The sequence below is a fragment of the Shinella sp. GW821-FHT10F02 genome (genome assembly GCF_058809275.1).
This window is the reverse complement of sequence record NZ_JBXASL010000003.1, coordinates 222860-279654: the sequence shown is the minus strand read 5'-3', so window position 1 is coordinate 279654 and position 56795 is coordinate 222860. Positions and strand designations below refer to the sequence as shown.

The 56795-nt window shown below is 64.8% G+C and carries 49 protein-coding genes (2 of these 49 running past the window's edge); 23 read left to right on the top strand and 26 right to left on the bottom strand.

The window, feature by feature from the left end:
* The 4 genes from AC1RWL_RS11095 to AC1RWL_RS11080 form a co-directional block, all read right to left on the bottom strand.
* Positions 1-1569, bottom strand: the 5' end (the start) of a protein-coding gene (locus AC1RWL_RS11095) for an AsmA family protein (RefSeq protein ID WP_493158346.1). 2232 nt of this gene lie to the left of the window's left edge; only the first 1569 of its 3801 coding nucleotides appear in the window; the start codon lies at positions 1567-1569; its stop codon lies off the left edge, out of view.
* A 50-nt stretch (positions 1570-1619) separates the two neighbouring features.
* Positions 1620-3032, bottom strand: a complete 1413-nt coding sequence (locus tag AC1RWL_RS11090; protein ID WP_493094747.1) for an FAD-binding oxidoreductase — start codon at positions 3030-3032, stop codon at positions 1620-1622.
* Positions 3033-3119: 87 nt separating this feature from the next.
* A complete protein-coding gene (locus tag AC1RWL_RS11085) occupies positions 3120-6275 on the bottom strand; it encodes an efflux RND transporter permease subunit (protein ID WP_439627759.1) in 3156 nt (1051 codons plus the stop codon).
* Entirely contained in the window at positions 6275-7444 is a 1170-nt protein-coding gene (locus tag AC1RWL_RS11080; RefSeq protein WP_493094748.1) for an efflux RND transporter periplasmic adaptor subunit, read from the bottom strand. The genes AC1RWL_RS11085 and AC1RWL_RS11080 overlap by 1 nt, the downstream gene beginning before the upstream one ends.
* Positions 7445-7743: 299 nt before the next feature.
* On the opposite strand from AC1RWL_RS11080, the gene AC1RWL_RS11075 reads away from it, so the two are divergent.
* The 3 genes from AC1RWL_RS11075 to AC1RWL_RS11065 all read left to right on the top strand — a co-directional run bounded on the left by AC1RWL_RS11075 (position 7744) and on the right by AC1RWL_RS11065 (position 11589).
* Complete coding sequence (locus AC1RWL_RS11075) at positions 7744-8565, top strand: cyclase family protein (RefSeq protein WP_439627763.1); 822 nt, start codon at positions 7744-7746, stop codon at positions 8563-8565.
* Between the two features lie 48 nt (positions 8566-8613).
* Positions 8614-9027 (top strand): carboxymuconolactone decarboxylase family protein, encoded by a 414-nt coding sequence (locus AC1RWL_RS11070; protein ID WP_493094749.1) that lies wholly within the window; start codon positions 8614-8616, stop codon positions 9025-9027.
* Positions 9028-9129: 102 nt separating this feature from the next.
* A complete protein-coding gene (locus AC1RWL_RS11065) occupies positions 9130-11589 on the top strand; it encodes an ATP-dependent helicase (RefSeq protein ID WP_493094750.1) in 2460 nt (819 codons plus the stop codon).
* Between the two features lie 33 nt (positions 11590-11622).
* Here the strand turns inward: AC1RWL_RS11065 and AC1RWL_RS11060 are convergent, their stop codons facing one another.
* The 5 genes from AC1RWL_RS11060 to AC1RWL_RS11040 all read right to left on the bottom strand — a co-directional run bounded on the left by AC1RWL_RS11060 (position 11623) and on the right by AC1RWL_RS11040 (position 17808).
* Entirely contained in the window at positions 11623-13299 is a 1677-nt protein-coding gene (locus tag AC1RWL_RS11060; RefSeq protein WP_493094956.1) for a methyl-accepting chemotaxis protein, read from the bottom strand.
* A gap of 245 nt (positions 13300-13544) precedes the next feature.
* A complete protein-coding gene (locus AC1RWL_RS11055) occupies positions 13545-14753 on the bottom strand; it encodes a DUF2778 domain-containing protein (protein ID WP_493094751.1) in 1209 nt (402 codons plus the stop codon).
* 253 nt (positions 14754-15006) lie between these two features.
* Complete coding sequence (locus AC1RWL_RS11050) at positions 15007-16425, bottom strand: amidase (RefSeq protein ID WP_493094752.1); 1419 nt, start codon at positions 16423-16425, stop codon at positions 15007-15009.
* 64 nt (positions 16426-16489) lie between these two features.
* Positions 16490-16981, bottom strand: coding sequence for an anthrone oxygenase family protein (locus AC1RWL_RS11045; RefSeq protein WP_256117069.1), 492 nt, complete (start codon positions 16979-16981; stop codon positions 16490-16492).
* Positions 16982-16983: 2 nt separating this feature from the next.
* The gene (locus AC1RWL_RS11040; RefSeq protein ID WP_493094753.1) at positions 16984-17808 is read right to left on the bottom strand and encodes an NmrA family NAD(P)-binding protein; all 825 of its coding nucleotides are present in this window, start codon (positions 17806-17808) and stop codon (positions 16984-16986) included.
* 94 nt (positions 17809-17902) lie between these two features.
* Between AC1RWL_RS11040 and AC1RWL_RS11035 the strand changes: the two genes are divergently transcribed.
* Complete coding sequence (locus AC1RWL_RS11035) at positions 17903-18526, top strand: TetR/AcrR family transcriptional regulator (RefSeq protein WP_493094754.1); 624 nt, start codon at positions 17903-17905, stop codon at positions 18524-18526.
* 4 nt (positions 18527-18530) lie between these two features.
* On the opposite strand, the gene AC1RWL_RS11030 is transcribed toward AC1RWL_RS11035, so the two are convergent.
* Entirely contained in the window at positions 18531-19628 is a 1098-nt protein-coding gene (locus tag AC1RWL_RS11030) for a hypothetical protein (RefSeq protein ID WP_493094755.1), read from the bottom strand.
* A gap of 187 nt (positions 19629-19815) precedes the next feature.
* On the opposite strand from AC1RWL_RS11030, the gene AC1RWL_RS11025 reads away from it, so the two are divergent.
* Both AC1RWL_RS11025 and AC1RWL_RS11020 read left to right on the top strand, forming a co-directional pair.
* Positions 19816-20607, top strand: coding sequence for a DUF1194 domain-containing protein (locus tag AC1RWL_RS11025; protein ID WP_493094756.1), 792 nt, complete (start codon positions 19816-19818; stop codon positions 20605-20607).
* A gap of 185 nt (positions 20608-20792) precedes the next feature.
* Complete coding sequence (locus AC1RWL_RS11020; protein ID WP_493094757.1) at positions 20793-21992, top strand: aromatic ring-hydroxylating oxygenase subunit alpha; 1200 nt, start codon at positions 20793-20795, stop codon at positions 21990-21992.
* Positions 21993-22083: 91 nt separating this feature from the next.
* Here the strand turns inward: AC1RWL_RS11020 and AC1RWL_RS11015 are convergent, their stop codons facing one another.
* Positions 22084-23508, bottom strand: a complete 1425-nt coding sequence (locus AC1RWL_RS11015; RefSeq protein ID WP_493094758.1) for an aminotransferase — start codon at positions 23506-23508, stop codon at positions 22084-22086.
* A 236-nt stretch (positions 23509-23744) separates the two neighbouring features.
* Here AC1RWL_RS11015 and AC1RWL_RS11010 point away from each other — a divergent pair, with 236 nt between their 5' ends.
* Genes AC1RWL_RS11010 through AC1RWL_RS11000 form a run of 3 tightly spaced genes read left to right on the top strand, consistent with a single transcriptional unit; the run spans position 23745 to position 26603 of the window.
* The gene (locus AC1RWL_RS11010; protein WP_439616299.1) at positions 23745-24662 is read left to right on the top strand and encodes an ABC transporter permease; all 918 of its coding nucleotides are present in this window, start codon (positions 23745-23747) and stop codon (positions 24660-24662) included.
* Positions 24659-25483, top strand: coding sequence for an ABC transporter permease (locus tag AC1RWL_RS11005; RefSeq protein ID WP_493094759.1), 825 nt, complete (start codon positions 24659-24661; stop codon positions 25481-25483). The genes AC1RWL_RS11010 and AC1RWL_RS11005 overlap by 4 nt, the downstream gene beginning before the upstream one ends.
* 25 nt (positions 25484-25508) lie before the next feature.
* The gene (locus AC1RWL_RS11000; RefSeq protein WP_493094957.1) at positions 25509-26603 is read left to right on the top strand and encodes an ABC transporter ATP-binding protein; all 1095 of its coding nucleotides are present in this window, start codon (positions 25509-25511) and stop codon (positions 26601-26603) included.
* A 163-nt stretch (positions 26604-26766) separates the two neighbouring features.
* Here the strand turns inward: AC1RWL_RS11000 and AC1RWL_RS10995 are convergent, their stop codons facing one another.
* The 3 genes from AC1RWL_RS10995 to AC1RWL_RS10985 are packed head-to-tail and all read right to left on the bottom strand — an operon-like array spanning position 26767 to position 29404.
* Positions 26767-27849, bottom strand: coding sequence for an extracellular solute-binding protein (locus AC1RWL_RS10995; protein WP_493094760.1), 1083 nt, complete (start codon positions 27847-27849; stop codon positions 26767-26769).
* Positions 27850-27878: 29 nt separating this feature from the next.
* On the bottom strand, positions 27879-28544 hold the full coding sequence (locus AC1RWL_RS10990; protein WP_256117772.1) for a TetR family transcriptional regulator C-terminal domain-containing protein: 666 nt from the start codon (positions 28542-28544) through the stop codon (positions 27879-27881).
* Positions 28545-28585: 41 nt separating this feature from the next.
* Positions 28586-29404, bottom strand: a complete 819-nt coding sequence (locus AC1RWL_RS10985; RefSeq protein ID WP_493094761.1) for a methyltransferase domain-containing protein — start codon at positions 29402-29404, stop codon at positions 28586-28588.
* A 163-nt stretch (positions 29405-29567) separates the two neighbouring features.
* Between AC1RWL_RS10985 and AC1RWL_RS10980 the strand changes: the two genes are divergently transcribed.
* From AC1RWL_RS10980 to AC1RWL_RS10965, 4 genes are read left to right on the top strand one after another with little or no spacing between them, the layout of a single operon-like run.
* Complete coding sequence (locus AC1RWL_RS10980; protein WP_493094762.1) at positions 29568-31187, top strand: phytoene desaturase family protein; 1620 nt, start codon at positions 29568-29570, stop codon at positions 31185-31187.
* On the top strand, positions 31174-32730 hold the full coding sequence (locus AC1RWL_RS10975) for a phytoene desaturase family protein (RefSeq protein ID WP_493094763.1): 1557 nt from the start codon (positions 31174-31176) through the stop codon (positions 32728-32730). The genes AC1RWL_RS10980 and AC1RWL_RS10975 overlap by 14 nt, the downstream gene beginning before the upstream one ends.
* A 5-nt stretch (positions 32731-32735) precedes the next feature.
* Positions 32736-33959, top strand: a complete 1224-nt coding sequence (locus tag AC1RWL_RS10970) for an aminomethyl transferase family protein (RefSeq protein ID WP_493094958.1) — start codon at positions 32736-32738, stop codon at positions 33957-33959.
* Position 33960: 1 nt separating this feature from the next.
* A complete protein-coding gene (locus AC1RWL_RS10965; protein WP_256117087.1) occupies positions 33961-34218 on the top strand; it encodes a hypothetical protein in 258 nt (85 codons plus the stop codon).
* Here the strand turns inward: AC1RWL_RS10965 and AC1RWL_RS10960 are convergent.
* From AC1RWL_RS10960 to AC1RWL_RS10920, 9 genes are all read right to left on the bottom strand, one after another.
* Positions 34188-34814, bottom strand: coding sequence for a TetR family transcriptional regulator (locus AC1RWL_RS10960; protein ID WP_435267993.1), 627 nt, complete (start codon positions 34812-34814; stop codon positions 34188-34190). The two genes, AC1RWL_RS10965 and AC1RWL_RS10960, sit on opposite strands and share 31 nt — an antisense overlap.
* 6 nt (positions 34815-34820) lie before the next feature.
* Positions 34821-37958, bottom strand: coding sequence for a multidrug efflux RND transporter permease subunit (locus AC1RWL_RS10955; RefSeq protein WP_493094764.1), 3138 nt, complete (start codon positions 37956-37958; stop codon positions 34821-34823).
* 11 nt (positions 37959-37969) lie between these two features.
* Complete coding sequence (locus AC1RWL_RS10950; RefSeq protein ID WP_493094765.1) at positions 37970-39256, bottom strand: efflux RND transporter periplasmic adaptor subunit; 1287 nt, start codon at positions 39254-39256, stop codon at positions 37970-37972.
* 190 nt (positions 39257-39446) lie between these two features.
* On the bottom strand, positions 39447-40448 hold the full coding sequence (locus AC1RWL_RS10945) for an ABC transporter ATP-binding protein (protein WP_256117091.1): 1002 nt from the start codon (positions 40446-40448) through the stop codon (positions 39447-39449).
* Between the two features lie 10 nt (positions 40449-40458).
* Entirely contained in the window at positions 40459-41514 is a 1056-nt protein-coding gene (locus AC1RWL_RS10940) for a Gfo/Idh/MocA family protein (protein ID WP_439616305.1), read from the bottom strand.
* Entirely contained in the window at positions 41511-42350 is an 840-nt protein-coding gene (locus AC1RWL_RS10935; RefSeq protein ID WP_256117094.1) for a carbohydrate ABC transporter permease, read from the bottom strand. Before AC1RWL_RS10935 ends, AC1RWL_RS10940 begins: the two co-directional genes overlap by 4 nt.
* A 15-nt stretch (positions 42351-42365) precedes the next feature.
* Positions 42366-43316 (bottom strand): carbohydrate ABC transporter permease, encoded by a 951-nt coding sequence (locus tag AC1RWL_RS10930; protein WP_493094766.1) that lies wholly within the window; start codon positions 43314-43316, stop codon positions 42366-42368.
* Between the two features lie 286 nt (positions 43317-43602).
* Complete coding sequence (locus AC1RWL_RS10925) at positions 43603-44862, bottom strand: ABC transporter substrate-binding protein (RefSeq protein ID WP_439616307.1); 1260 nt, start codon at positions 44860-44862, stop codon at positions 43603-43605.
* 44 nt (positions 44863-44906) lie between these two features.
* On the bottom strand, positions 44907-45800 hold the full coding sequence (locus AC1RWL_RS10920) for an N-acetylmuramic acid 6-phosphate etherase (protein WP_493094767.1): 894 nt from the start codon (positions 45798-45800) through the stop codon (positions 44907-44909).
* 197 nt (positions 45801-45997) lie between these two features.
* On the opposite strand from AC1RWL_RS10920, the gene AC1RWL_RS10915 reads away from it, so the two are divergent.
* The 7 genes from AC1RWL_RS10915 (at position 45998) to AC1RWL_RS10885 (ending at position 52326) form a co-directional block, all read left to right on the top strand.
* Positions 45998-46885: a glucosamine kinase nucleotide-binding domain-containing protein gene (locus tag AC1RWL_RS10915; protein ID WP_493094768.1), complete on the top strand. Its 888-nt coding sequence runs from the start codon at positions 45998-46000 to the stop codon at positions 46883-46885.
* A complete protein-coding gene (locus AC1RWL_RS10910; RefSeq protein ID WP_256117102.1) occupies positions 46882-47646 on the top strand; it encodes a GntR family transcriptional regulator in 765 nt (254 codons plus the stop codon). The genes AC1RWL_RS10915 and AC1RWL_RS10910 overlap by 4 nt, the downstream gene beginning before the upstream one ends.
* Before the next feature lie 26 nt (positions 47647-47672).
* Positions 47673-48695 carry an SIS domain-containing protein gene (locus tag AC1RWL_RS10905; RefSeq protein ID WP_493094769.1) on the top strand — a complete coding sequence of 341 codons (1023 nt, stop codon included), beginning with the start codon at positions 47673-47675 and terminating at the stop codon, positions 48693-48695.
* Entirely contained in the window at positions 48692-49852 is a 1161-nt protein-coding gene (nagA, locus tag AC1RWL_RS10900) for an N-acetylglucosamine-6-phosphate deacetylase (protein ID WP_493094770.1), read from the top strand. The genes AC1RWL_RS10905 and nagA overlap by 4 nt, the downstream gene beginning before the upstream one ends.
* A gap of 82 nt (positions 49853-49934) precedes the next feature.
* On the top strand, positions 49935-50990 hold the full coding sequence (locus AC1RWL_RS10895; RefSeq protein ID WP_493094771.1) for a dipeptidase: 1056 nt from the start codon (positions 49935-49937) through the stop codon (positions 50988-50990).
* 22 nt (positions 50991-51012) lie between these two features.
* The gene (locus AC1RWL_RS10890; RefSeq protein WP_493094772.1) at positions 51013-51759 is read left to right on the top strand and encodes a copper homeostasis protein CutC; all 747 of its coding nucleotides are present in this window, start codon (positions 51013-51015) and stop codon (positions 51757-51759) included.
* A 60-nt stretch (positions 51760-51819) separates the two neighbouring features.
* Positions 51820-52326, top strand: a complete 507-nt coding sequence (locus AC1RWL_RS10885; RefSeq protein WP_493094773.1) for a CreA family protein — start codon at positions 51820-51822, stop codon at positions 52324-52326.
* Positions 52327-52379: 53 nt separating this feature from the next.
* On the opposite strand, the gene AC1RWL_RS10880 is transcribed toward AC1RWL_RS10885, so the two are convergent.
* The 3 genes from AC1RWL_RS10880 to AC1RWL_RS10870 all read right to left on the bottom strand — a co-directional run bounded on the left by AC1RWL_RS10880 (position 52380) and on the right by AC1RWL_RS10870 (position 55383).
* Positions 52380-52742, bottom strand: coding sequence for a hypothetical protein (locus AC1RWL_RS10880; RefSeq protein ID WP_256117110.1), 363 nt, complete (start codon positions 52740-52742; stop codon positions 52380-52382).
* Between the two features lie 200 nt (positions 52743-52942).
* A complete protein-coding gene (locus AC1RWL_RS10875; protein ID WP_256117111.1) occupies positions 52943-53407 on the bottom strand; it encodes a chemotaxis protein CheW in 465 nt (154 codons plus the stop codon).
* A 2-nt stretch (positions 53408-53409) separates the two neighbouring features.
* The gene (locus AC1RWL_RS10870) at positions 53410-55383 is read right to left on the bottom strand and encodes a methyl-accepting chemotaxis protein (protein WP_493094774.1); all 1974 of its coding nucleotides are present in this window, start codon (positions 55381-55383) and stop codon (positions 53410-53412) included.
* A 291-nt stretch (positions 55384-55674) separates the two neighbouring features.
* Here AC1RWL_RS10870 and AC1RWL_RS10865 point away from each other — a divergent pair, with 291 nt between their 5' ends.
* From AC1RWL_RS10865 to AC1RWL_RS10855, 3 genes are all read left to right on the top strand, one after another.
* On the top strand, positions 55675-55833 hold the full coding sequence (locus tag AC1RWL_RS10865; protein WP_256117113.1) for a hypothetical protein: 159 nt from the start codon (positions 55675-55677) through the stop codon (positions 55831-55833).
* A 113-nt stretch (positions 55834-55946) separates the two neighbouring features.
* A complete protein-coding gene (locus tag AC1RWL_RS10860; protein ID WP_493094775.1) occupies positions 55947-56546 on the top strand; it encodes an SCO family protein in 600 nt (199 codons plus the stop codon).
* A gap of 78 nt (positions 56547-56624) precedes the next feature.
* A protein-coding gene (locus AC1RWL_RS10855) for a 50S ribosomal protein L11 methyltransferase (protein ID WP_493094776.1) crosses the window boundary here: on the top strand, positions 56625-56795 show its start. The gene runs 708 nt beyond the window's last position; 171 of the gene's 879 nt are visible here — the first part of the coding sequence; it begins with the start codon at positions 56625-56627; its stop codon lies off the right edge, out of view.

Sequence of the window (56795 nt, the reverse complement as noted above, 5' to 3'; positions counted from 1 at the left end):
GGCGATGGAATGGTCGAGAACGGTCGTCAGCGACGCATCGCCGGCGACGAGGCCGACAAGGGCGCGCAGCGAATCCAGCTGCACCTCGTTACCGCGCAGTTCCAGCGACAGCGCGGGCGTCGCATCCGACCGGGATTCCCGCTCCAACCGCCCGGTCAGCGAGGCGCCGCCCACAGCGATTTCGAGGTTTTCGAAGCGCTGCAACTCGTCCGTCAGGTTCACCTGCGCGGAAAAGCCGGCGGTCTTCAGCTTGCGGATTTCCGGGTCCACCGAGCCCGCGAGCCAGGTGGCAAGCCCCGAGGGCTGGTTGGAGGCGATCAGCAGGTCGCCGACGAAGCCGCGGTTTTCGCGCAGCATCAGCCGCCCCTTGGCCTCCAGCGCGGTGCGGCCGGGCAGGATCGCATCCGCCCTCTCGATCCGCCAGCCGTCGCCATCCGGCTTCACGTCGAGGCGGATTTCGCGCACCGTCGTATCGCCGACCACCACCGCCGGCAGGAACAGGCTGGCGCGGCCGGGCACCTGCGGGATAGGGATATCGGCAGCGATCGCCAGCAGCGCCTGAAGCCGCTGGCGGGCGGACATCTGCGGGTCGCGGCCGGTCTTGCCGGTCTCGCCGCTGTTGCCGATGCGGTTGACGTCGATCTGCTGGCCATCGGCGATCAGCAGGAATTCCGGCTTGCGGCCGGTGTCGAGCGTCGCCTCGCCGGTCACCACGTAGGGATCGGCGGCAGGCCCCGCCTCCAGGCGGTATTCGGGCACGCGGATGCGCTCGTTGGAAAGCTCGAACTTGCCCGTCACCCGGATCGGATCGGCCGGCCCCTCGCCCTTCGGGCGCGGTTTTTCCGAGACGGTGAAATTACCGTCATAGAGCGGGCGGAAATCGGCGACCTTGAGCGCACCTTCGAGATCGGCGGTGAAGGCGAGCCGGTCGGGCACGATGCGGGCGCGCAGCGACAGCGCGCCGTTCTCCACCTGCCCGCTCGACAGCTGGAACGCGCCGCTTTCGCCATCGAGCGCCCCGCGCCCGTCGATGCGCCAGGGCCCACCGAGCGATTTCGCCGAGACCTGCGCGTCGAGGCCGGTGACATGGCGCGTGCGGCCGGTCTGTTCGTCGACGAATTCGATCTCGCCGCCGGTAATCGCGACGTTTTCGAGAATGACCGTGCGGGCCGGGATGTCGGACTTGCGGCCGCGCGCCCAGTCCAGCGTGCCGTCCTGGTAGAGTTTGATGCGCGCCTTGGGTTCCTCAAGGCGCATGTCGAAGATCAGCGCTTCGCCGGACAGGAACGGCGCCAGTTCCGCATCCATGGAGAAACGCGCGACCTCGACCAGCGGCCTTCCATCCTCCGGCGAGCCGACGCGCACGTCGTTGAGCGTAACGGAGGGGAACGGGATCAGCCGCGCATCGACGCTGCCGTGCACGACGACCGTGCGGCCCATGATGCGGCTCGCCTCGCGCTCGAAATCCTGCCGAAAGCTCGTCCAGTCGACGAAGAGCGGCGCCAGCAGCGCTGCAAAGAGCGCCACGACCACCAGGCCGCCAACGAAGAGCATGATCCTAGAAAGCACGCCGCATGCCTCGAATTTCCTTCATTCGCACAGGATAACGCGAACTTCCGCTAGAGGGTCGAAAAAATCTTGCCAGGGTTCAGAATGTTGTCCGGATCGAGCGCACGCTTGATCTGCTGCATGACGAGAACCGACCCGCCGAGCTCCCCCGGCAGGAAAGCCTGCTTGCCCTGCCCGATCCCATGTTCGCCCGTGCAAGTGCCGTCCATGGCGAGCGCCCGCGCATTGAGCCGGCCGACGAAGGCCTCCACCTGCTCCACATGGGCCGGATCCTTGTCGTCGAAGACCAGGCTGACATGGAAATTGCCGTCACCCGCATGGCCGACGATCGGCGCAAGCAGGCCATGCTCCTCGATGTCGGCCTCGGTGTCGGCCACGCAATCGGCCAGCCGCGAGATCGGCACGCAGACATCCGTCGCGATGACCGCATAACCCGGCCGCAGCGCCTTCGCCGCCCAGTAGACATTGTGCCGCGCCTTCCACAATTTCGCGCGCTCCTCGGCATCCGCGGTCCACTGGAATTCACCGCCGCCAAAATCCGCCGCGATCGCGCCGAACTCCTCCGATTGCAGGCGCACGCTTTCCGCATTGCCATGGAACTCGACGAAGAGCGTCGGCTGCTCCGGCAGCGTCAGGCCCGAATAGGCGTTGCAGGCCTTGATCTGCAACGTGTTGACGAGCTCGATGCGGGCGACGGGGATGCCGAGCTGGATCGTCATGATCACGGCGTCGCAGGCATCCTTCAGCGTCGGGAAGCCGCAGATGCCGCCGGCAATGACCGCTGGAATGCCCTGGAGACGAAGCGTGATCGAGGTCAGGACGCCGAGCGTGCCCTCGGCGCCGACGAAGAGGCGCGTCAGGTCATAGCCGGCGGAGGATTTTCGCGCGCGCCGGGCGGTGCGGATTTCCTCGCCGGTCGCAGTGACGACGGTGACGGCCAGCACATTGTCCTTCATCGTGCCGTAGCGCACGGCGTTCGTGCCGGAGGCGCGCGTCGAGGCCATGCCGCCGATCGAGGCGTTGGCACCGGGATCGATCGGGAAGAACAGGCCGGTATCGCGCAGATAGGTGTTGAGTTCCTCGCGGGTGATGCCGGGCTCGACGGTGCAGTCGAAATCCTCGGCATTCACTTCGAGCACGCGCTTCATATTGTTGAAATCGATGGAAATGCCGCCGTTCGGCGCGTTGACCTGCCCTTCCAGCGAGGAGCCCGTGCCGAAGGGGATGACCGGCACCTTCAGCTCCGCGCAAAGTGCCACGACCGCCTTCACCTCTTCGGCAGTCTCGACGAAGACGACGCCGTCGGGAAGCTGGGCGGGGATATAGGTGGTGGTGTGCGCGTGCTGGGTCCGGATCGCCTCTCCGGTCTGGAAACGCGGGCCAAAACGCTCGGCAAGCCGTGCCAGCGCCTCGGCGATGCCCGCCTCGTTGCGCGCGCCGCTCCTAATATCCGTCAATGCCATCGTTTCCCCCTCACTGCCTGTGCGGGTTTACTCAGCAAATTGGCGCCCGGCTGTCCAGCCGCAATATCAGGTCATGGCCGCAGAGGCTCATTCCGCCGCCTGCGGCAGGGCGCCGTCGCCCGCCTTGGCGAGGGCGTCGGCATGCTGCAATTCGGCGGCAAGGCGTTTTTCTTCGTCCGCATGCGGGCTGGTATAGCGGGCGATCACCAGATAGGCGACGGGTGTCAGGTAGAGGGTGACGACCGTGGCAAGGCCGAGGCCGCCGACCAGCACCCAGCCGAGCGAGATGCGCGCTTCAGCACCCGCACCGCTTGCCAGCACCAGCGGCACTGCGCCGACAACGGTGGCGATCATCGTCATCAGCACCGGGCGCAGACGGATATTGGCGGCATCCTCGATGGCGCTGCGCACATCCTGGCCGCGGTCGCGCAACTGGTTGGCGAATTCGACGATCAGGATGCCGTTCTTGGCCATGATGCCCACGAGCAGCACGAGCCCGATCTGGCTGTAGATGTTGAGCGTCGTGCCCGTCAGGATCATCGCGAAGACGGCGCAGGCAAGGCCCAGCGGCACCGTCACCATGATGATTACGGCGCTGACGAAACTCTCGAACTGCGCGGCGAGCACCAGGAAGATGATGACGATGGCAAAGCCGAAGGTGACGAAGAGGCCGCCCGAATTTTCCTGAAGCGTGGCGGCTTCGGCCATCGGCATCAGGCGCGAGCCTTCCGGCAGCAGCGGTTCGGCCATGTCCTGCACCAGCGTCAACGCATCGCCAAGCGCCAGACCATCCTTCAGACCCGCCGAAAGCGAGACGGCGCGCAACTGCTGCTCGCGCGAAAGCTGGGGCGCGACGGCGCGCTCTTCCAGCGAGGCGATGGAGGACATCGGCACGATCTTGCCGTCGCCGGTCTTGAGGAAGATGTTTTCCAGATCCGTCGGGTCGTTGATCGGCTGCGTCGTCGAGGAGAGCTTTACGGGATAGGCCTGCCCCTCGACATAGATGTCGACGACGCTCGTGCCCTCCAGCATGGCCTGCAAGGCCGCCGAAAGACCGGTAATGTCGATACCGAGATCGGCGGCGCGTTCGCGGTCGACGGTCACCGAAAGCTGGGCCTGGTTGGCCTCGTAGTTCAGGCGCACGTTCTGGAAGCGGCCGCTATCCTCGATCTTGCGCACAAGCTCGGCGGCGGCATTGCCGAGCTTGGTATAGTCGTTGCCGACGAGCGCCACCTGCAGGCCGTTGCCGGCGCCGCGAATGCCAAGACTGTTCGGCTGCATGGCGAAGGCGCGCACCGAAGGCACGGAACCGACCGCCTGGTTGATGTCCTGTACGATCTGCTGCTGCGTGCGGTCGCGCTGGTCCCACTGGGCGAGTGTGAGCACCATGAAACCGCTGTTCGTGGAACCGCCCTGCCCCGATATGGAGAAGATGTTGACGATTTCCCCCTTGTCGTAGAGCGGGCGAAGCTTGTTTTCGATCAGCTTCATCTGCTCTTGCGCATATTCCAGCGACACGCCCTGCGGCGCGTTCACGCGCAGCATCACCATCGAGCGGTCTTCGCTTGGCGTCAGCTCCGATTTGATGGTGAAGAAGGAGGTCGCACCGGCGGCGGTGAAAAGCAGCGCAACGACGAAGACGATGAACGGCGCGCCGAGGCAGGCGTTGAGCGTCGATCGATAGAAGCGCGAGCAGGCGCCGCCTATGCGGGCAAGAAAGCCCGTATGTCCGTGCGACATATCCTTGGTCAGCATGCGTGAGGCAAGCATCGGGCACAGCGTCAGCGCCACGAAGGAGGAAAGCAGGATGGCAAAGGCGAGCACGAAGCCGAATTCGCGGAAGAGGCGCCCCGCCTGGCCCGGCAGGAAGGAGAGCGGTATGAAGACGGCGGCGAGCGTAGCGGTCGTCGCGATGACGGCGAAGAACACTTCCAGCGTGCCGAGGATGGCGGCGGCGCGCGGCTTCAGGCCTTCCGCGCGGCGGCGCACGATGTTTTCCAGCACCACGATCGCGTCATCCACCACGAGCCCGGTCGCCAGAACGATGGCGAGCAGCGTCAGAATGTTGACGGAGAAGCCGGCCATGTAGATGGCGGCGATCGTGCCGATCAGCGCGATCGGCATGCTGATCGTGGGGATCAGCGTCGCCCGCCAGTCAAGCAGGAAGAGATAGATGACGAGCGTGACGATCACGACGGCAACGACGAGCGCGATCTCCACCTCATGGATCGCGCCATCGATGAAGACGGCATCGTCGCTGGTGATCTTGATCTCGGTGCCTTCAGGCAGAATGGTCTCGAACTGCGCCACCATCTGCTTCACGCCGGCGGAAATATCGAGCGTGTTCGACTGCGCCTGACGGATGATGCCAAGCCCGATGCCCTGGCGCCCGTTGGAGCGCAACGCCGTCGAGCCCTCGTCAGGCCCCATCGTCACCATGGAGACGTCGCCGAGGCGCACGCGGTTCTTGATGATGAGGTTTTCGAAATCGGCCGGCGTCGCGAGGTCCGCAGTTGCGCGCACCGTAATGTCCTGGCTCTGGCTCTTCAACGAGCCCGCCGGCACGTCGAAGGCGGCCGTCGCCAACGCATTGCGCAGGTCCGCGACCGTCAGGCCGCGCGCCGCAAGCTTCGACTGATCGACATCGACGCGAAAGATCTTCTCCTGGTCGCCGTAGACGGCAACGTCGGCAACGCCTTCGACAGAGGCGAGCCGGTCGGTAATTTCGTTTTCGGCCAGCAGCGTCAGGTCTTCGAGCGATTGCGTATCGGAGGTCAGCGCGAGCCGCATGATCGGCTGGCTATCGGCATCGGCCTTCACGACGCGCGGCTCGTCGGCGCCGTCGGGAAGCTGGTTTGCCACGCGGCCGAGCGCGTCGCGCACGTCGTTTGCCGCCTGGTTGACGTCCGTCGTATCGGAGAATTGCAGGGTGACGCGGCTGCGTTCGAAGGACGACTGCGAGGAAATGTCCTTGATGCCTTGGACGCGCGAGACCGCCCCTTCGATCACATCCGTCAGCTCGCGGTCGACCGTTTCCGGCGAAGCGCCGTCGAATTCCGTCGAGACGCTGATGACCGGCTGGTCGACGGAGGGAAGTTCGCGGATTTCCACGCCGTTGAAGGCGGCAAGGCCGGCAACGACGATCAGCGTGTTGAGCACGAGGGCGAAGATCGGCCGGCGAATGAAAAGCGCGGTAAAGCCCGCCTTGCCGGATTCGTTGACGCCATTCCCCTCGCCCGACATTACGTTCCCTCCGTCACGGAGGACGTCACCTGGCCGTCCTGCTCGGCGGTGCGCACCGCGCCGCCCGGCCGCAGCGTCTGCACGCCCTCGGTGACGATCTGGTCGCCCTCGCCGATTTCGGCCTTGATGAGCACCTTGTCCGGGTTGCGCTGGATGATGTGGATCGGCACGCGCTCGACCTTCTCGCCCTTGACGCGCCAGACATAGGAGCCTTCCGCGCTCCACTGCACGGAGAGCGGATCGACGCTCGGATAGAGATCACCGGCAAACTGCATGGTCACCTGGAAGGACATGCCGGCGCGCAGGAGGTCCTCGGGATTTTCGATGCGCGCACGCACGCGCAGCGTCCGGCTCTCCTGGTCGATGCGGTTGTCGATCGCCTGCACCTTGCCGTTGAAGGTTTCGCCCGGCCGCGCCACCGCGGTCGCCGAGACATCGCCGCCGACACGTATGCTCGTCGCGAACCGCTCCGGCACCCAGTAGTCGACGAGGATTTCCGAGCGATCGTCGATGCGGGCGATCGCCGTGGTGGTGGTGACGTAATCGCCGGCATTGACGGAGATGATGCCGACCACGCCGCCATAGGGCGCGGTGATGTCGCGGCGGCGCAGCGTCAGCTCGGCATTCTGCAACACCAGTTCCGCCGCCTTCAGCGCGGTCTCGGCATCCTGCAATTCGGCAACGCTCATGGAGGATTTGATGCTCTGGACGCGCTTCAGCTTCTGCTCGGCGCTTTCACGCGCCACGCGCGCCTGGTCGGCGGCAATGCGCTGCTCGTCGCTGTCGAGGCGGGCGATCACCTGGCCCTGCTCCACCCGGTCGCCGGATTCGACGAGCACTTCGGTCAGGTTGCCGGTGGCATAGGGTGTCACCGTGACGGTGCGGATCGCTTCGCCATCGCCGATGGCGTTCAGCCGGTCGTTGACGACGGACATGGCGACGGGCTTGGTGGCGACGAGCACCGGGCCGCCGCCGAAACCGCCGCGGCGGCCGCCTTCGCGGCCTCCCTCGGCCTGGCCTTCACCGGCCGGCGCGATAGCGGCGACGAGCGTGCCGGGCAGGCCTGCGGCCTCCAGCATGTCGTTCGCCCCGGGCACGAAGCGACCCCAGAGCAAGACCCCGGCCGAAATGACGCCGAGGCTTATGAGGAGCTGTTTCCAAACCCGCATGCAATCTGTCTCCGATGGAAGCGAACCGTCACCTGTTGCAGTGCGACATAGACCAAGTATCCCGCTTTGCAAATGAACGGGCAATGAAAGAATACGATCATTACCGAAATGTAAGATTGGCGGTCTGTTCTGTTACCGAAATGTAAGAAAAGGTGGAGAAATCTTCCCTCGCCACCCCCTATCCGAGCATGCGCGTGACTGGACCGATCCGGTGCGTGTGATAGCTTTCCTGCGCCAGTATGGCCGAGCCTTATTTCAGTATTGTTTCATCAACGCATTCACCGACAGGGGGAAGAACCATGTGCGACGCCTGCGTCATCGATACCGTCAAGAACCGCATGCTTTCGAGAAGAAACTTTTTCCGTGCCGCCGCTGCGGGCGCCGCAACGGTTGCGGCAGCCAGCTCCGGTGCGCTGAGCCCGGCGCTCGCGCAAGCGCCGAGCAAGGCGACGGACCTCACCCATGAACTCTACGAGGAGTTTCCGACTTTCTTCGGGCAGCAGCAGTTCTGGCGCGAGCAGAAGTTCAACTACAAGGAACACAAGTTCAATCTCTTCGAACTGCGGGTGAACGAGCACACCGGCACCCATGTCGATGCGCCGCTGCACTTTTCCGAGGACGGCAAGTCGGTCGCCGAAATTCCAGTTTCCGACCTCGTCGTGCCGCTCGCCGTCATCGACATCCGCGAAAAGGCGGCGGCGAATGCGGATGCGCAACTGACGCCGGACGACATCAAGGCCTGGATCGCCGCCAATGGCGACCTGCCGGAAAAGGCCTGCGTCGCGCTGCTCTCCGGTTGGGACAAACATCTCGGCACCGACAAGTTCCGCAATGCCGACGCCGAAGGCAAGATGCACTTCCCCGGCTTCCACGTCGAAGCCGTGCAGTATCTGGCGGAAAACTCCAGCGCCGTGGGCATCGCGGTCGATACGCTCTCGCTCGACTACGGCATCTCGCCGGATTTCGCGACGCACTATTCCTGGCTCGCCTCGGGCCATTGGGGGCTTGAAGCGGCCGCCAATCTGGACCAGCTTCCGGCCAAGGGCGCGACCCTCATCGTGGGTGCGCCAAAAGTGCGCGGCGGCACGGGCGGCCCTGCCCGCGTGTTCGCACTGGCCTGACCCTATCGGCCGGCGGCTTGCCCGCCGGCCTTTTCTTCCGGAGGAACCATGAGCACCGTCAAGCCCGCTGAAGACATCGAAGCCGATCCGCGCGTCAGGGCGGTGTTCGACGACATCCGCGCCACCCGCAAATCCGACTTCGTCAACAATATGTGGCGCTACCTCGCCTTCGACCCGGCGCTTCTGGAGCGCACCTGGGCGGAGGTGAAGGCGGTGATGGCGACACCCTCGACGCTCGATCCGCTGGTCAAGGAAATGCTCTATATCGCCGTCTCGGTGACGAACGGGTGCAGCTACTGCGTCCACTCCCACACGGCCGCGGCCAAGGCCAAGGGCATGACGGATGCGCAATATGCCGAACTGCTCGCCATCGTCTCGCTTGCCGGCAAGACGAACCAGCTTGCGACCGCCCTCCAGCTCCCCGTGGACGCCGTCTTCGATGCGGACCGCGCGACGCCCTGAAGGACGCGGCTTTCCACAATCTTCTGGCCAATGTTTTTCCCTGCGGAATAAAAGCAGAACGGAAAACTGGTCTTTCGAGACCGAATCACTACATTGAGCCGCATGATCAGCGGTTACGACGACATTCCCTTCTTCGACGAGGACCCGCAGCTTTCCGGAAAGCCCCCGGCGCCAAAGGAAAAGCCGGCGGGTGGTATCGCCGCGCGCGCCATGGCGGCCCGCGATGCCCACCGCACGCCGGACTACCTCTCCGGCCTCAACCCGGAGCAGCGCGAGGCGGTGGAAACGCTCGACGGCCCCCTGCTGGTGCTCGCGGGCGCCGGCACCGGCAAGACGCGCGTGCTGACCACCCGCATCGCCCATATCCTCGCGACCGGCCGCGCCTATCCAAGCCAGATGCTCGCCGTGACCTTCACCAACAAGGCCGCGCGCGAGATGAAGGAGCGCATCGGCCTCCTCGTCGGCGGCGCTGTCGAGGGCATGCCCTGGCTCGGCACCTTCCACTCGATCGGCGTGAAGCTGCTGCGCCGCCATGCCGAACTCGTCGGCCTGCGCTCGGATTTCTCGATCCTCGACACCGACGACGTCGTGCGGCTGATCAAGCAGATCATCCAGGCCGAGGGCATCGACGACAAACGCTGGCCGGCAAAGCAGTTCGCCGGCATGATCGACGGCTGGAAGAACAAGGGCCTCGACCCGGCGCAGATCCCGGAAGGCGACGCCCGCGCCTTCGCCAACGGCAAGGGCCGCGAACTCTACATCGCCTACCAGAACCGCCTGAAGACGCTGAACGCCTGCGATTTCGGCGACCTGCTGCTGCACCCGATCCGCCTGTTCCGCGCCAATCCGGATGTGCTGGCCGAATACCACCAGAAATTCCGCTATATCCTCGTCGACGAGTACCAGGACACCAACACCGCCCAGTACATGTGGCTGCGCCTGCTCGCCCAGCGCCCGAAGGGCACGCCGCAGAATGTCTGCTGCGTCGGCGACGACGACCAGTCGATCTACGGCTGGCGCGGTGCGGAGGTGGACAACATTCTCCGCTTCGAAAAAGATTTTCCCGGCGCCAAGGTCGTCAAACTGGAGCGCAACTACCGTTCGACCGCTCACATCCTCGGCGCTGCCGGCCACCTGATCGCGCACAACGAGGACCGGCTGGGCAAGACGCTCTTCACCGACCGCAAGGATCCCGACGACGACAAGGTCGTCGTGCATGCGGCCTGGGATTCGGAGGAAGAGGCGCGTGCCGTCGGCGAAGAGATCGAGCAGCTCCATCGCAAGCAGCACAAGCTCAACGACATGGCGATCCTGGTGCGCGCCTCCTTCCAGATGCGCGAGTTCGAAGACCGTTTCGTCACGCTCGGCATCAATTACCGCGTCATCGGCGGCCCGCGCTTCTACGAGCGGCTCGAAATCCGCGATGCCATGGCCTATTTCCGCCTGGTCAGCCAGCCGGCCGACGACCTCGCCTTCGAGCGCATCGTCAACACGCCGAAGCGCGGCCTCGGCGATACGACGATCCGCAACCTGCACGACTATGCGCGCGCCCGCGACATTCCCATGCTCGCCGCCGCATCCGACATCATCGAGACCGACGAGCTGAAGCCGAAGGCCCGCAAGGCGCTGTTCGACGTCGTCACGGATTTCCGCCGCTGGCAATCGCTTTTGGAAACCATGCCGCACACCGACCTTGCCGAGCAGATCCTCGACGAGAGCGGCTATACCGCCATGTGGCAGGCCGACAAGTCGGCGGAAGGCCCGGGGCGCCTCGACAACCTCAAGGAACTGATCCGCTCGATGGAGGCCTTCGAATCCATGCGCGGCTTCCTCGACCACGTCTCGCTGGTCATGGATGCCGAGCAGAACGCCGAGCTCGACGCCGTCTCCATCATGACGCTGCACTCGGCCAAAGGCCTCGAATTCGAGACCGTCTTCCTGCCCGGCTGGGAGGAAGGCCTCTTCCCGCACCAGCGCGCGCTCGACGAAGGCGGCCGCTCGGGGCTGGAGGAGGAACGCCGCCTCGCCTATGTCGGCATCACGCGGGCCAAGCGCCGCTGCCACATCTGGTTCGTCTCCAACCGCCGCATCCACGGCCTCTGGCAATCGACGCTGCCCTCCCGCTTCCTCGACGAACTGCCGGAAGCGCATGTGGAAGTGGCCGAGGTGGAGCAGTCCTATGGCGGTTACGGCCGCGGCGGCTACGGCCAGTCGCGCTTCGACAAGCAGGAGCCGTTCCAGAACGCCTATTCGACCCCCGGCTGGCGGCGCGCCCAGGCGAACCGCACGGAAGCCACGCGCGACAACTGGGGCTCACGCTCCGGCCACGCTGTCGAGCGCGTCGGTTATGGCGAGAGCGGCCCGCGCTCGCGCATGATCGAAGGAGAACTGGTGGCGAAATCGACCACGAGCGAGCCGTCGAAATTCTCCGTCGGCGACCGGGTCTTCCACCTGAAATTCGGCAACGGCAACGTGGCCGCGATCGAGGGCAACAAGCTGACGATCGATTTCGACCGCGCCGGACAGAAACGCGTGCTGGACGGTTTCGTCGAAAGGAAATGACGGGGCCATAAGAGCGGCCCCGCCTTGAATTGGTCAGGAGGCCTTGCGCACCGCGCCGAGCCGGGCCGCGCGCTCTTCCGGCGTCCAGATTTCGCTTCCGTCACGGCGAAGCGTGCGACGGTTGAGTTGGAACCGGTTGACAAGGTCGCTGAGCGTTATCGCACCGTCGGCCAGGGATTGGCTCGTCGAAGTCGTCCGCTCCACCATGGCGGCGTTTTCCTGCGTGATACGGTCGACATCGGAGACGGCCGCGCTGATCTCCTCGAGACCACTCGCCTGCTCGGCGGCAGAGGTCGCTATCGCGTCGACATTATGGTCGATCTCTTCGACGAAGTTTTCGATCTCGCGAAGGGCTCGGCCGGTCTCGCCGACGAGACGCACACCATCCTTAACTTCAGCGCTGGAATTGGTGATCAGCGTCTTGATCTCGCGGGCCGCCTTTGCGGAGCGCTGCGCCAGTTCGCGAACCTCCTGCGCAACGACCGCAAAGCCCCTGCCCGCTTCGCCCGCCCGCGCGGCCTCCACGCCGGCATTCAGCGCAAGCAGGTTGGTCTGGAATGCGATCTCGTCGATGACGCCGATGATCTGGCTGATCTCGCTTGAAGCGGCCTCGATGCGCTGCATGGCGCTCACGGTGTTGTTCACGACGTCGGCAGAGCTGTTTGCCGAGGCGCGGGCGTCCTGGACGAGCTTGCGCGTCTCCCGCGTCCGGTCGGTCGAAGAACGCACGGCGACGGTTGCCTGCGTCAGTGCGGCTGCGGTTTCTTCGAGTGCTACGGCCTGTTGGCGCGTGCGTTCCGAGAGATCCTCGGCCGCCTTGCGCATCTCCTGACCACTGCGGTTCTGGATATAGGTCTGGTCGAGCACCTGCGAGAGGGTTTCCTGGAAGGCGCCGATCGAATTGTTGAAATCCCGCCGCAGCGGCTCGAATTCGCGGATGAACTCGCGGTCGATCGTCATGCGGATGTTGCATTCGGCAAGGCGCCCGAGCCCCGCGCCGATCTCCTCGATCGCCCGCACGCGCTCCGTCACATCGGTGGCGAACTTCACCACCTTGAAGACCTTGCCATCGGCATCGAGGATCGGGTTGTAGGAGGCCTGGATATGGATACGGCTGCCACCCTTGGTCACGCGGGTGAACTGGTCGGACACGAAGTGCCCTTCGGCAAGGCGCGCCCAGAAATCCTTGTAGGCCGCACTCGCCACATAGTCCGGGGCGCAGAACAGGGAATGATGCCGGCCGACGATTTCCGAAAGCTGGTAGCCGAGGGTGGCGAGGAAATTCTCGTTGGCGCCGAGGATGTCGCCCTTCGGCGTGAATTCGATGATCGCCTGCGCCCGGCTCAGCGCCGCGAGCTTGCCCTCATCCTCCATCGCCTTTCGCTTCATGGCCGTGATGTCGGTCGCGAACTTCACCACCTTCACCGGCTTCTTGCCGCGGAAGACGGGATTGTACGAGGCCTCGATCCAGATCTCGCGGCCACCCTTGGCGATGCGCTTGTACTGGCGCCGGTCGAAGTGCCCCTCGGCAAGCCGCGCCCAGAAGGCCGCGTATTCTGCCGACGCGGCCTCCGCCGGATCGACGAACATGCGGTGGTGCTGGCCGACGACCTCCGAAAGCTCATAGCCGACGGCCTGCAAAAAATTCTCGTTGGCGTGCAAAATCCTGCCGGAGAGGTCGAATTCGATGATCGCCTGGGAGCGGTTCATCGCGGCAAGCACGGAGCGGGAATTCAATCCGAAATCGAAGGCAGTCACGTCTGGGTCCCCACGTAGATGTGGCTAAGGCAAACCAAGCCATCAAAAGAAGTTGGTTAAATTTGACCCGAAATTCTTAGCATTTGCTAAACCAAATGGTTATTGCTCACAACATTTGGAGAAAATCTCCGCGCCCGGCCGGAAAATGCAAAAAACCGGCACCAAGGGCGCCGGTTTCAGGGTTCACGCGAAAAATGTCAGGCGCCGGCCTTGCGGTAGAGCGCGGCAAGCTGGGTGCGCGACGACGGCAGTTCCGGCACCACGATCATCATGGTGATGTGCCCACGCTTGAAGGCGTTGAGGAACGGCTCGTAGTTCTGGAAGGCGACGCAGCCATGCGAGCCCTTCTGGTTGCGCAGAAGGTTGGTGTGCGTCAGGAGGCCCGTGCGGTTCTTCGGGTCGCGCCCGTCGATGGAGGTCATGCGGATCGCCTCGACGCCGTGGAAGCGCCGCTCGCGCATCTTCAGGCGGTAAATGCCGGCCGGCGTAGGCCCGTTCATCTTGACGTGCTCGTAGCGCGGATTGTCACGCATCTTGCCGATGCCTGAATGGGCGCGCAGTTTCGTGCCGTCGGGCATGTAGACCGTCGCGTTGGAGACGTCGTAGATCGCAACGCGCGTGCCTTTGCCGAGCCAACCCGTGCCATTGCTGCTGCCGCTGCCGCCCTTGAACAGGTTGCCGAACAGCGATCGGTCGGGCTTGGCGTAGGCGACCTCTTCCTTGTCCTTGTCCTTCGCCTTTTCGCGCTTGTTGCGCGCGACCGGCTTTTCTTCCTCCACCACCACCGGCTTTTCGATGACGACGGTCTCGAGCGCGGGCTTGGCTTCCGGCAGCGGGATCTGGCTGAGGAGGTTTTCCTCCTCCGTCTGCGGCTTCTGCATGACGAGGCCGAAGGGCTGGATGTCCTTGCGGGCGGAGGTATCCTCGACGAGCGCGGTCACCATGGCCGGCTGGCCGGTGATCGCCTTCTCCTGTTCGACGGAGCGCTCGGCGCGGGCATAGGCCGCCTCGATCAACGCCGCCTTCGCCTTTTCGCGCTTCACGGCGGAGGCGAGCTGGACCGAGATCTTGCGCTGGTGCGCGACCTGGATCGCCTCGGCGGTCAGCTGCTTCTGGCGAAGCTCGCTTTCCGAGGCCGGGGAGAGCCGCGAGAATTTCGCGATCTTCACCACCCGGTCGGCGGCTTTTTCCCTGGCGGGGGTCTTGGTATGGAGCGTGCCGGCGATGGCCTTCTTGCCGTCGGAAAGCGACGTTGCCGCCTCCTGCATGGCACCGAGCGTCGAGACGACCGCCCAGGCGGACCCGGCGATGACGCCGCAGGCAAGCAATGTGCTGAGAAGGATGCCCGCGGAACGGCCCCGACGGGATTTCGACGCGGAACGCGCGGAACTGTACACAGACGCCATGATACTCGTTACCCGATACTCGTTACTCGACGCGGCCGCGGAACAGACAGTCCGAGGGCCTTTACGCTGGCGGCAGGCATCGGGGCCACGCGCCCCGGACTTCTGCCGAACGAGCAAAGAATGACGAAATATGGTAAGCAATTCCTAAACGGCGCCTCGTGTTTTTGAAGGAATCCGCCGGGGTGTCCTCACCGCCCGGCAAGGCTGCCTGTCACGAGAATGCGGCGATGACGTGGCCTTGCGCCCCGCATCCCTAAAACTGGGGAGGCCGGGCGAGCCAGTCGGTGGCCTTTTCATAGGCCGCGGCGGCCGCCAGCACGTCACGATCGGCCCGCGCGCGGCCGATGATCTGGATGCCCGCGGGCAGCCCGTTCGCCCCGAAACCGGCCGGCATTGCGGCGACGGGAAGGCCGGCGAGCGTCGGCCCGATGACCACCTCCATCCATCGGTGATAGGTGTCCATCGCCCGCCCGTCGATCGCCTTCGGCCAATCGAGTTCGGCATCGAACGGGAAGACCTGGGCCGAGGGCAGGATGAGGAAATCATAGCGTTCGAAGAGGCCCTCGACGTAGCGATGCCAGTCGCTGCGGCCAAGCGACGCCGCATAGACCTCCGCCGCCGAAAGCGCGCGGCCGTTGTCGACCTCCCAGAGCATTTCCGGCTTCATGTTTGCGCGCCGCGCGGGATCGTCATAGTCGGCGGCCTGCCCGCCGGCGACGAGGAAGTGGCGCAGCGTGCGCCAGGTCTGCCACAGCCGCGGCATGTCGAAGCCCGGCGCGACCTCCTCCACCGTGCAGCCGAGCCGCCGGAAGACGTCGAGCGTCTCGCGGCAGAGCTCCAGCACGCCGGGCTCGAACGGCAGGTAGCCGCCGAAATCGCCGAGCCAGCCGATGCGGGCGCCGGAGAGATCGCGGCTCCCGTCCAGCGAGAGATCCTCGTCGACCAGCGACAGCGGATCGCGCGGATCATGCCCCGCCTGCGTTGCGAGAAGGGCCGCAACATCGGCGACGCTGCGCCCCATCGGGCCGTTGACGGCGAGCTGGCCGAGGAAAAGCTCGTTGCCGAGCGAGGGCACGCGGCCGAAGGACGGGCGGAAGCCGACGACATTGTTGAAACCCGCAGGATTGCGAAGCGACCCCATCATGTCGCTGCCATCGGCGACCGGCAGCAGCCGCGCCGCAAGCGCCGCCGCCGCACCGCCGGAAGAACCGCCGGCGCTCTTGCCCGTATCGTAGGGGTTCCGCGTGACGCCGAAGACCGGATTGTAGCTGTGCGAACCGAGGCCCATTTCCGGTGCATTGGTCTTGCCGATGACGATGGCGCCCGCCGCCCGGATGCGCTCGACATGGATGTCGTCATAGTCCGGCACGAAATCCGCATAGTTCGCGGAACCGAAGGAGCAGAGGATGCCCTTCGCCTCGGAAAGATCCTTCACCGCGAAGGGCAGACCGTGCAGCCAGCCGCGATAGTCGCCCGCCGCAAGCGCGCGATCGGCCTCGTCCGCCTCGGCCAGCAGGTCTTCCGCCGGCCGGAGGCTGACGATGGCGTTGATGCGCGGATTGATTGCCTCGATTCGGGCGAGGTAGGCCGCCATGACGCTTCGGCAGGTAAGCCTGCGCTCGGCGATGGCGGCGGAAAGGGCAAGGGCGGAAAGGTCGGTAATGTCCTGCAAGGTCGGCTCCGGCGGTCTCTGATGCAAGAGCTAGCAGGCCGAAGGGACGAGCGCCAGCCCGGCCTCAGCCGAGCGGCACCCCCTGGCGGAAGGCAAGCGCGAAAAGCCCGACGGCGGCAAGCGAGCCGAGCGTGCGCACATGGTTCCATGGCGTCCAGACATCGAGATAGCGCTGCCAGAGCGTCGCCTGTTCCGCGCTGCCGGCGGGGGCCGCGGCGAGCGCATCGTTGAGCGGCACGTTGAAGACCATCGTCACGCCAATGACCGCGACGAGGAAGACCAAGCCGCCGGCCACGGCCATGAGCCCGCCAGCCCCGCCCTGCAGGAAGCCGATGACGACGAGCGCCAGCGACAGAGCCGCGGCACCGAAGAAGGCAGTGGCAAACCATGGGTTCAGGATAACGACATTGATGGCGTTCATCGCCGCCGCCCCTTCCGCCGGCGTCAGGCGCGCGAAGGCGGCCATGATGCAGACGGAAAAGATGAAGAACAGGCCGGCATTGAGCGCTGCTGCAAGGATAGCGAAAAAGGTCAGGATGGGGAAAACGCTTGCCATGATCAGGTCCTCCAGAAACCGGTTGCGGCGACATCGCGGGCGAAATCTGTAAAATCGCGCGGCGGCCGGCCGAGCACCTGCTCGATATCGGCCCTCAGGGACTCGTTTCGCCCATCGAGCACCGAGCCGAACAGGTAGGTGACGAGCCAGATGACATCCTCCGGAATGCCGGCCTCGCGCAGGATGCCAGCATAGGTCTCGACGGTCACCGGCGTATAGGCGACCGCGCGCCCGCTCGCCGCGGAAAACTCCGCCAGCGCCTCGCGAAAGGTCATCAGCCGCGGGCCGGTCAGTTCGTAGGTCCTGCCCGCATGCCCCTCCTCCGTCAGTGCCGCCACTGCCACCTCGGCAATGTCGCGCGTATCGACGAAAGGCTCGCGGACCGTGCTGGAGGGCAGCACCAACTCGCCCGCCAGAATCTGTTCGGCAAACAGGCCCTCGCTGAAATTCTGGAAGAACCAGCTGCCGCGCAGCACGGTCCAGGGGATGCCCGCCTCCTTCATCGCCTCCTCGCTCGCCTCCGCCGCATCCTCGCCGCGGCCGGAAAGCAGCACGATGCGCTGGACGCCCGCCTCGGCGGCGAGGCGGGAAAGCCGGCGGATATCATCGTCCGAACCCGGCACCGCGAGGTCCGGCTGGTAGGCGATGTAGAGCGCATCCACATCCGCCAGCACCGCCGGCCAGCCGGACGCATCGCGCCAGTCGAACGGGATGTCCGCCGAGCGCGACCCAAGCCGGACCGTATATCCCTTTTCCCGCAATCTTTCGGCGATCGGCCGCCCCGTCTTGCCTTCACCGCCCAGAAGCAGAATGCGTTTGTTCGTCATGTCGAATCCTCCAAAATATGAGCATCACTCATGTTTGCAAAATGTGAGGAATCCTCGTATTTGTCAAGCGCGATTATGCGAGCCTTTGGAGCAGATGGTGGAAAGAGAGCTAAGCGAAACGCAGATGCGCCGCGCGCCGACCCAGAAACGCAGCCGCGAGCGGGTGGACGCCATCCTTGCAAACGCGACGGAAATGATTGCCGAAACGGGCAGCGATGCGCTGCGCATGAGCGAGCTCGCCCAGCGCACGGGCATCTCGATCGGCTCGCTCTACCAGTATTTTCCCGACAAGAGCGCCGTGGTGCATGCGCTCGCCGAACGCTGCAACGAGGATAGCCGCGCCTGCATCGCCGAAGGCCTCGCCGCCGTCGAAAGCATGGACGATCTCGGCACCGCCTTCGCCAGCCTGATCGATACCTACTATGCGATCTTCCTCGCCGAACCCGTCATCCGCGACATCTGGTCGGCGGTGCAGGCGGATGGCGCGCTGCGGGCCATGGAGGTCGAGGAAAGCCGGCGCAACGGCGCGCTGCTCGCCGCCCGGCTGACGGCGCTGCGGCCGAACGCCGATCCGCAAAAGATCGAGGCGACCGCCCTTCTCGTCATGCATCTCGGCGAGGCAACCATGCGCCTTGCCGTCTCGGTCGCGCGGGCGGAAGGCGACCGGCTGGTCGAGGTCTACAAGCGCATGGCGATCCGCGAGCTGACGGCGCTTTAAGCCATCACGCGCGTTTGCGGGCGCGGCGCTGTTCCAGCACGTCCGCCGCTTCCAGCAGCGTATCGAAGACGTAGGAGATCTTCTCGCCGCGCGTGTCGCCATACCAGATCTGCGGCACCATCACGCGGAAACGGGCCTCCAGCAGATCGGCGAGCGCCTCGGTGTCCCCCATCCATTCGAGCATGTCGGCATAGAGGTTCATCACGCTCGGCGCCGGGAAGCGGTCAAGCAGATCCTCGAACCCCTGCTTGACGAGGGCCGGATCGCAGAGCGTGTCGGCAAGCTCGTGATCGCCGACATCGGTGTTCGCCTGCTGGATCAGCGCATAGAAGCCGAGGCCGAAGCGCTCCCGCGTCAGCTCCACCGCCCGCCGGGCGAAATCTTCGAGATCCTGAGCGTCGCGGCCGAGCCAGCGCGGCATGATCATGCGGGCATGCGCGCGGCAGAGATCGACATTGTAACGGTCGAGAAGCCAGGCCCGCTCGAAGCGTGCCTTGAAGACGTCGAAACTGCCCTCGTTCGCCGCGCGGCGGTAATCGCTCATCCGCCAGCTGAAATTTTCCGGGTCCGGATGGCTGTCGAGCACGTCGTCCGCTTCCTTCAGCAACTCCTCGTAGCTTTTCCACTGCTCCGGCCGCACGAAGCGCCCATAGGCGGTGCCGCGCCGCGCGAAGGCCGTTACGCGCAGCGCATCGGCATAGGTGGCGGCGGAAAACGGCGACGGGCTGCGCTGGAAGAACGCCCGGAACGGCTTGAGCATCTCCTCATGCGCCGGCGCTTCCTCGTCCGGCAGTTCCAGGAAGGGCTCGAAGAACCAGTCCTTCACCAGGGAATAGTGCGGCCGGCCGCTCTCAGTGATCATGCCGCCGGCCCGCGCGGCCTCGAAGGCGCGCTGGTAGGCCTCGAAATCGCCGTTGCGCCAGGCGATCCGCATGGCGTCGCGCTGCGGAACGAGGGCCGGAATCTCGTCATAGAGGTCGACGAGGTAGAGATCGTAGTCGCGGACCAGCTGTTCCTGCGGCGAAAGCGGCTCCGCCGGCGCGCTCTCCGCCCGACCGAACATCCTGTTGCGAAGCGTGCTGAAAATATCCTTGAAGCCCATCTCGATCTGCTTTCTCTGCCCGAAGGCAAGTCCCGTTCCCGGCGTCCGAAAATCGCTGGAACAGCAATCTGACGGTCGCGGGCGGGCGGCTATTCGCCGGCATCACCGATTTTTGAACTGTGCCCGTCCTTTCCTTCCACGGTTCGTGATACATTTGCCGTCCGGGATATGCACATAGGTGATGGCCATGCTGACAACGCTTGCCTTGCTGATGAGCCTGACGGCCGGCGCCGAGATCGCCGCCACCTCCGACCAGGAGGTCGACGTGGAGCTGGTGCTCGCGGTCGACGTCTCCGGCTCGATGGACCTGGAGGAGGCGCAGGTGCAGCGCGCCGGCTATGTCGATGCACTCCGACACCCCGATTTCGTCAATGCCGTGCGTGACGGCCTGACCGGCCGCATCGCCATCAGCTATTTCGAATGGGCCGGCACGATCCGCGACAGTTCGCACCTGCCCTGGCAGATCATCTCCGGGCCGGAAGACGCCAAGGCCTTCGCCGCCCAGCTGGAGGCCCGCCCGATCGCCACACGCCGCGGCACGTCGATCTCCGGCGCCATCGTCTACGGCGCAAAACTCTTCGATGGCAACGGCTATTCCGGCATGCGCCGCGTCATCGACGTTTCCGGCGACGGCCCGAACAACTTTGGACCGCCCGTGACGCCGGCCCGCGATGCCGCGACAGCGCTCGGCATCATCATCAACGGCCTCGCCATCATGATCCGCCCCTCGGCCGCCTATGGCTCGCTCGACGACTATTATTCGAACTGCGTGATCGGCGGCCCCGGCGCTTTCGTCCTGCCGGTGCAGGAGCCGGAGGATTTCGCCATCGCCATCCGCCGCAAGCTGATCCTCGAAGTCAGCGGCGCCGAACCGCCCGCCCGCGTGATCCGCGCCGCCGGCGAAAGCGCAGATTGCATGATCGGCGAGAAGCTGAGGCCCAGCTACATGGAACGCTACTACCCGGAACTCGACCGGTAACGCGCGTCAAAACCTGCCGTTAAGCTGCGGCACCGACGCGGTTTTCGCCGAAAATCCGCCCCTCCCCGGCCGCGCCGCGACCGGGTTTTTGCCGATTCAAAACAATCACGTCTTCGCAAGCTATTCCTTTTGAACGGAAATTGTGTTTATATTGAATGAACGTTCAGCAAAATAAGGGGAGCGACATGAACGAGATGATCCGCGATATCAATGTTCCGAACGACTGGGACAGGAGCGGACTTCCGGGCTGGTGCTACCATAGCCCCGCCCTGCTGGAGCTCGAAAAGCAGCATGTCTTCCGCGAGCACTGGCAGATCGCCTGCCACGTCTCCGACATTCCAGAGCCCGGCAACTATCTCGCCATGGATGTCGTCGGCGAGCGCGCGCTTATCCTGCGCGGGCAGGACGGCACCGTGCGCGCCTTCCACAATATCTGCCGCCACCGTGGCTCGCGCCTCGTCGCCGACGAGACGGGCACTTGCCGCAACGCACTCGTCTGTCCCTTCCACGGCTGGGTCTACAATCTCGACGGCACCTTGCGCGGTGCCGCGCGCCCGCGCAGCTTTCCGCCGCTCGACAAGAACGAATTCGCGCTGAAATCGCTCGAATGCGAGATCTGGCAGGGTTTCGTCTTCATCCGCTTCGCGCCCGGCCCCCAGCCCTCCGTCGCCGAACTGATGAAGCCCTTCGAGGACGAACTTTCGCACTACCGTTCCGAGGAGATGGTGCCGACGGGTGGAATCTGGACGCAGGAGAGCCCGGTCAACTGGAAGTCCGTGCGCGACGTCGACAACGAAGGCTACCATGTCGCGATGGCGCATCCGGCCCTTCAGGATCTCTACGGCTCGACCTACTACGACGAACCCTTCGTCGACGGCCTCTGCCGGTCCTTCGCCACCTACAATCCTCATGCCGGCCGGCGCTGGAGCGTGCGCAACTACGTCAAGATCTCGCAGGACAACCCGCGGCTTCCCGAACGGCTGCGCAAGGCCTGGATCTATTTCGGCCTGTTCCCCAACTGCGTCATCGCGGTCACGCCGGAGACCATGCAGTTCTACCAGGAATTCCCCATCGGCGTCGGCAAGACGCTGCTGCGCGGCGGCATTTACCGCTACCGCGAGGAAGACCGCGCCCAGCGCCTCGCCCGCTACCTCGCCTATCGCATCGACCGCGACACGCAGTCCGAGGACGTGCAGCTCACCGTCTGGTCGAACGAGGCGATGACCTCCAACGCCTTCGCCGGCTTCTACCTCTCCGACCTCGAATATGGCGTGCGCACGCACCACGACCACATTCGCAAGGTGCTGCCGGTGGTCACGCTGAAGGAGGCGCCGGAGGAGAAGGTGATGGCGGAGGTCAATGCCGGCCTGGTCGAAAGCCGCTAAACCACCGACACAAAAAAGAGGCCCGCTTTCGCGGGCCTCAAACGTTTGGACCCGGGAATGTCGGTCCAAACAGGGTCTTGTGCGGAAGGGCTCAGCCCTTCCAAAGCCCTTCGCGGGTGAGGTCGTCCATGGTAAGCTCGATGCCGCGGCGCAGGATCGCCGCCATGTCGTCGATCTGCGCGGTGGAGATGGTGAGCGGCGGCGACATCACGCACATGCTGATGAGCGGGCGCACCAGGAGCCCGAGTTCCTGGCAATGCCGGTCAATGCGTTTTCCCACTTCGAGATCGAGCGTCAGCGGGTTGTTGCTGACCCGGTCGGCGACGCATTCGACGCAGGCCATCAGCCCGAGGCCGCGCACTTCGCCGACGAGCGGCAGGTCTTCCAGCGCCTTGAGGCTCGTCTGGAAATGGTCCGACACCGCGCGCGCGTGCTCCAGAAGGCCGCCTTCCAGAATGTCGAGGTTCTTCAGCGCCACGGCGCAGCCGACCGGATGGCTGGAATAGGTCAGCCCATGTGCGAACATCGCCTCGGAATGATTGGAGCGCCGCAGTTCCTCGAACAACCGGCCCGCAATCATCACGCCGCCGAGCGGGAAATAACCGGACGTGACGCCCTTGGCGAAGGTGATCATGTCCGGCTCGATATCGAAGACATCCTTCGACGCAAAGACATGGCCGAGGCGCCCGAAGGCCGTCACCACCTCGTCGGCGATGAAGAGGATGTCGTTGGCACGGCAAAGCGCATGCATGCGCTTGAGGTAGCCGGCGGGCGGCACGATGACGCCGCCGGAGGCCATGACGGGCTCGGCGATGAAGGCACCGATATTCTCGGCGCCTTTCTCCTCGATGACGCGGCGGAATTCTTCCACGAGGAAATCGCAGAAGGCCTCGACGCTCATGCCCTCCGGCCGGCGGAACGGGTCCGGGCAGGAAAGCTTGACGACGAGATCCGACGCACTGTCCATCCAGTCGTGGTCGCGCGGCCGGCCGTTGAGCGAGGCGGAAAGATAGGTCGAGCCGTGATAGCCGCCCTGACGCGAGACGATCAGCTTCTTCTCCGGCCGGCCCTTCACATTGTTGGCGAACTGCATGAAGCGCAGCGCCGTCTCGACCGCCGAGGAGCCCCCCGTCGTGTAGAAGACATGGTCGACGCCGTCAGGCGCATGCTCGGCAAGCCGCGCGGACAGCACGGCGGAGGGGGTGTTCGTCGTGTACCAGGGCGAATTGTAGGAAAGCTCCATGGCCTGCGACGCCATGACGTCGGCGAGTTCCTTGTTGCGATGCCCGGCATTGACGCACCACATGCCGGCAGGACCATCGATCAGTTTTCGGCCGCTGGCATCCGTCACATAGATGCCCTCGCCCGCTTCGATGCGCCCGCGCGCCTCGGCACCGATCGAGCCCGACACCGGCCAGGGCTGCACGAGATGGCGCTCGGCCAGCCGGGTGATCTCGTCACCGGCCGCCTCGTCGGCACGCAGGTCCTCGTTCGCCGTCTTCGGAATTGCCGCCATGTCCCGCTCCATCGATTATTTACCAGGAAGATTCTGAGCACAACAATATGAAAGATTTTGTATTTCCCAATCATATTGAATGTTCGTTCAATCAATATTGCAGAAGTGGGGCTTGATTTCAACGGGGATTCGGGCGCATGTTGTCATTAGGGAACACACAAAGCCTAAAAGGCGCACCACATGGGAACGGGAAGTCTCACGCTCTATGAATGTTGCCGCGACCGGAGCCCCGCCCCATGACGGCGGCGGCGTTCGACAGGATCGCTGACACGCCCTCCCCGGCGAAACGCCGGGCCTGGACACGCAGCGAAGAGGCCCGCGGCCTCGCCATGATCTCGCCGACCTTCCTCTATGCGCTGGCGCTGCTTTTTCTCCCGGTCCTCATCGTCATCGCCTACAGTTTCTGGACCCAGAACTATCTCGACATCGACCGCACCTTCACGCTGGAAAACTACCGCCAGGCGCTGACCGAACCGATCTACCGCGACCTTTTCATCCGCTCGCTGTGGATCTCGCTGACGGTGAGCGTGGTCACGGTCGTCTTCTCCTACCCGATCGCCTGGTTCATCTCCTTCCACGGCGGGGTGCACAAGAACCTCTGGCTCTTCCTCGTCACCGTGCCGTGCTGGACCAGCTACCTGCTGCGCGTCATGTCGTGGAAGGTCATCCTCGGTTATGGCGGCGTCATGAACACCGGCCTCATCTCGATGGGCCTCATCGACAAGCCGGTGACCTCGCTCCTCTACAACTCCAACGCCGTCGTCATCACGCTGGTGCACAGCTGGGCCGCCTTCGCCATCCTGCCGATCTACGTCTCGCTGCAGAAGATCGACCGCACCTATATCGAAGCGGCGCGCGACCTTGGCGACAGTCGGCTGCGCGCCTTCTTCCGCGTCACCCTGCCGCTGTCGCTGCCGGGCGTCGTCTCCGCCTTCCTCATCGTGATGATCCCGACCGTCGGCGACTACGTGACGCCGCGCCTCGTCGGCGGCAAGGACGGCGTGATGATCGCGACGGCCATCCAGGCGCAGTTCGGCAAGGGCGCGAACTGGCCGCTCGGCGCAGCCCTCTCCGTCACGACGATGATCCTCGTCTCGCTCGCCGCCGCCGCCGTCGTGCTCGCGCTGAAGTTTACCGTCAGGAGGATCAAATGAGCCTCCTCACGCAGCGCCTGCGCTTCATTCCGTGGCTGCCTGTCTATGTCGCGGTTTATTTCCTCTTCCTCTACCTGCCGATCCTGCTGCTGCCGGTCTTCTCCTTCAACAATGCGGCGACGACCACCTTCCCGCTCGCCGGCTTCACCACCAAGTGGTACGCCTCTCTCGCCGGCAATTCGGTGATGATGGAGGCGGCCTGGAACAGCCTGGTCGTCGGCATATCGGTCGCAGTGCTCTCCACCGTGCTCGGTATCTGCGCCGCCCGCGCCATCACGCGCTATCGCTTTCGCGGCCAGAGGACGGCGGCAGGCCTCATCATGGCGCCGCTCTTCCTGCCGGAGATCATCGTCGCGGTCTCGCTGCTGATGATCGTGCTGGCCATGGGTATCGAGCTCTCGCTCGTCACCGTCATCCTCGGCCAGACCGTGTTCTGCGTGCCCTATGCGATGTCCGTGCTCGTCTCCGGCTTCGAGGGCTTCGACCGCAGCCTGGAAGAAGCCTCCTACGACCTCGGCGAAACCGCGATCGGCACCTTCCGGCGCGTCACGCTGCCGGTCGTCGCGCCAGCCATCGTCTCCAGCCTGCTCGTCACCTTCACCATCTCGCTCGACGAGTTCATCCTCGCCTTCTTCCTGTCCGGCACCGCGCCGACGCTGCCCGTCTATATCTGGGGCCAGCTGCGCTTCGCCGCCAAGCTTCCCGGCGTGCTGGCGCTCGGCACGATCATGCTCGTCGCCTCGATCCTCATGCTGACCCTCGCCGAAATCCTGCGCCGCCGTGCCGAAAAACGCACGCAGCTGGCGCACGCATTGCCGTAGGAGCCCCCAAATGCCCGACCGTCCCATGATCGAAATCCAGAACGTGTCGAAGTTCTACGGCATCTACAAGGCGCTCGACGACGTCTCGCTGACCATCGGCGAAGGCGAGTTCTTCTCGCTGCTTGGCCCCTCCGGCTGCGGCAAGACCACGCTGCTGCGCTCCATCGCCGGCTTCGAGACGCCGACGGCCGGCGAGATCTTCATCGACGGCGCACCCTCGCTGGCGCTGCCGCCGAACAAGCGGCCGACCAACATGGTGTTCCAGAACTACGCCATCTTCCCCCATCTCGACGTCGCGGAAAACGTCGCCTACGGCCTGAAGCGGCTGAAACTCTCGCCGGAAGACGAGAAGAAACGCGTCGGCGACGCGCTCGATCAGGTGCGCTTGTCCAGCCTCGGAAAACGCAAGGCGCACGAGCTTTCCGGCGGCCAGCGCCAGCGCGTGGCACTCGCCCGCGCCCTCGTCATGCGCCCGAAGGTGCTGCTGCTCGACGAGCCGCTGTCGGCCCTCGACAAGAAGCTGCGCGAGGAAATGCAAGTCGAGCTGCGTACGCTGCAAAAGGCCGTCGGCATCACCTTCATCCTCGTCACGCACGACCAGTACGAGGCGCTGGCGCTCTCCGACCGCATCGCCGTGATGTTCGGCGGCCGCATCGCGCAGATCGCGACGCCGAAGGAAATCTACCAGCGCCCGCGCACGCGGAAAGTCGCCGACTTCCTCGGCGGCATGAATTTCCTGAAAGCGAAGGTGCTGGGCGAACAGGGCAACGCCGTCTCGGTCGACGCCGCCCGCTTCGGCGCTGTCAACCTCGACAAGCCGCACGGTTTTGCCGCCGAGAACGGCCACGTCACCGTCGGCATCCGCCCGGAACGCCTGCGTCTCTTGTGGGATAACGATCGCGCCCCGCACGAACTCGCCGGCCGCATCGAAAACCGCGCCTATTTCGGCGAGGTCACCCACCTGACGGTCGGCGTCGACGGGCTGGAACAGCCGCTCTCCATGGTCGAGACCAACGATCACGGCGCAGACGACCTGCCGATCGGCGCAGAAATCCGCCTCGCCTACGATCCGGATGCCTTCGTGCTGCTGGCGGAGGATCCGCCGGTCGCGCGGGTGTAAAAAAGCCCCTCATCCCGCTGCCGCGACCTTCTCCCCGCAAGCGGGGCGAAGGGACACGCCGCACTGTTTTCCGTCGATCTTTGGCAGAACATTGCCCCAACGTCCTTCTCCCCGTTTACGGGGAGAAGGTGGCCGGCAGGCCGGATGAGGGGCAGCCTTCCCCTCAATACCCCGATTTGATCTTCTCGAACTCTGCGATCATCTTCTGTCGCAGTTCCGTCGGGATCGGCGCCTGGAAGAGCGTGTTGGCGACGAAGGAATCGACATCGGCATAGCCCTTGTCGGCAAGGATCTTCGGGTCGACGGCGGCCATGCCCTTGGCGTTGGAATGGCCATAACCCCAGCTTTCCACCATATAGGCGGCAACGGCCGGATCGGTGACGGCGTTCAGGTAGTCATAGGCGAGATCGACGCTGCCTTCGCCGCCCTTCAGCCGCGAATAGCCGCAGACCCAGGTGGAAAGCCCCTCCGTCGTATCCTTCTTGATCACCACCGGCTGGCCCTCGGCCTGCAGCGTCGTCGCCGTCTCGTTCCACGCCCAGGCGAGATCGACCTCGCCGCTGGCCATCGCCTGGCTGAGGTCCGTGTTGTCCGTCCAGTAGAGCCGCACGTTCTGGTGCACCGCGCGCAGGAAGGCCGACGCCTCCTGGAATTGCGCATCCGTCATCGCCGTCAGGTCCTTGAGGCCGATGGCGAGGCCCGCCAGCGCGTAGGCGTCATCGACATTGTCGCCGATCGACACGCGATCCTTGAACTTCGGATCGGCAAAGGCCTTCAACGAGGCGACTTCTTCCGGCTTCACCGTATCGGTGCGATAGGTCAGCACCGTGTTGCCCCATTCGAAGGGGATGAACCAGGCCGTGCCGTCTTCGGCCGTCATCAGGTTCTTCATCGACTTGAAGGCCGGCAGCATGTCGTTCCAGGCCGTGAGCTTGGCGGTGTCGAGCGGCTCCAGCAGCCCGGCCTCGCGCCATTTGACAATGCTCTGCGCGCAAGGATGCGCGATATCGGCCTTGAAGCCGGAGCGCAGCTTCTGGAAGGCTTCCTCCTCATCGCCAAAGAACGAGAAATCCGGCGAGCCGCCGTGTTTTTCGGTGTAGGCGGGGTGGAAGGCGGGGTCCTCGTAGCCGGACCAGTCGAAGACGGTGAGCGTATCGGCGGCGAAGGCGGGAAGCGCGGTTGTGAGGGCGAGGAGAGCGGCCAATGCCGCCGTTGTGGTGCGCCTGGCCGTGTTAGCAGTCTTCATGCCGTACTCCTTCCCCGTTTTCGGGTTCCCTATTGTGGTTGTGGTCCTTGGATCGTGAGATGTTTCGGGAAGGCGATCGCGACGAAGGCGATCGCCGCCTCCAGCGCCTTCTCCCGCGTCGTGCCGTCGCCCATCATCAGGCGCAGCCACAGGCCTTCCAGCATGGCGCAGAGCGACAGCGCCATCGGCTCCGGCTCGTAGGCATAGCCGCCCTCGGCCTTCAGCTCGGTGCAGAGCGAGATCACGGTTTCCTGGTATTTGACGTCGCGCGCGCCGCAGAGCGCCTGGTAGGTCGGCCGCGACTTCGCCTCGCCCCAAAAGGCGCACCAGGCGGCCAGCTTGCGCTTGGTGCAGATCTTGCGGTCGAAATCCGCGTGAACGATGGCCCACAGGCGGCTGGCGACGCTTGGACCGGCCTTTTCCAGCGCGGCATTCCAATGGTCGCCATACTCTTCCGACATATATTGCAGCGTCGCGATGAGCAGGTTTTCCTTGCTCTCGAAATGGAAGTTGACGATGCCGCGGGAAAGGCCGGCGCCGTCAGCCACGTCGGCGAGCGTGGTATCGGAATATCCGCGCTTGGCGAGCGAATCGATCGTCGCCTCGATGAGCTGCTGCCGCCTCGTTTCCTTGGAGGCCTTGCGGCCCCGCTTCTCGCCGTCGCCCGAGCCCTGTTCAGCCCCGCCTGCCCGCATCTTCACCGTCACCTTGCCCTTGGGATTTCTGAGCAGCACGGTCACGGGCTCACTCCCGCGGCCGGCTTGCTGCCGCGCAGATGAGTGGGACAATGCTCCCCGCTGTCAAGAACCTTCTGCATGGCCGTCCAGGTGCGGATATTCTTCTCGACATGGGCCTCGCCCACGGCCGCCACCGCGGCGGCGTAGAGCGGTCCCTTCAGCCGCGCGAGCTCGTCGCGCGCCACGTCGCGATACCAGGCATTGCGGCTTTCCACCGCGCCGTCCACGAACCCCGCCGCCGCCATCGCGCGCAAGTAGCGGCGCGACGAGGCCATGCCGAAGCTCAGGCCCTCGGCGGCGATATAATCCTTCATCTCTGGGCTCGGCTCGCCGTCATGCGCGATCAGCCAGTCGGATGCGGCAAAGACCCCGCCGGGCTTCAGCACACGAAAAAGCTCGGAAAACAGCGCCTCCTTGTCCGGCACATGGATCATCGCATCCTTGGAGAAGATGACGTCGAATTGCCCGTCATCGAACGGCAGGCGCCCCGGCGGGCTGGAAACGAAGCGCGCGACGGATGAAAGCCCCGCCGCTGTCGCGGCCGTCCGCGCCCGGTCGATCACCGGCTGCTCCACGTCGTAGCCGACGATTTCGGCCGGCGCATAGGTCCTGGCGATATGCAGCGTGATGCCACCCGCACCACAGCCGAAATCGAGAACATGCCGGCCCTTGAGCGCAACGCCCGAAAGCACGCGGTCGACCTCTGCCGGCCCGCCGGGCGAAAGATAGCCCTCGCCCCACAGCACGCCGAGAAAGCGGATCGCCGCCTCGTCATATTCGGGCTCCAGGGCCGCACCGTCCTCAACCGTCGCCGTCATGGCCTCCGTCACCCTAGCGGCCGCGTGGCCGTGCGCTTGTCCATGGGTCGAAATTCTAGCGCATAATCAGGAGATTGCAAGATACTTGCTGAATGATCATTCAGAATCTCTGGACAACATTTTGCTTTTGATGCAGCTTTTAGAAACAAGGGAGACATCGAAAATGCAAAAGTACGACGCCCTGATCGTCGGCGGCGGCCATAATGGGCTGGTCACGGCGTGTTATCTCCAGCGCTCCGGCCTCAAGGTCGCGGTGCTGGAAAAGAATGGGTGGGTCGGCGGTGCCGCGACCAGCCGCGAGCTCACGCCCGGCTTCCTCTATTCCAACTGTTCCTACGTCTGCTCGCTGTTCCGGCCCGAGATCATGCGCGATCTCGAACTGCCGAAACACGGCCTCCAGGTCATCGCCTACGAGGGCGGCGCGGTCTTCACCCGCGATGGCGACTACCTCGCCTCCTACCGCGACCACGACAGCCATCGCCGCGAATTCGCGCGCTACTCGAAGCGAGACGCCGAGGCCTACGAGCGCTACGCCCGCGACGTCACCCGCCAGTGCCGCTTCATCCAGCCCTTGCTGATGCGCACCGCGCCCGACCCGTTCAGCTTCCGCCCGCGCGACATTTCCGAATTGCTCTATCTCGCCAAGAAATTCGGCGAATTCAGCCCGCACGAAATGGCCGAGACGCTGCGCTTCTGGACCATGTCGATCTCCGACTATCTCGACGAATATTTCGAGACGGACGTCATCAAGGCCTATCTGGCGCTTTCCGGCATCATCGGCACCGCGCTCGGCCCCATGTCGCCCGGCACGGCCTATGTCCTCCTCCACCACTATATGGGCGAAGTGGACGGCTCCGTCGGCGCCTGGGGTTATGCCCGCGGCGGCATGGGCGCCGTTACGCAGGCGCTCGCCCGCTCCTTCGAGGCCGCGGGCGGCACCATCCGCACCGATGCCGAAGTCTCGAAGATCCTCGCCCGCGGCGGCCGCACGACGGGCGTCGTGCTCGCCAATGGCGATGAGGTGCGCGCCGATCTCGTCGTCTCGAACGCCGATGTGAAGCGCACCTTCCTGAAGCTCGTGGACGAGGACGCGCTGCCGGGCGACTTCGTCCACCGCGTCAAGCACTTCAAGATGCGCGGCTCCTCCGGCAAGGTGAACATCGCGCTCGACAGCCTGCCGGAATTTCCCGCACTGCCCGAGGGCTCCTCCTGCATGCGCGGCGACATGCATTTCACCGATTCGATCGAGCGCATGGAGCGCGCCTATGACGACTGGAAGGATGGGCGCTGGTCGGCCGATCCCTTCCTCGACATGGTCATCCCCACGACGCTCGACCCGACCATGGCCTCGCCCGGCAAACATTTCATGAGCTGCTTCGTGCAATATTGCCCGCCGAAGGTGGAGGGCCGCGACTGGACGGATGCCGACCGCGACGCCTTCGCCGAAACCGTCATCAGCCAGATCGCCAGCTATTCGCCCGGTTTCCGCGAGCGCATCGTGCATATGGAAGTGCGCACGCCGCGCGAAATCGAGAACGAGGTGGGCCTCACGGAAGGCAACATCTTCCAGGGCGAACTCACCTTCGACCAGCTTCTCTTCAACCGCCCGGTGCCGGGTTACGCCCAGTACCGCAGCCCCATCCACGGGCTCTACATGTGCGGCTCGTCCACCCATCCGGGCGGCGGCGTCATGGGCGCGCCCGGCCGCAACGCCGCCGCCGAAATCCTGCGCGACCTGAAGCGTAATCCCGAACAGATGAGCAAAGCCCATGACGTCATTTGATGCGATCGTTATCGGCGCCGGCCACAACGGGCTCGCCGCCGCCACCCGCCTCGCCAAGGGCGGCCGCAAGGTGCTGGTGCTGGAAGCAGCGAACGAACCGGGCGGCGCGACCCGGGGCCGCGAATTCGCCCCCGGCTTCCGCTCCGCCGGCCTCGCCCATCTCGTCAACCGGCTGGATGCCGAAGTCGCCCGCGACCTCGGCCTCGATCTTGCAGGCGGCGAGACGCTGCTGCCAACGACCGTGCTCGACGGCTCCGGCAAGGCCGTCGTGCTCAAGGGTGCCTATGGCGAGAGCATCGACGGCGTCTCCGCCGAAGAGGCCGCCGCGTTCGCCGCCATGCGCACGAAGCTCGCCTTCCAGGCCGGCGTGCTGAAGCGCTTCCTGCGCCGCCCGCCGCCGCAGATCGGCGCCATCGCGCTCGGCGATTTCGCGACCTTTGCCGCCGCCGGCCTCGGGCTGATCCGCAAAGGCCGCAGCGAAGGCCGCGATTTCCTGCGCATGCTGCTGATGAACGTCGCCGACGTGGCGGACGAATATCTGACCGACGACCGCCTGAAGGGCCTCGTCGCCTTCGATGCCACGCTCGGCGTGCATCTCGGCCCCCGCTCCCCCACCTCGCTGCTCGGCCTCTACTACCGCTTGACCGGCGACGTTGCCGGCAAGACGGGCGGCCAATATGTCCCCGCCGGCGGCATGGCGAGCGTCGCCCCCGCCTTCGTGCGCGCGGCGGAAAAGGCCGGCGTGACCATCCGCTGTGGCACGCCCGTCGGCCGAATCCTCGCCGACCGCGGCCGCACGAGCGGCGTCGTCACAAGCGACGGCACGGAGATCACCGCCCCCATCGTCGTCTCGGCGATCCATCCGCAGACCACCTTCCTCAACCTCGTCGACCCCGCCGAAAGCGGCACCGGCTTCGTGCGCTCGGTGAAGAATGTGCGCAGCTACGGCAACGTCGCCAAGCTCGATCTTGCGCTCGACAGTGTCCCGGATTTCCAAGGCCTTCCGGCCGCGGACCGCAACGGACGCATCGTGCTGGTACGCTCGATGCAGCAGGTGGAAAGCGCCTTCAACCCGGCGAAATATGGCGAGTTCTCCAGCGATCCGGTGATGGAGATAACGTTGCCAAGCCTTGCCGATCCCTCGCTGGCGCCCGCCGGCGGCTGCACGCTCTCCGCGCTCGTGCAATACGCACCCTATCGCCTTAAGGCAGGCTGGGAGGCTGGCAAGCCGGCTTTCCTGAAGATCGTGCTGGAGACGCTGGAGCGTCACGCGCCGGGCATCGGAAAATCCGTCGTTGCCGCCAGCCTGATGACGCCGGTCGATATCGAGGCGGAGTACAATCTGCCTGGCGGCCACTGGCATCACGGCGAATTGCAGGCCGACCAGCTGCTGATCAACCGGCCGACCAGTGCTGCCTCCGGCTACAGGACGCCGATCGAGGGGCTGTTTCTCGCCAGCGCCGGTGCGCATCCGGGCGGCGGCATTTCCGGCCTGCCGGGCTGGAACGCCGCGCGCCACATCCTTTCGGGAGCGAAAGCATGAACGCCATGACGAAATCCGCCGCCGAACTGCGCCGCACCGCGCGCGACCACATCCGCCTGCCCCGCCTGGAAACACCGTTCCACGACCGGCTGATGGCGCTGAGCGAGGTGAACGACTGGTACAACTGGGCGGGCTACAAGGCGCCGCATTCGCTGTTCGACAGCGAACTCGAATATTTCGCCATACGCTCCACCGCCGCGCTCTTCGACATCTCGCCGATGGTGAAATACCGCATCACCGGCGCGGATGCCGAACGCTACCTGAACCGCCTGACGCTGCGCGACGTCCGGAAACTCGGCGTCAACCGCGTGCACTACACCGCCTGGTGCGACGACCACGGCCATGTGCTGGACGACGGCACGCTCTTCCGCCTCGGCGAGCAGGAATTCCGCCTCTGCTGCCAGGAACGCCACCTGCCCTGGCTGCTCGACAGCGCCTTCGGCTTTTCCGTCGATATCCGCGAGGAGACGGAGGAAATCGCCGGCCTCGCCCTGCAAGGACCGACCAGCCACGCGGTGCTGCGCGATGCCGGCTTCATCGGCACGGAAAAACTGAAACCCTTCGACATCGCCACATTCCCGCATGAGGACGGCACGGTGACGATCTCGCGCACCGGCTTTACCGGCGACCTCGGCTACGAACTCTTCGTGCCGCGCGCAAAGGCGCTCTCCCTGTGGGACCGCCTGTGGAACGCCGGGCAGGAACACGCCATCCGCGCGATCGGCTTCGGCGCGCTCGACCAGGCGCGCATCGAGACGGGCTTCATCGTCGCCAATGCGGATTTTGTCACCGCCGAAGGCGCGTTGCGCGCCGACCGGGTGCGCATGCCCGATGAAATCGGCCTGGAATGGCTGGTCGATCCGGACAAGCCGAACTTCAACGGGCGGCGCGCGATCCTCGATGCGCGGCGGAATCAAACTCTGAAGCACATCCTCGTCGGCCTTGAAATCGAAGGGAATATTCCCGCCGAGCATGCCCTCGTCTATCATCGCCAGAAACACGAGGCCGGTCTCGTCACCGCCGCGATCTGGTCGCCGACGGCCAAGCGCAACATAGCGATCGCCAGCCTCGAACGCCCCTACGGCTCGAAGTTCACGGACGACCTCTGGGTGGAGATCTATGCAATGCGCGAGCTGAAATACCAGAAGATGATGAAGCGCGCGAAGATCGTGCCGCGGCCCTTCGTCAAGCTCGCCCGCCGCACGGCCACACCGCCCGGCCTCAAGTAAAATGGACGAGGAAACCCGCTGCAACTGGCAGATCATCGCAACACCGCCGGGCGCCGAATGGTCCGGGCGGGCGCGCTATGCGGCGGCGATGTATTTCTGCCAGCGCGGCGAGATGACGCCGGAGGTGCTGGAAATCTACCGCATCTGTTCGCGGCTCGATGCGGAGGATCCCGTTTCGGTGCTCAGGCGCTGGAAGATCGGCGCCGACTGGATCGCGCGGCTGGAGGCCTATCGCGCCGATGGCGCGTGCGAGGCATAGGTCGCAAACAGCCGGTGCAGCGCGTCCTTGCCTTCGCTGGCAATGTCGAACCGGCGGCCGAACAGCAGCCATTCCGAGCATAGCCCCTTGATGACCCAGCGCAGCATGGACGCCGCGGAGCGTGGCGTCCATGCGCCGCCGAGCTTGCCCTGGCCCTCCGCCTTGGCAAAGGCTGCTTCCAGCGCTTGCATATGCTCGTCGTCCAGATCGTTCTGGCGTTCGGAAATGGCGGCGAATTCGCCGCTGGTATCGCATCGCAGCAGGATCGAGAGGATGCGCTGGCGGTGTTCGTCGGTGGCGAGAAGTTCAAGCCATTCCCGGCCCACCCGCTCCAGAACGCCGAAGACATCGGCGTTCTCCGCCTCCAGCTCGCGGGCAATGAGATCTTCCTGCGGCATGGGCAGCGAGTTGTAGAGTTCCAGCACGAGATCCGCCCGATTGGCGAAGTGCCAGTAGATGGCGCCGCGGGTGACCCCCGCGGCGCGCGCCACATCCTCCATGGAGGCGTGTGCGACACCCTTTTCGTAAAAGACCTTTTCGGCCGCCAGCAGGATCTGCTGGCGGGTTTCCTTGGCCTCTGCCTTGGTCCGGCGCATGGCGGCCTACTCCGCCGGGCTTGCGACCGGAGCCGGCTCCTCCTTTTTCTTCTTGCCGTAGCCGAACAGCTTCATCACGAAGACGAAGAAGATCGGCACGAAGAAGATGGCGAGCACCGTGGCAGTGATCATGCCGCCCATCACGCCGGTGCCGATGGCACGCTGGCTGCCCGAGCTTGCGCCGGTCGCGATCGCGAGCGGCAGAACGCCGAGCGTGAAGGCGAGCGAGGTCATCAGGATCGGGCGGAAGCGCAGGTGGCAGGCCTCGATCGTCGCATCGATCAGCGACTTGCCGTCCTCCATCAGCTCCTTGGCGAACTCGATGATCAGGATGGCGTTCTTCGCCGACAGGCCGATGATCGCGATCAGGCCCACCTTGAAGTACACGTCGTTCGACATGTCGCGCAGCGTGACCGCGATGACCGCGCCGATGACGCCGAGCGGCACGACGAGGATGACCGCAAACGGGATCGACCAGCTTTCATAAAGCGCCGCAAGGCACAGGAACACCAGCAAGATCGACAGGCCGACAAGGATCGGCGCCTGCGAACCGGACTGGATTTCCTGCAACGACTGGCCCGTCCACTCGTAGCCGAAGCCCGGCGGAAGCTGGGCGGCGAGCCGCTGCATTTCCGCAATCGCGTCACCGGAGGAGAAGCCGGGCTTCGTATCTCCGCTGAAGCGCACGGCGGGATAGCCGTTGTAGCCGACCGTCTGCGTCGGCGCCATCGTCCACTCCGCGGTCGCAAAGGCCGAGAGCGGCACCATGCCCCCGCTCGAATTGCGCACGTTGAGCTTCAGAAGATCGGCCACCTGCATGCGTTCGTTCTGGTCCGCCTGGACCGTCACGCGCTGCATGCGCCCGGCATTCGGGAAGTCGTTGACGTAGGTCGAGCCGAGATTGGTCGAGATGGTCGAGTTGATGTCGGCGAAGGTCACGCCGAAGGTGTTGGCCTTCTCACGGTCGATCACGACATTGACCTGCGCCGCATCCGGCATGCCTTCAACGCGCACGCCCGCAACCACATTGCTCTGGGCCGCGAGGCCGAGGAGCTGGGCACTTGCGGCCGACAGCGCCTGCTGGCCGAGGCCACCGCGGTCCTGGAGACGGAACGAGAAGCCGCCCGTCGTGCCAAGACCCTGGATCGGCGGCGGCGACAGCGCGAAGCTGATTGCATCCTTGATCTGGCTCATCGCCCCGCTCGCGCGCCCCGCAATTGCCTGCGCCGAGTTCTCCGGCCCGCGCTCGCTCCAGTCCTTCAGCGTCACGAAGGCGAGGCCCGCGTTCTGCCCCGAACCGAAGAAGGAGAAGCCGTTGATACCGACGATCGTCTCGACCGCGGGTTCCTTGCCGAAGATCTGCTCGACCTGGGTCAGCACCTCGTCGGTCCGGTGGCCCGTCGCTTCCGAGGGAAGCTGCATCATGACGATGGCGAAGCCCTGGTCCTCGTCCGGCAGGAACGACGACGGCAGCTTCATGAACAGGTAGCCGAGGCCGGCGAGGATGGCGAGGTAGATCACCATGAACCGGCCGGTCCGGCGGATCAGCCAGCTCACGCTGCCGCTATAGCCCTTCGAGGAGCGGTCGAAGCCACGGTTGAACCAGCCGAAGAAGCCGCGCTTGGTGTGATGGTGGCCCTTCGGGACCTGCTTCAGGAAGCTGCCCGCCAGCGCCGGCGTCAGCGAGAGCGCGAGGAAGGCCGAGAACAGGATCGAGACGACCATCGTCAGCGAGAACTGCTGGTAGATGACGCCGACGGCGCCCGGGAAGAAGCCCATCGGGATGAACACCGAGGCGAGCACCAGCGTGATGCCGATGACGGCGCCGGTGATCTGCTTCATCGCCTTGCGGGTCGCCTCCTTCGGCGGCAGGCCCTCTTCCGACATGATGCGCTCGACGTTCTCCACGACGATGATCGCATCGTCGACGAGAATGCCGATGGCGAGCACCATCGCGAACATGGTCAGCACGTTGATGGAGAAACCCATGGCGAGCATGACGGCGCAGGTGCCGAGAAGGGCGACAGGAACGACGAGCGTCGGGATGATCGTGTAGCGGATGTTCTGCAGGAACAGGAACATCACGAGGAACACGAGGCCGACGGCTTCGAGCAGCGTGTGCACGACCTTCTCGATCGACACCTTGACGAAGGGCGAGGTGTCATAGGGCGTCGAATATTCGAGGCCCGGCGGGAAGAATTCCGCAAGCTCGTCCATGCGCGCCTTGATCGCCTCGGAGGTCGCCATGGCGTTGCCGGTCGGCGAGAGCTGCACGGCGACAGCGGCCGAAGGCTGACCGTTGAGGCGCGTCGAGAAGGAATAGGTCTCGCCGCCCACTTCGATGCGCGCGACGTCGCGAAGCCGCACGGCGGAGCCGTCCGCGTTCGCACGCAGCACGATGGCGCCGAACTCTTCCGGCGTCGTCAGCTGGCCCTTGATGTTGACCGGGGCCGCGATCTGCTGGGTGATCGGGTTCGGCTGCGCACCGATGGAGCCGGCGGCGATCTGGGCGTTCTGCGCCTCGACGGCGGCCGTAATATCGGCGGCCGTCAGGTTGAGGCCGAGCATCTTGGCGGGATCGAGCCAGATGCGCATGGAGCGCTGCGTGGCGAACAACTGCGCACGGCCGACGCCCGGCACGCGCTGGATTTCGGAAAGGACGTTGCGGTTGACGTAGTCGCCGAGGCTGATGGCATCCATCGAGCCATCGGTGGAGGTCAGCGCGACGATGAGCAGGAAGCCGGAGCCGGCTTCTTCGACCTGCACGCCCTGGCGACGCACGGAATCGGGCAGGCGCGGCTCGACGCGGCTGACGCGGTTCTGCACGTCGACCGAGGCCTGGCTCGGATCGGTGCCGGGCGCGAAGGTTATGTTGATTTCGGCCGAACCCGAGGCACTCGAGGTCGATTCGAAATAGAGCATGCCTTCGACGCCGTTCAGCTCATCCTCGATGAGCTTGGTGACGCTCTGGTAGGTATCCTGCGAGGACGCGCCGGAATAAGTCGTCGACACCGTGATCTGCGGCGGGGCGACATCCGGATATTGCGCGATCGGCAACAACGGGATGGAGATGGCGCCGGCGATCATGATGAAGATCGCGACGACCCAGGCGAAAATCGGCCTGTCGATGAAAAAACTGGGCATCGTTCAGATCCTCACTTCGCCGGCTCGGACTTGGCAGCGTCCTCGCCGCCTTCCGCCTTGCCAGCCTCGTCGGTCTTTGCAGCACCGTCTTCCGCTTTGCCGGCTTCACCGGTCTTGGCAGCATCCCCTTCGGCAGCCGGCTGTGAGTCCCTGGAAACCGCATTCGGATCCCATTCGGCCGGCACGACTTCGCCGCCCGGCTGGACCTTCTGGAAGCCTTCAACGATGATCTTCTCGCCGTTCTTCAGGCCATCTGTGATGACCCAGTTCGTGCCGGCGGCACGGCCAACGCGCACGCTGCGGGTGCCGGCCTTGTTATCGGCGGAAACGACGTAGACGAGCGCGCTGCCCGATGCGTCGCGCTGCACGGCTTGCTGCGGCACGATCACGGCGTCCTTCTCGATGCCCTGCTCGATCTGCACGCGCACATACATGCCCGGCAGCAGGTCGCCGTCCGGGTTCGGGAATTCGCCGCGCAACGTCACCTGGCCGGTCGTCTCGTCGACGGCGGCTTCGGAGAACAGCAGCTTGCCCGGATGCGCATAGGCCGTGCCGTCGTCCAGCACCAGCTTGACCTTCGCGGAATTGTTGTCAGCCATCAGGGCGCCGTCCTGCAACGCCTTGCGCAACCGGATGAGGTCCGTCGCCGACTGGGTAAAGTCGGCATAGACCGGGTCGAGCTGCTGGATCGTCGCGAGGTTTTCCGTGCCGTTGGCCGAAACCAGCGCACCCTCGGTGATCAGCGCGCGGCCGATGCGGCCGCTGATCGGCGCCTTGACGTCGGTATATTCGAGGTTGAGCTTGGCGGTCGCCAGGCTCGCCTCGGCGATCGCTACGTCCGCATCCGCCTGCGCAAGCTGCGCGACGGCGTCGTCATAGGTCTGCGCGGAGGCGACGTTCGACTTGCGCAACTGTTCCTGGCGATCGGCAGTGTTGCGCGCCTGCGCCTGCACGGCCCTGGCGCGGCGCAGCGTCGCCTCGGCGCTGGTGACCTGTACCTGGAACGAGGCCGGATCGATGCGGTAGAGCACATCGCCTTCCTTGACCAGCGAACCCTGCTCGAAGATGCGTTCGATGATGATGCCGGTCGCGCGCGGGCGCACTTCCGCCGTGCGGGTCGCGGCAATGCGGCCCGGCAGGTCGTTGGTGATCGGCACGTCCTCGGCCTTCACGGTGACCACGGCCACCTGCGGCGGCGGAAATGCAGCGCCTCCCTGCTGTGCCTGTTCTTCCTGGCAGCCGGCGAGAATCAAAAGGGCGCCAAAGGTCACAATCGAAATCGGTTTCGTGAAACGCATGGGTTCTTCCATAGGCAGTGCCGGCCGGAATTGGCGGCAGGGTGCTGAAAACGTGAAGATGCGGTGATCGCAGACCACCGCATCGCAACATACAAACAAGGCTGTATGTTAGTTTCTGACGTTTGACAATCGTAGATCACAGCACGATTTGCCGCAATCCATCCCGATCACGGGATCGTGATGAGGGGCCTCAACGTATCGCTTTGCCGTTTGCATCGAAACGATGCAGCTGGCCGGCGCCCGGCGTGGCAAAGACCACGTCATCAACGGCATAGTGATGTTCCCCGAACAGGCGAACAGTGAAGAAGCCCACCTTCTCCGATTCGAGATAGACGATCGTGTCGGCGCCAAGGTGTTCGACATGCACGGCTTTTGCCTGCCACTCGCCGCTGTCGCGCGATAGGGCGAGGTGCTCCGGCCTAATACCGATGGTCTTCGCATCTGCAATCCCGAGACGGCCCGCATCGATGAAGTTCATCGCCGGCGACCCGATGAAACCGGCGACGAAGAGGTTGGCCGGCCGGTTGTAGAGCTCCATCGGCGAACCGATCTGCTGGATCACGCCGGCATCCAGCACGACGATCTTGTCGGCCAGCGTCATCGCCTCGACCTGGTCGTGCGTGACGTAGATCATGGTCGCCTTGAGCTCCCGATGCAGCCGGGCGATCTCAAGGCGCGTGTTGACGCGCAGCGCCGCGTCGAGGTTGGAAAGCGGCTCGTCGAACAGGAAGAGCTTCGGTTCACGCACGATGGCGCGGCCGATCGCGACGCGCTGGCGCTGGCCGCCGGAGAGTTCCGCCGGGCGGCGGGCCAGGTATTTGTCCAGCGACAGCATGTTCGACGCCTTGTCGACGCGGCTTTCGATCTCCGCTTTCGGCGTACCGGCCTGCTTGAGGCCGAGGCCCATATTGTCCTTCACCGTCAGGTGCGGATAGAGCGCATAGGACTGAAACACCATGGCGATGCCTCGCTTGGCCGGCGGCACGGTCGCCACTTCCGTCCCGTCGATGCTGATCGAGCCGGAGGTCGCATCCTCAAGGCCGGCGATGATGCGCAGGAGCGTCGATTTCCCGCAGCCTGAGGGGCCGACGAAGATGACGAATTCGCCGTCCTGCACGTCGAGGTCGATGCCCTTGATGACATCGACATTGCCGAAGGACTTGCGCACCGATTTAAGTTGAAGAGAGCCCACTGATATCCCCTTAAAGCTTGACCGGTTGGCCGGTTCTGACACTTTCATCGGCCGCAAGGCAGATTTTCAGCGACTGTACCGCATCGTCCATGTGGCGCGAGAGATCGATGTCCTCACGGATCGCCTTCAGCACAAAGGCCTGTTCGCGGTCGCAGAGTTCCTGGTGGCCGGGCTCGCCCGCCATGCGCAGGTCCTCGTCCGGCGACAGGAATTTGCCGTCCGGGCCGGTGGCCGCATTGTGCAGGCGGATGACCGCCGTCTTGGTGTGCGTATCGATGTCGTCGGACTTGGCGTTCGGGTCCATGACGATCGAGACCGAGCCGTTCGGCGACATGACGTCCTTCACGAAGAAGGCCGTCTCCGAGATCATCGGCCCCCAGCCCGCCTCGTACCAGCCGAGCGAGCCGTCGTCGAAAAACACCTGGAGATGGCCGTAATTGTACATATCCGGCGCGATCTCGTTGGAGAGGCGCAGGCCCATGCCGCGCACCTCGACGGGTTTCGCGTCGGTGATCTGGCACATCACGTCGAGATAGTGCACGCCACAGTCGACGATCGGCGGCGTCGTCTGCATCAGCGCCTTGTGGGTCGCCCAGGTCGGGCCGCTCGATTGCTGGTTCAGGTTCATGCGGAACACGTAGGGGCCGCCGAGCTTGCGGGCTTCCTCGATGAGCCGCATCCAGGACGGATGATGGCGCAGGATATAGCCGACGATCAGCTTGCGGCCGTTTGCCCGAGCGCAGGCCACGACCCGCTCCGCATCCGCCGTCGTGGTCGCCAGCGGCTTTTCCACGAAGACATGGGCGCCGGCTTCCATCGCCGCGATGGCATATTCGGCATGGCTGTCCGAATAGGTGTTGATCGAGCAGAGTTCCGGCTTCAGCTCCTTCAGCGCCTCGTGGAAGGACGGCAGGATCTCGTAGCCTTCGAGGCCAGCCGGAACCGGAACCTTCGAGCGGTTGACCAGCCCGACGATCTCGAAGCCCGGGTTTTCGTGATAAGCGAGCGCATGGCTGCGGCCCATATTGCCGAGGCCGGCGGAAAGAACGCGAATGGCAGAACTCACTTGACTGCTCCCGAGGTGATGCCGCGGATCAGCTGCCGCGAGAAGATGAAGTAGAGGACGAGGACCGGCAGGATCGCGAGCGACAGGGCCGCGAGCACCGCATTCCAGTTGGTGACGAACTGGCCGATGAAGATCTGCGAGCCGAGCGTCACCGTCTTGGTCGCCTCGCTCGGCGCCAGGATCAGCGGGAACCACAGGTCGTTCCAGATCGGGATCATCGTGAAGACCGCGACCGTCGCCATGGCCGGCCTGACGAGCGGCAGGACGAGGCGGAAGAAGATCGAATATTCCGAAAGCCCGTCGATGCGCCCGGCATTCTTCAGGTCGTCGGAGACGGTCCGCATGAACTCCGACAGGATGAAGACGGCGAGCGGAATGCCCTGCGCGGTGTAGACGAGCACCAGTGCAGTCAGCGTGTTGACGAGCCCCGTCGCCACCATGCCCTGGAGGATCGCCACCGTGCCGAGGCGGATCGGGATCATGATGCCGATGGCGAGATAGAGCCCCATCAGCATGTTGCCGCGGAAGCGGTATTCCGACAGCGCGAAGGCGGCCATGGCGCCGAACAGCAGCACGAGCGCGATGGAGACCACCGTCACGATGAAGCTGTTCTGGAAGTAGGTCGCGAAATCACCCTGCCCCAGCACCGTCGTGTAGCCCACAAGATCAAAGGTCTCGAAAGTCGGCACCTGCATCGGATTGCGGAAGATCGCGTTGCGATCCTTCATCGAGTTGATAAGCGTGAGGAACACGGGGAAGATGGAGATCACCGCGTAGCCGATCAGCGCCAGATGGACGAGCCCGGTACGGGTCAGCGAATGGCGTGCTTTGGACATGTCCGGCCCTCCCGATCAGAACTGGTAACGGCGGATGCGCCGCTGGATGACGAAGAGATACAGCGAGACGCCGGCGAGGATGATCAGGAACATGACCGTCGCGATCGTCGCCCCCATCGAGCGGTCGCCGAGCTGGAGCTGGAACCCGAAGAAGGTGCGGTAGAGCAGCGTGCCGAGAATGTCGGTCGCCCCGTCCGGTCCGGCCAGCGCGCCCTGCACGGTATAGACCAGGTCGAAGGCGTTGAAGTTGCCGACGAAGGTGAGGATCGAGATGATGCCGATGGCGGGCAGGATCAGCGGCAGCTTGATCTTCCAGAACTGGCTCCAGCCCGTCACGCCGTCGCATTCGGCGGCCTCGATCACCTCTTCGGGGATGTTGAGCAGCGCCGCATAGATCAGCATCATCGGGATGCCGACATATTGCCAGACCGAGATCAACGACACGGCGATCAGCGCCGAGTTCGGCTTGCCGAGCCAGGGCGAGAAGAACGACTTCAGGCCGACGAGATCCATCAGGTAGGGCGACACGCCCCAGATCGGCGAGAGGATCAGCTTCCAGATGAAACCGACAATGACGAAGGACAAAAGCGTCGGCAGGAAGATCGCCGTGCGGTAGAAGGCCGCAAAGCGCAGCTTCGGGATCGACAGCATGGCGGCGAGCGCCACGCCGATCGGGTTCTGCACCAGCATATGGATGATGAAGAAGATGACGTTGTTCTTCAGCGCGTTCCAGAAATCCTCGGACCAGCGCTCGTCGCCGAACAACACCTGGAAGTTGCCGAGGCCCACGAAGGTCGACTGGCCGTCCACCGTGTTGAACAGCGAGAGGCGCAGCGTCTCGATGAGCGGCAGGATCATCACCGCCGAATAGACGATGAAGGCCGGCAGCAGGAAAACGCCGATATGCCAGCGCTTCGGCCGCTTGATCAGCCCTGTTGCATCATGGGAAGAAGGTATGTCGGTCATGGCCCAGCTCGCCCCTCCGGTTCTTGTTCGTTGACGTCCGCATGCACGAACGCCGTGCGCGGCGGTTGTGCCGCACATGACGATTTCAGCATACACGATAGTGCCGGGGTCGCTCCCCGAATTTGCCCTTCGGCACCCTCTGTCCACCGGGACGAAAAGGGATATGGCATGCGCCGGTCGCTTCGAGCAGCACTGCCTCAAATCCCTCCCCCCAGGATTTATGGGGAGAGGGCCGGCGCAGGCATCGCCTGCGCCTCAAGCAGAATTCAGCAGCCGAAACTGAGGCTTACTTTGCCGGCTTGTACCAGCTGTCGAGACCCTTCTGGAGCTTCTCGCCAGCCACTTCCGGCGTATCCGTGCCGTTGATGACGTTGGCGGATTCCGTCCAGGTCTCGTTTTCGAGGTTCGGCGTGCCGCGCGACAGGATCTGGTAGGTCGAGCGGATCGACGGCTGGCACTTTTCACGCCAGGAAACGAATTCCTGGGCGAGCGGATCGGCCATCTTCACCGCCGTCGAATTCAGGCTGAAGAAGCCCGGCAGCGAGTTGGCGTAGATGTCGGCGAATTCGGGAGACGCGATGAAGGTCAGGAGCTTCTTTGCGGCTTCCGAATTGGCGCTCTTGGCATTGAGGCCGACGCCGATGTCGTTGTGGTCCGAGATGTAGCAGGTGTCGCCGGCAGTCTTCACCGGCGGCGGGAAGGCGCCCATCTTGAACTGCGCCTGGGTGTTGAACAGGCCGATTTCCCACGAGCCGGCCGGATAGATGGCAGCGCGGCCGAGCGTGAAGAGGTTCTGGCTGTCCGGATAGGTCTGGGCTTCGAAGCCGTCGCCGAGGTAATCCTTCCACTTGGCCAGCACGCGGTAGGGCTCGACCCAGCCTTCGTCGGTCAGCTTCTGCTCGCCCTTGATCAGCGCTTTGCGGCCTTCCTCGCCCTTCCAGTAGGTCGGGCCGATGTTCTGGTAGCCCATGGTCGCGGCTTCCCAGAGGTCCTTCGTGCCCATGGCGAGCGGAATGAAGTTTCCGTCGGCCTTGATCTTGTCGAGGGCGGCGAAGAATTCGGCTTCCGTCGCCGGAACCGCGATGCCGAGCTGGTCGAAGGCATCCTTGTTGTAGATGAAGCCGTGGATGACCGAGGCCATCGGCACGCAGAACGACGTCGCGCCATCGTCCGTCGTCCAGGCGGACTTGGCGACGTCGGAGAAGTTCTCCATGCCCGGCAGGTCGTTCAGGCTGGCAAGGTGGCCCTTGTTGAAGAGTTCCAGCGAGGCATCGAACGGACGGCAGGTGATGAGGTCGCCTGCGGAACCGGCATCGAGCTTGGCGTTCAGCGCGGCGTTGTATTCGGTCGGCGCGGTCGGCGAGAAGACGACCTTGATGCCGGGGTTCTTCGCTTCGAAAGCCGGGATGATCTTTTCCTGCCAGATCGACAGGTCGTCGTTGCGCCAGCTTTCGATGGTGAGCGTCACGTCCTGCGCCTGCGCGAGCCCGGCTGTGCCGAGAATGCTCGTGGCAAGGAGCAGCCCCTTGATTGCGTTGCGTGTCATTTCATTCTCCCCTTTTATGCGCCGCAGCGCGTTTTGAGACCATGTTATCCGAGAGCCTTGAGGGCGCGCCGGAGGCTTTGCCCCGACCGCTCCAGCACCGCCGCGGCGACGCTGGCGTCCTCTACCCCCGCGGCGAGCAGGACGGCCGCCTTGACCGAGCCTTCGGAACGCGCAAGCAGGCGTTCCGCCTCGTCGAGCCCGACACCGGAAATGTCCGACACGATGCGGCAGGCCCGCCCCTTCAGCTTGATATTGTCGGCCTTGAGATTGACCATGTGGCCATCGTGCACATGGCCGAGATGCACGCCGACCAGCGTGGAAAACAGGTTGAAGGCGATCTTTTGCGCCGTGCCCGCCCCCATGCGCGTCGAGCCGGAAATCACCTCCGGCGGCGTCTGCAACAGGATCGACACATCGGCACCCTCGAAAAGCGCTGCACCCGGATTGTTGGCAAGCGCCACAACGGAAGCGCCCTTCTCCCGCGCATAATCGGCGATCGCCAGCACATAGGGCGTGCTGCCGCTTGCGGAAACCGCGATCACGCAGTCGCCAGCGCCGATCGAAGCAGCCGAGGCATCGGCGAAGGCAAGCTCGCGGTCGTCTTCATAGCCGCCGGCGAGATCTTCGAGGCTCGCGGCACCGCCTGCCAGCAGGATGACGATGCGATCGCGGGCGATGCCGTAGGTGCCGGGAAGTTCGAGCGCATCGGCCATGGCCATCAGGCCGGAGCTGCCGGCGCCCACATAGACAAGGCGGCGGCCGGCCAGAATCGCATCTGCGGCAAGGCGCGCTGCGGCGGCGATATCGACGAGCGCGGCATCGACCACGGCGGCCGCGGCCTTCTGCGCATCGGCGAGCACTTTCAGGACATCCACGGGCTGACGCTCGTCGAGCCCGCTTGCCTGATCATGCCTGCCCTCGGTCCTGCCTGCAGTCATCGCCATATCTCCTCTGCCCGAAATTAATGCCAAAAAAATACCAATTGTCCATAGGAAATTAATTTTTGAGACCACTTTTTTGGTCTCCAATATTTTTATTATTTAAAATCAATAATTTGCAAGAAAGCTTATTTTCGATACCACCATACCCCTTGGTTAATGGTATTTTTTTGGTATCGTTGTCCTCGGAGGTGCCCATGACGGATTACATTCTCGGTATCGACGGGGGAGGAACGAGTTGCCGTGCCGCGGTCGCAGACCCGCATGGCGTCATTCTCGGCCGCGGCAAGAGCGGCGCGGCCAATATCCTGACCGACCCCAACAATGCGATCATTTCCATCACGGAAGCCGCCAAGGCCGCCTATCGCGACGCCGGGTTCGATGAGGCCGGTGTCACCGGCGCCTCCGCCTTTCTCGGCCTTGCCGGCACCAATGTCGGCGATCTCACCCGTTATGTGCACGACCGCTTACCCTTCCGTCACACAGACATCGATTCCGACGGCCTGATCGCCCTCCAGGGCGCGATCGGCGACGAGGACGGCGCGGTCGCGATCCTCGGCACAGGCTCCATCTATATGGGGCGCAAGAACAATGTGGTCCGCTACATCGGCGGCTGGGGCTTTACCGTCGGCGATCTCGGCGGCGGCGCGCGCGTCGGCCATGCGCTGTTGCAGGAAGCGCTGCTCGCTCATGACGGCGTCATTCCCCGCTCGGGCGTGACGGAGGCCGTGCTGGACGAGTTCAAGCACGATCCGCGCGGCATCGTGGAATTCGCCCGCCTCTCCAAGCCCGGCGATTTCGGCCGCTACGCCCCTTTGGTCTTCGACCACGCGCGCCAGGGCGACCCACAGGCGATTGCCATCGTCAAGGCGGGGGCCGCATCGGTGAACGCCTCCCTCGACGCCATCATGGCGCTGGCCGGCGCGCCGCGCCTCTGCCTGCTCGGCGGGCTGGCAGCGCTCTATCCGGAATGGCTGTCCGAGCGGCACCGGTCGATCCTGGTGGAGGCCGAGGCGGATGCCCTGACGGGCGCCGTGGCACTTGCCGCCAACCGATACAGACAGCGCACGGGAGCCGCCGCATGAGCACGCCCCTCGCCGCGATCCTCACCCCGGAAAGCCTGCAATCGGGCGTGCCCGGCCCGCTCTACCTGAAACTGCGCCAGACGCTGGAAGACGCCATCACCTCCGGCAAGCTGAATCACGGCGATGCCCTGCCCGCCGAACGCGACCTCGCCGACCACGCCAATGTCAGCCGCGTCACGGTGCGCAAGGCCGTTGACGACCTCGTCAAGGATGGCCTGCTGGTACGCCGCCACGGCTCCGGCACCTTCGTCGCCAAGCCCGTCGCCAAGGTGCAGCAGTCGCTTTCCCGCCTCACCTCGTTTACCGAGGACATGGCCCGGCGCGGCCTGACGACGAAAGCCGAATGGCTCGACCGCGGCCTGTTCCACCCCTCGCCTGACGAGATGATGATGCTCGGCCTGCCCGCGGACGCGCTGGTCGCCCGCCTCGGCCGCCTGCGCGTCGCCGACGACATGCCGCTCGCCATCGAGCGCGCCTGCATCTCGGCAGAATTCCTGCCGGATCCGTTGCAGGTACAGGGTTCGCTCTATGCCGCGCTGGAAAAGCGCGGCTGCCGGCCGGTGCGCGCCGTGCAGCGCATTTCCGCCTACAACATGAAAGACCCCGATGCCGCCATGCTCGGCGTGCCCGCCGGATCGGCAGGGCTTTCCATCGAGCGGGTCTCCTATCTTCGTTCCGGCCGGGTCGTCGAATTCACCCGGTCGATCTATCGCGGCGACGCCTACGATTTCGTCGCCGAACTGACGCTTTCCGAGACGTAAGCGTCCAAACCGACAAAGGTAATGCCATGCAGACCAACATGCGGAAAGAAATCAACGAGATCCCGGAAGCGGCGGCCCGCCTGCTGGCCAATTCCGCCAGCGCCATCACGGCGGCCGGCAAGGCGCTGCGCGAACGCGACCCGCAGTTCTTCGTGACCGTCGCCCGCGGCTCGTCCGACCACGCCGCCCTCTTCCTGAAATATGCGATCGAACTCACCGCCGGCCGGCCGGTCGCCTCCCTCGGCCCGTCGCTCGCCTCCATCTACGGCGCCAAGCTGAAGCTCGGCGGTGCGGCCGCCATCGCCATCTCCCAGTCCGGCAAGAGCCCGGACATCGTCGCCATGGCGGAAGGCGCCACGACGGGCGGTGCGATCTCGATTGCGCTCACCAACACGCTGCCCTCGCCGCTGGCCGACGCCTGCCTGCATTCCCTCGATCTCTCGGCCGGCCCGGAAATCAGCGTCGCCGCCACCAAATCCTACGTGAACTCCATCGTCGCCGGCCTTGCCGTGCTCGCCGAGTGGACGGGCGACACGGACCTTGACCGCGCCGTCAAGAACCTGCCGGAACAGTTCGCCAAGGCCGTGGCGCTCGACTGGAGCGAGCTTGCCGGCGACCTCAAGGACGCCCAGTCGCTTTACGTGCTGGGCCGCGGCCCGGGCCTGGCGATCGCCAGCGAGGCGGCGCTGAAATTCAAGGAAACCTCCGGCATGCATGCCGAGGCCTATTCGTCCGCCGAAGTGCTGCACGGCCCGGTCGCCCTCGTCGGCCCGTCCTTCCCGGTCGTGGCCCTTGCCGCCCGCGACGCGGCGGAAGCCTCCGTCACCGGCATGGCCGACAGCCTCGCCGACCGCGGCGCCTATGCCGGCGTCACCGCTGCCGGGGCCAAGAGCGCGCGCAAACTGCCCTTCGTCGCGACCGGCCACCCGATCACCGATGCGCTGGCGCTCATCGTGCCCTTCTACGGCTTCGTCGAAGCCTGGTCGCGCGGGCGCGGCCTCGATCCCGACAAGCCGGTCAACCTCAAGAAAGTGACGGAAACCCGATGACTGCGCGCACCGCCATTACCGGCGCCCGGATTTTCGACGGCGATCTGTGGCATGAGGACAGCGCGCTCCTGATCGACGGCGGCAAGGTCGCCGGCATCGTCGCGCGGAAAGAGCTGCCGGGCGACGCCGGCACCGTGCCGATGGACGGGTTGTCGCTCGTCCCCGGCTTCATCGACCTCCAGGTCAATGGCGGCGGTGGCGTGCTGCTCAACGAGCGCCCGGACCTCGAAGGCATCCGCACCATCTGCGCCGCGCATGCCCGCTTCGGCACGACCGCACTGCTGCCGACGCTGATCACCGACAACCGCGCGGTGACCGCCGAGACGATCGCCGCCGGCCTTGCGGCCCGCAAGGCGAACGTGCCCGGCTTCCTCGGCCTGCATCTCGAAGGCCCGCATCTCTCCGTCGCGCGCAAGGGCGCGCACGACCCGCAACTGATCCGCCCGATGGAGCAGGCCGATCTCGACCGCACCATCGCGGCCCGCCAGGCCCTCGAAGCGCTACTGATGACGCTCGCGCCGGAAAACGCCAGCAACCAGCAGATCGCAGCGCTCAAGGCCGCCGGCGTCACCGTCAGCCTCGGCCATTCGGATTGCGGCTATCGCACGGCCGCTGCCGCCGTCGAGGCGGGCGCCAGCATGATGACCCACCTCTTCAACGCCATGAGCCCGCTCGGCCACCGCGAGCCCGGCATGGTCGGCGCCGCCCTCGACCTCGGCCACCTGAATGCCGGCCTGATCGCCGACGGCTTCCACGTCGATCCCGCCTCGATCGGCGTCGCATTGCGGGCGAAACGCGGCCCCGGCCGCATCTTCCTCGTCACCGACGCCATGTCGACCATCGGCACCGACATGACGAGCTTCTTCCTCAACGGCCGCGAAATCTTTCGCGAGGGCGGGCGCCTGACGCTGGCCGACGGCACACTGGCCGGCGCCGATATCGACATGGCCTCCTGCATCCGCTTCATGCGCGACCACGCCGGTATCGGCCTGGAGGAAGCGCTGCGCATGGCCTCGCTCTATCCGGCGGAAGCTATCGGCATGACCGGCCGCAAGGGCCGCCTCACCCATGGCCACGATGCGGACTTCGCCGTCATCGGCCGCGATGTCGACGTCGTCTCCACCTGGATTGCCGGCACCCCGGTCTTCGCCGCCTGAGAGCGACCGCCGTCGCCTTGCAGGCATCGGCGGAATCGGTTCTACCCAACCGATCGGATGCGTTTCTTTTTCGGAGCGGCACATGCAATTGATCTTCGACGGCCATAACGACGTTCTCCTGCGCCTTTGGGAAAATGCGCAGAAGGGAGCCGACCCGATCGCCGAATTCGTCGAGGGCACGGACAAGGGCCATATCGACGCGCCCCGCGCCCGCAAGGGCGGCCTGGCCGGCGGCTTCTGCGCCATGTTCATCCCGCCGAAGGAAGACTATCCGGCCCGCGAGGTGGACCAGAACGGCCATTACAGTGTCCGCATGGTCGGCCCGCGCGATCAGGCCGAAGCGCTGAAGATCGCGCTTGAAATGACGGACATCGCCTCAAGGCTGGAGCAGGCCGGCGGCCTCGCCATCTGCCGCTCCACGGCAGACATCCGCGCCGCGATGGACAGCGGCCGCTTCGCCGCCGTCCTACATATCGAGGGCTGCGAGCCGATTGCCGAGGACCTCTCGAACCTCGAAGCCTTCCACGCCAAGGGCCTGCGCTCGCTCGGCCCCGTCTGGAGTCGCCACAACCTGTTCGGCCATGGCGTGCCCTTCGCCTTCCCCTCCTCGCCCGATACCGGCCCCGGCCTCACCGAGGCCGGCTTCGAGCTGGTCAGGGCCTGCGACCGCCTGGGCATCATGATCGACCTCGCGCACATTACCGAACAGGGCTTTTGGGACGTCGAGCGCACCAGCACCCAACCGCTCGTCGCCACCCATTCCAATGCGCATGCGCTGACGCCGATCTCGCGCAACCTCACCGACCGCCAGCTCGACGCGATCCGCGAGCGCAAGGGCATTGCCGGCCTCAACTATGCCACCACCATGCTGCGCTCCGACGGCCTCGAAAATGCCGATACGCCGCTCTCCGACATGGTGCGCCACATCGACCATATGGTGGAGCGCATGGGCATCGACTGCGTGGCGCTCGGCTCGGATTTCGACGGTGCGACCATCCCCGCCGCGATCGGCGATGCCGCCGGCAGCCAAGCGCTCGTCGAGGCGTTGCGCCGCGCCGGCTACGGCGAGGACGACCTTGCTAAACTCTGCCGGGAAAACTGGCTGCGGCTCCTGAAAACCGTCTGGCGCGAAGCCTGACCTCGAAGACCGGAAAAACGCCATGACCAAGCCCCTCATCGAACTCTGCGTCGAAGGCATCGACGGTTTTCTCGCTGCGCAGGACGCCGGCGCCGATCGCGTGGAGCTCTGCGCGAGCCTGGTCGAAGGCGGCCTGACGCCGAGCCTCGCCACCATCCGCGCCGCCGTGAAGGCAGCAAAAATCCCCGTCCACGTCATCATCCGCCCCCGCGGCGGCGATTTCCTCTATTCGGAAACGGAATTCGACACGATGGCCGAGGACATCAAGGCGCTGCGCGAGGAAGGTGTCGCGGGCGTCGTCATCGGCTGCCTGACGACGGACGGCCGGATCGACGAGGCGCGCACGAAGCGGCTGGTCGAGGCCGCGCGCCCGATGTCCGTCACCTGCCACCGCGCCTTCGACATGACGGCGGACGCCCGCGAGGCGCTGGAAGCGCTCATCCGCTGCGGCGTGAACCGCGTGCTGACCTCCGGCCAGCGCGACACCGCGCTCGACGGCATCGCCATCCTGAAAAGCGCCCAGGAACAGGCCGCCGGCCGTATCGTCGTCATGGGCTGCGGCGCGCTCGATGCGCAAAACATCCAAAAGGTCCGCGACGAGACCGGCCTGACCGAACTGCACTTCGCGGCGCTGACGACCGTGCCGAGCGGCATGACCTTCCGCAATCCGCATGTGGGCATGGGCGGCACGGAGAAGGACCGCGAATACGAACTGACGCTGACCGACAGGGACGCCGTGCGCGCCACCATCGCCGCCGCGAAATCCTGACGCAGCACCTTGCAAGCGGCGGTCCGTCCCTTACGTGATAGCGGAACAAGGAGACCAGACATGCCGCTCAAGACTTTTGCCTCTTTCCGCCCCCGCACGGCCATCGCCGCCGGCCTTCTGGCGCTCGCCGCCGTGCCTGCGACCGCCGAGACCGTTGGCAAGGTCGGCGTCGACTGGATCGGCAACGACATCTATGTCGACGCGGTGACCGATCCCGAGGTCTCCGGCGTCACCTGCCACGTCACCTACTTCGACCGCTCCGTCATCGACCGCCTGAAGAAGGGCAACTGGTTCGAAGACCCGTCGAACAACGCCATCTCCTGCCAGCAGACCGGCCCGATCACCATCGGCGATATCGAACTCGACCGCGAGGGCGAAGAGGTCTTCAAGTCCGGCCTGTCGCTGATCTGGAAGGCGCTGATCGTCACGCGCATCTACGACAAGAAGAACGACACGCTGATCTACCTCGCCCATTCGCGCGAACTCACCGAAGGTTCGGCAAAGATGTCGATCTCCACGGTGCCGCTCTATGGCGAGACGGTCACCTGGGAAAACGGCAAACCATAAAAAATGCCCCGGCACCTGAAAGGTCCGGGGCATTTTTCGCGGTGAGTAGCCGTTTACTTGACGTAGACGACCTTGCCGCCGGTCGCAGAGGTCTGGATTTCCACGACGTTCTCAAGCTGGACGTTCTTGGAAGCCAGCGCATCGGCCAGGCCCGGCACGCCCTGCAGCTCGCTCTGGACCTTTTCCATGGTGGCAGGATCGTTTGCCTTCAGCGTCAGGCGCTCGGCCTCGCCGCGCTGGCTGTCGTCGGCCTCAAGCGAGGAAATCTTCACGACGTCCACGCTGTCGGCGGCGATGGAGCCCGTCGACATGCCGTCGGAGGTCATGGGTGCCGTGGCATCCTGCGCATAGGCGATGCCGGCGGCGGGTGCGATGGCGAGAAGCGAAGCAAGAGCGATGGTGACTGTCTTCTTCATGGGAATTCTCCATTGTTTCTCTTTGGAAGCATGGAGGAAACGGCAACACCTTCGCTTGGTTCCTAATAAATCATCACAAGATCGTGCATTCAAAAGCGCAAATATTCGAAACTTCAGATGGAACTACTTGCCGACATGCAAAAGCACCCGACCGAAAAACGGTCGGGTGCATGAGGCCCGAGATGCTTCCCTAGACCCGATCAGGCGGCCTGGGCGAGTTCGTCGGCGATGACGGTGTCGAGGTTGAGGAAGCAGACCATCGACTTTTCCAGCGCCACGATGCCGCGGCAGAAGGCGCGCTGGGCTTCCGGAATGATTTCCGGCGCCGGCTGGAGGTCCTCGCTCTTGATGGTCATCATGTCGGAGACCTGCTCGACCAGCAGGCCGACCAGCTTGCCGGCAATGTCGGTGACGATGATGGCGGAGCGCTCGGACGGCTCCGTCATCTTCATGCCGAGGCGGCAGGCCATGTCGATGACCGGGATCACCGCGCCGCGCAGGTTGATGAGGCCGAGCACGTAGGGCGGCGTGTGCGGCATCGGCGTCACCGGTGCCCAGCCGCGGATTTCGCGGATGGCCATGATGTCGATGCAGAATTCCTGTTCCCCTAAGTGAAAGGAGACGATTTCAAGAAAGGCGCCGGACTGTTTGATGGCGTTGGACATGATCAGAACTCTTCCCAGTTCTCGGCGGCGGCCTGGGCATTGCCTCTGGACGCTGCACTGCTGCTGAATGCTCCGGCAACCTTGGAGACAAGGTTTCTTGCCGGGGACGGGGCGGGACGGGAGGCGGTGGAGACCGCCCTCGGGCTACCGACGGAGGCGCGTGCGCCCTCGCGGATCTGGAACTGACCGACGAGGCGCGAGAGGTTTTCCGCGTCCTGGGCCAGCGTATGGCTTGCCGCATTGGTCTCTTCGACCATGGCGGCGTTCTGCTGCGTCACCTGGTCCATCTGGGTGACGGCGACGTTGATTTCCTGGAGGCCGCTCGTCTGTTCGCGCGCGGCGGTGACGATGGAGCTCATGTGTTCGTGGATGCGCAGCACGTCGCCGCCGATGCGGCCGAGCGATTCGCCGGTCGCCTGCACCAGGCGCGAGCCCGTCTTCACCTCTTCCGAGGAGCGCGTGACGAGGCTCTTGATGTCCTTGGCCGCACCAGCGGCGCGCTGGGCGAGTTCGCGCACCTCCTGCGCCACGACCGCAAAACCCTTGCCGGCCTCGCCTGCACGGGCGGCCTCGACGCCGGCATTCAGCGCCAAGAGGTTGGTCTGGAAGGCGATCTCGTCGATGACGTTGATGATCTTGCCGATCTCGCTAGAGGCGCCTTCGATGCGCTGCATGGCCGCCATGGCGTCGCTGACGATGCGCTCGGATTCCACCGCGCTCGCCTTGGTCGAGTCGACCATCTGGCCGGCCTCTTCCGCCCGCGCCGTCGCGGTGCGCACGGTGGTCATGATCTCTTCGAGTGCTGCGGAGGTTTCCTCCAGCGAGGCCGCCTGCTGCTCGGTCCGGCGTGCGAGGTCGTCGGCGGCAGCGCGCATCTGCCCGCTGTTCGACTGGATGGAACCGGTATTGTCCTTCACCTCGGCCATGACATTGCGCAGGCGCTCGACGGTGTTGTTGAAGTCTGTGCGCAGCTGCTCGAGATCGGCGCGGAAGGGATCGAGGAGAACGACCGTCAGGTCACCGTCCGACAGACGGTTGAGGCCGCGGCCGAGCGCCTCGACGGCCACCTTCACCTGCTGTTCGTCGTCGCGGGCGACCGCCTCGCGGCCATGCCGTTCGGTCTCGATCTTCGCGCGGGTCTCTTCATTCGCCTGTTCCAGCGCGCGTTTTTCGACGGCGGCGTGGCGGAAGGCTTCCGCAGAGCGCGCCATCTCACCGATCTCGTCGCCCCGTTCGGTGGCGGCGACGGCGGTGTTGAGGTCGCCGGAAAGAATGCGCTGCATGCTGTCGCGCACGGCGAAGATGCCCCGGCGCAGCATGTTGCCGTGATAGACGATCAGGCCGAGCAGCGTGATCATGCCGAAAAGGCCGATGGCGATCTGGTACTGGATGGATGTCGACGAGGCATGCTGCGCATCGTTGACGCGCGCCTGAAGCAGCGCCGAGCCTTCCTCCGCCAGTGCGCCGAGCACCGTCGTCATGCGCTCGCCGCCGCTGTCGATGGCGTCGTCGATCGCCGCGAAGGCTTCGATCGGTGCGCCCTCCTCGATCATCTTCTTGAGATCGACCGAGATCGCCGTTTCGATCTGCTGAAGGTCGCCGGCATAGGAATCGAGCAGCGCCGGCTTGCCGAGTTCGGCTGCGAGGCGCTTTGCCGCCTCCGAGCCTTCCTTCAGCGTCTTCAGCGATGCGGCGATGGTTTCCAGCCGCGCCGGCTGGATGGCCTTTTCGTCGCGGTCGATGATGCTGTCCATCGCGACGAGCACCAGATCGACATTGGCGAGGCGCATGGCCTCGACCTGGTCGACATTGTTCTGGATGGAGACGGCGGCCTCGGAGGCCGCGCGGATCGTCGTGCCGCCGTACCAGCCAGCCGCGAGCATCGCGCCGAAGCCGAGGAACGCGGCGGCGCCGAGCGTCGCAAGACGGGAACTGACGGAAAGGGTCCGGCCCTTCGCTGAATTTTCGTGAGACATGATGCGGTTCGCCCGATCGAGCCCGGCCCTCGCCGCGGCATCCCTTCTGGATCCTGGGTGAAATACGCTTCCTCGCCGTCTCCCGCGGTCGATGGACATCATGCCCGATGGACCGATTCCGGCCCTTATGCGTATCCGGACCGTGACAAAGAGAGATTAAACAATGGCTAAGGATTGAGTGTGGGAACCTGTATTTTAGTAAAAATTGATAGATTCCGATCCGCCGGATTACCACACGTTGCGTGAGGGGGAGCGGTTCCAAAACCTGCCGTTTCACGCTATACTCGGCGCATGGAAAAGACGACCAGCCGATATATCGCCCTGCCCGCTGCGCTCATCGCGCTCGGTCTTGGCGTCATGGCCGCCACCGCCGCCTTTGCCGGCTGGCTGGAGCATGGCTCGGCGATCTTTTTGAGCCTTGCCGAATCCGGCATGGCCTGGTGCTTCTGATCACAATCCCGCGAGCATTTCCCGTTGCGGCAATTGGCGCCTTTGCTCCCGCCCCGGCGAAGGACTATGACACCGGCGAACACCTGCCGACATAGCCCCATCGAAGGACTGCCATGAAGACCCTGCGCCTCGTACTCTGGATCGCCGTCGCCCTCGTCGCCGCGCTGCTCGGCTGGCTGACGCTGGAAGTGACCGGCGCGAAGAACGAGGTGACGGGCGGCCCCTTCGGCGTTCCCTTCACGCTCGTCGCGCAGGATGGCAAGCCGATCAGCGAAAAGGCCTTCACCGGCAAGCCGACCGCGCTGTTCTTCGGCTTCACCCATTGCCCGGAAGTCTGCCCGACCACGCTGTTCGAGCTGGACGGCTGGCTTGCCAAGGTCGATCCGGACGGCTCGAAAATGCAGGCTTATTTCGTGACCGTCGACCCCGAGCGCGATACGCCGGAACTGATCGGCCAATATGTCGGCAACGTCTCCAAGCGCATCACCGGCATTTCCGGCCCGCCGGAAAAGGTTCTGGAGATGGTCAAGGGTTTCCGCGTTTATTATCGCAAGGTGCCGCTCGACGAGAAGAAGCCCGACGGCGACTACACGATGGACCATACCGCCTCCGTCTTCCTGCTCGACGCGACCGGTCGCTTCACCGGCACGATCGCCTACGGTGAAAATGCCGACGTCGCCGAACAGAAGCTCGCCAACCTCATCAAGGGATAAGCGGCGCGGCGGGCGATCCGCCTTTGCCCTCGGCTTTCGGACATGCTAGGCGGAGCCCTGACAACAGGGACCCCAGCCGTGAGCGAAATCCGCCTCTACATCACCACGACCGAGAAGCTGGCCGATGCCGCACTCTCGCTGATGACCGACGCCTTCGAGGAAGAAGGCTACGCCATCGCGACGATGGAGATCGACGAGAAGCGGGACATCTGGGAAGCGTCCATCTACATGTTCCGCCCGGACGAGGCG

What these genes read in the sequence shown, in the direction of transcription:
- AC1RWL_RS10925 (WP_439616307.1), bottom strand. Translation starts at nt 44,862, where the DNA reads ATGACACGCAACGCAATCAAGGGGCTGCTCCTTGCCACGAGCATTCTC.
- AC1RWL_RS11070 (WP_493094749.1), top strand. Translation starts at nt 8,614, where the DNA reads ATGAGCACCGTCAAGCCCGCTGAAGACATCGAAGCCGATCCGCGCGTC.
- AC1RWL_RS10955 (WP_493094764.1), bottom strand. Translation starts at nt 37,958, where the DNA reads ATGCCCAGTTTTTTCATCGACAGGCCGATTTTCGCCTGGGTCGTCGCG.
- AC1RWL_RS11080 (WP_493094748.1), bottom strand. Translation starts at nt 7,444, where the DNA reads ATGCGGGTTTGGAAACAGCTCCTCATAAGCCTCGGCGTCATTTCGGCC.
- AC1RWL_RS10865 (WP_256117113.1), top strand. Translation starts at nt 55,675, where the DNA reads ATGGAAAAGACGACCAGCCGATATATCGCCCTGCCCGCTGCGCTCATC.
- AC1RWL_RS10875 (WP_256117111.1), bottom strand. Translation starts at nt 53,407, where the DNA reads ATGTCCAACGCCATCAAACAGTCCGGCGCCTTTCTTGAAATCGTCTCC.
- AC1RWL_RS11030 (WP_493094755.1), bottom strand. Translation starts at nt 19,628, where the DNA reads ATGGGCTTCAAGGATATTTTCAGCACGCTTCGCAACAGGATGTTCGGT.
- AC1RWL_RS10930 (WP_493094766.1), bottom strand. Translation starts at nt 43,316, where the DNA reads ATGACCGACATACCTTCTTCCCATGATGCAACAGGGCTGATCAAGCGG.
- AC1RWL_RS11000 (WP_493094957.1), top strand. Translation starts at nt 25,509, where the DNA reads ATGATCGAAATCCAGAACGTGTCGAAGTTCTACGGCATCTACAAGGCG.
- AC1RWL_RS10890 (WP_493094772.1), top strand. Translation starts at nt 51,013, where the DNA reads ATGACCAAGCCCCTCATCGAACTCTGCGTCGAAGGCATCGACGGTTTT.
- AC1RWL_RS11075 (WP_439627763.1), top strand. Translation starts at nt 7,744, where the DNA reads ATGTGCGACGCCTGCGTCATCGATACCGTCAAGAACCGCATGCTTTCG.
- AC1RWL_RS11035 (WP_493094754.1), top strand. Translation starts at nt 17,903, where the DNA reads ATGGTGGAAAGAGAGCTAAGCGAAACGCAGATGCGCCGCGCGCCGACC.
- AC1RWL_RS11025 (WP_493094756.1), top strand. Translation starts at nt 19,816, where the DNA reads ATGCTGACAACGCTTGCCTTGCTGATGAGCCTGACGGCCGGCGCCGAG.
- AC1RWL_RS11010 (WP_439616299.1), top strand. Translation starts at nt 23,745, where the DNA reads ATGACGGCGGCGGCGTTCGACAGGATCGCTGACACGCCCTCCCCGGCG.
- AC1RWL_RS10935 (WP_256117094.1), bottom strand. Translation starts at nt 42,350, where the DNA reads ATGTCCAAAGCACGCCATTCGCTGACCCGTACCGGGCTCGTCCATCTG.
- nagA (WP_493094770.1), top strand. Translation starts at nt 48,692, where the DNA reads ATGACTGCGCGCACCGCCATTACCGGCGCCCGGATTTTCGACGGCGAT.
- AC1RWL_RS10920 (WP_493094767.1), bottom strand. Translation starts at nt 45,800, where the DNA reads ATGACTGCAGGCAGGACCGAGGGCAGGCATGATCAGGCAAGCGGGCTC.
- AC1RWL_RS10990 (WP_256117772.1), bottom strand. Translation starts at nt 28,544, where the DNA reads ATGCGGGCAGGCGGGGCTGAACAGGGCTCGGGCGACGGCGAGAAGCGG.
- AC1RWL_RS10950 (WP_493094765.1), bottom strand. Translation starts at nt 39,256, where the DNA reads ATGCGTTTCACGAAACCGATTTCGATTGTGACCTTTGGCGCCCTTTTG.
- AC1RWL_RS10895 (WP_493094771.1), top strand. Translation starts at nt 49,935, where the DNA reads ATGCAATTGATCTTCGACGGCCATAACGACGTTCTCCTGCGCCTTTGG.
- AC1RWL_RS11090 (WP_493094747.1), bottom strand. Translation starts at nt 3,032, where the DNA reads ATGGCATTGACGGATATTAGGAGCGGCGCGCGCAACGAGGCGGGCATC.
- AC1RWL_RS10975 (WP_493094763.1), top strand. Translation starts at nt 31,174, where the DNA reads ATGACGTCATTTGATGCGATCGTTATCGGCGCCGGCCACAACGGGCTC.
- AC1RWL_RS10915 (WP_493094768.1), top strand. Translation starts at nt 45,998, where the DNA reads ATGACGGATTACATTCTCGGTATCGACGGGGGAGGAACGAGTTGCCGT.
- AC1RWL_RS11005 (WP_493094759.1), top strand. Translation starts at nt 24,659, where the DNA reads ATGAGCCTCCTCACGCAGCGCCTGCGCTTCATTCCGTGGCTGCCTGTC.
- AC1RWL_RS10980 (WP_493094762.1), top strand. Translation starts at nt 29,568, where the DNA reads ATGCAAAAGTACGACGCCCTGATCGTCGGCGGCGGCCATAATGGGCTG.
- AC1RWL_RS10970 (WP_493094958.1), top strand. Translation starts at nt 32,736, where the DNA reads ATGACGAAATCCGCCGCCGAACTGCGCCGCACCGCGCGCGACCACATC.
- AC1RWL_RS10860 (WP_493094775.1), top strand. Translation starts at nt 55,947, where the DNA reads ATGAAGACCCTGCGCCTCGTACTCTGGATCGCCGTCGCCCTCGTCGCC.
- AC1RWL_RS11055 (WP_493094751.1), bottom strand. Translation starts at nt 14,753, where the DNA reads ATGGCGTCTGTGTACAGTTCCGCGCGTTCCGCGTCGAAATCCCGTCGG.
- AC1RWL_RS11020 (WP_493094757.1), top strand. Translation starts at nt 20,793, where the DNA reads ATGAACGAGATGATCCGCGATATCAATGTTCCGAACGACTGGGACAGG.
- AC1RWL_RS10995 (WP_493094760.1), bottom strand. Translation starts at nt 27,849, where the DNA reads ATGAAGACTGCTAACACGGCCAGGCGCACCACAACGGCGGCATTGGCC.
- AC1RWL_RS11085 (WP_439627759.1), bottom strand. Translation starts at nt 6,275, where the DNA reads ATGTCGGGCGAGGGGAATGGCGTCAACGAATCCGGCAAGGCGGGCTTT.
- AC1RWL_RS10965 (WP_256117087.1), top strand. Translation starts at nt 33,961, where the DNA reads ATGGACGAGGAAACCCGCTGCAACTGGCAGATCATCGCAACACCGCCG.
- AC1RWL_RS10880 (WP_256117110.1), bottom strand. Translation starts at nt 52,742, where the DNA reads ATGAAGAAGACAGTCACCATCGCTCTTGCTTCGCTTCTCGCCATCGCA.
- AC1RWL_RS10985 (WP_493094761.1), bottom strand. Translation starts at nt 29,404, where the DNA reads ATGACGGCGACGGTTGAGGACGGTGCGGCCCTGGAGCCCGAATATGAC.
- AC1RWL_RS11060 (WP_493094956.1), bottom strand. Translation starts at nt 13,299, where the DNA reads ATGAACCGCTCCCAGGCGATCATCGAATTCGACCTCTCCGGCAGGATT.
- AC1RWL_RS10885 (WP_493094773.1), top strand. Translation starts at nt 51,820, where the DNA reads ATGCCGCTCAAGACTTTTGCCTCTTTCCGCCCCCGCACGGCCATCGCC.
- AC1RWL_RS11045 (WP_256117069.1), bottom strand. Translation starts at nt 16,981, where the DNA reads ATGGCAAGCGTTTTCCCCATCCTGACCTTTTTCGCTATCCTTGCAGCA.
- AC1RWL_RS10960 (WP_435267993.1), bottom strand. Translation starts at nt 34,814, where the DNA reads ATGCGCCGGACCAAGGCAGAGGCCAAGGAAACCCGCCAGCAGATCCTG.
- AC1RWL_RS10905 (WP_493094769.1), top strand. Translation starts at nt 47,673, where the DNA reads ATGCAGACCAACATGCGGAAAGAAATCAACGAGATCCCGGAAGCGGCG.
- AC1RWL_RS10910 (WP_256117102.1), top strand. Translation starts at nt 46,882, where the DNA reads ATGAGCACGCCCCTCGCCGCGATCCTCACCCCGGAAAGCCTGCAATCG.
- AC1RWL_RS11015 (WP_493094758.1), bottom strand. Translation starts at nt 23,508, where the DNA reads ATGGCGGCAATTCCGAAGACGGCGAACGAGGACCTGCGTGCCGACGAG.
- AC1RWL_RS11040 (WP_493094753.1), bottom strand. Translation starts at nt 17,808, where the DNA reads ATGACGAACAAACGCATTCTGCTTCTGGGCGGTGAAGGCAAGACGGGG.
- AC1RWL_RS10870 (WP_493094774.1), bottom strand. Translation starts at nt 55,383, where the DNA reads ATGTCTCACGAAAATTCAGCGAAGGGCCGGACCCTTTCCGTCAGTTCC.
- AC1RWL_RS11065 (WP_493094750.1), top strand. Translation starts at nt 9,130, where the DNA reads ATGATCAGCGGTTACGACGACATTCCCTTCTTCGACGAGGACCCGCAG.